The organism is Anaerotaenia torta (assembly GCF_050433395.1).
Lineage (GTDB): Bacteria > Bacillota > Clostridia > Lachnospirales > Lachnospiraceae > Mobilitalea > Mobilitalea torta.
In genome coordinates this window covers 173014-230684 of the sequence record NZ_JBNPXH010000002.1, presented here as the reverse complement: position 1 = coordinate 230684, position 57671 = coordinate 173014, and the positions used below count along the sequence as shown (strand labels likewise).

The 57671-nt window shown below is 46.0% G+C and carries 47 protein-coding genes, 1 pseudogene and 1 other annotated feature (2 of these 49 only partly in view); of the genes and pseudogenes, 33 read left to right on the top strand and 15 right to left on the bottom strand.

The features are described 5' to 3' along the window. The 3 genes from HNQ56_RS04820 to tyrS all read left to right on the top strand — a co-directional run. On the top strand, nucleotides 1-415 hold the 3' portion of the coding sequence (locus tag HNQ56_RS04820) for an amidohydrolase family protein (RefSeq protein WP_429143357.1). Its footprint begins 869 nt before the window's first position; the window shows 415 of its 1284 coding nt (coding positions 870-1284); its start codon lies off the left edge, out of view; it ends in the stop codon at nucleotides 413-415. A gap of 17 nt (nucleotides 416-432) precedes the next feature. Next, complete coding sequence (locus tag HNQ56_RS04815) at nucleotides 433-600, top strand: hypothetical protein (protein WP_429143355.1); 168 nt, start codon at nucleotides 433-435, stop codon at nucleotides 598-600. After that, nucleotides 559-821 (top strand) — a binding site (T-box leader). It overlaps the preceding gene by 42 nt. Nucleotides 822-995: 174 nt before the next feature. Next, nucleotides 996-2255: a tyrosine--tRNA ligase gene (tyrS, locus tag HNQ56_RS04810; protein ID WP_429143354.1), complete on the top strand. Its 1260-nt coding sequence runs from the start codon at nucleotides 996-998 to the stop codon at nucleotides 2253-2255. A gap of 114 nt (nucleotides 2256-2369) precedes the next feature. Here tyrS and HNQ56_RS04805 read toward each other — a convergent pair whose 3' ends face one another. The 4 genes from HNQ56_RS04805 to aroF all read right to left on the bottom strand — a co-directional run bounded on the left by HNQ56_RS04805 (nucleotide 2370) and on the right by aroF (nucleotide 5856). After that, entirely contained in the window at nucleotides 2370-3254 is an 885-nt protein-coding gene (locus tag HNQ56_RS04805; RefSeq protein WP_429143353.1) for a polysaccharide deacetylase family protein, read from the bottom strand. Nucleotides 3255-3307: 53 nt separating this feature from the next. Further along, nucleotides 3308-3616: a hypothetical protein gene (locus tag HNQ56_RS04800; RefSeq protein ID WP_429143351.1), complete on the bottom strand. Its 309-nt coding sequence runs from the start codon at nucleotides 3614-3616 to the stop codon at nucleotides 3308-3310. Between the two features lie 74 nt (nucleotides 3617-3690). Then, on the bottom strand, nucleotides 3691-4827 hold the full coding sequence (locus HNQ56_RS04795) for a prephenate dehydrogenase/arogenate dehydrogenase family protein (RefSeq protein WP_429143349.1): 1137 nt from the start codon (nucleotides 4825-4827) through the stop codon (nucleotides 3691-3693). Nucleotides 4828-4842: 15 nt separating this feature from the next. Beyond that, nucleotides 4843-5856, bottom strand: coding sequence for a 3-deoxy-7-phosphoheptulonate synthase (aroF, locus tag HNQ56_RS04790; RefSeq protein ID WP_429143347.1), 1014 nt, complete (start codon nucleotides 5854-5856; stop codon nucleotides 4843-4845). 245 nt (nucleotides 5857-6101) lie between these two features. Between aroF and fusA the strand changes: the two genes are divergently transcribed. The 3 genes from fusA (at nucleotide 6102) to HNQ56_RS04775 (ending at nucleotide 10172) form a co-directional block, all read left to right on the top strand. Further along, nucleotides 6102-8192 carry an elongation factor G gene (gene fusA / locus HNQ56_RS04785; RefSeq protein ID WP_429143345.1) on the top strand — a complete coding sequence of 697 codons (2091 nt, stop codon included), beginning with the start codon at nucleotides 6102-6104 and terminating at the stop codon, nucleotides 8190-8192. A 258-nt stretch (nucleotides 8193-8450) separates the two neighbouring features. Then, nucleotides 8451-9809, top strand: a complete 1359-nt coding sequence (locus tag HNQ56_RS04780; protein WP_429143342.1) for an NCS2 family permease — start codon at nucleotides 8451-8453, stop codon at nucleotides 9807-9809. A gap of 84 nt (nucleotides 9810-9893) precedes the next feature. Beyond that, nucleotides 9894-10172: a hypothetical protein gene (locus HNQ56_RS04775; protein ID WP_429143341.1), complete on the top strand. Its 279-nt coding sequence runs from the start codon at nucleotides 9894-9896 to the stop codon at nucleotides 10170-10172. Nucleotides 10173-10254: 82 nt separating this feature from the next. Here HNQ56_RS04775 and HNQ56_RS04770 read toward each other — a convergent pair whose 3' ends face one another. Further along, nucleotides 10255-11628 carry a uracil-xanthine permease family protein gene (locus HNQ56_RS04770; protein ID WP_429143339.1) on the bottom strand — a complete coding sequence of 458 codons (1374 nt, stop codon included), beginning with the start codon at nucleotides 11626-11628 and terminating at the stop codon, nucleotides 10255-10257. A gap of 318 nt (nucleotides 11629-11946) precedes the next feature. Here HNQ56_RS04770 and HNQ56_RS04765 point away from each other — a divergent pair, with 318 nt between their 5' ends. Next, nucleotides 11947-12786, top strand: a complete 840-nt coding sequence (locus HNQ56_RS04765) for a polysaccharide deacetylase family protein (protein ID WP_429143337.1) — start codon at nucleotides 11947-11949, stop codon at nucleotides 12784-12786. 198 nt (nucleotides 12787-12984) lie between these two features. On the opposite strand, the gene HNQ56_RS04760 is transcribed toward HNQ56_RS04765, so the two are convergent. Then, nucleotides 12985-14538: a rhamnogalacturonan acetylesterase gene (locus HNQ56_RS04760; RefSeq protein ID WP_429143335.1), complete on the bottom strand. Its 1554-nt coding sequence runs from the start codon at nucleotides 14536-14538 to the stop codon at nucleotides 12985-12987. A gap of 297 nt (nucleotides 14539-14835) precedes the next feature. On the opposite strand from HNQ56_RS04760, the gene HNQ56_RS04755 reads away from it, so the two are divergent. The 17 genes and pseudogenes from HNQ56_RS04755 to HNQ56_RS04675 all read left to right on the top strand — a co-directional run bounded on the left by HNQ56_RS04755 (nucleotide 14836) and on the right by HNQ56_RS04675 (nucleotide 40056). Beyond that, nucleotides 14836-16632, top strand: a complete 1797-nt coding sequence (locus HNQ56_RS04755; protein ID WP_429143333.1) for a DUF4153 domain-containing protein — start codon at nucleotides 14836-14838, stop codon at nucleotides 16630-16632. Between the two features lie 42 nt (nucleotides 16633-16674). Further along, nucleotides 16675-17052: pseudogene (locus HNQ56_RS04750) on the top strand (amino acid ABC transporter ATP-binding protein); the annotation flags it as partial. Between the two features lie 329 nt (nucleotides 17053-17381). Next, on the top strand, nucleotides 17382-18221 hold the full coding sequence (locus tag HNQ56_RS04745) for a hypothetical protein (protein WP_429143332.1): 840 nt from the start codon (nucleotides 17382-17384) through the stop codon (nucleotides 18219-18221). Between the two features lie 236 nt (nucleotides 18222-18457). Continuing rightward, nucleotides 18458-19735, top strand: coding sequence for an ICP22 family protein (locus HNQ56_RS04740; protein ID WP_429143330.1), 1278 nt, complete (start codon nucleotides 18458-18460; stop codon nucleotides 19733-19735). A gap of 3 nt (nucleotides 19736-19738) precedes the next feature. Further along, on the top strand, nucleotides 19739-20398 hold the full coding sequence (locus tag HNQ56_RS04735; protein ID WP_429143328.1) for a hypothetical protein: 660 nt from the start codon (nucleotides 19739-19741) through the stop codon (nucleotides 20396-20398). 4 nt (nucleotides 20399-20402) lie between these two features. Continuing rightward, nucleotides 20403-21311 carry a hypothetical protein gene (locus HNQ56_RS04730; protein ID WP_429143326.1) on the top strand — a complete coding sequence of 303 codons (909 nt, stop codon included), beginning with the start codon at nucleotides 20403-20405 and terminating at the stop codon, nucleotides 21309-21311. Next, on the top strand, nucleotides 21298-23139 hold the full coding sequence (locus tag HNQ56_RS04725) for a P-loop NTPase family protein (protein WP_429143324.1): 1842 nt from the start codon (nucleotides 21298-21300) through the stop codon (nucleotides 23137-23139). The genes HNQ56_RS04730 and HNQ56_RS04725 overlap by 14 nt, the downstream gene beginning before the upstream one ends. Continuing rightward, nucleotides 23133-25157 carry a hypothetical protein gene (locus tag HNQ56_RS04720; protein WP_429143322.1) on the top strand — a complete coding sequence of 675 codons (2025 nt, stop codon included), beginning with the start codon at nucleotides 23133-23135 and terminating at the stop codon, nucleotides 25155-25157. The genes HNQ56_RS04725 and HNQ56_RS04720 overlap by 7 nt, the downstream gene beginning before the upstream one ends. Nucleotides 25158-25208: 51 nt before the next feature. Further along, complete coding sequence (locus tag HNQ56_RS04715; RefSeq protein ID WP_429143321.1) at nucleotides 25209-25709, top strand: ELL-associated factor; 501 nt, start codon at nucleotides 25209-25211, stop codon at nucleotides 25707-25709. A 35-nt stretch (nucleotides 25710-25744) separates the two neighbouring features. Further along, complete coding sequence (locus HNQ56_RS04710) at nucleotides 25745-26215, top strand: hypothetical protein (RefSeq protein WP_429143319.1); 471 nt, start codon at nucleotides 25745-25747, stop codon at nucleotides 26213-26215. Beyond that, on the top strand, nucleotides 26212-26592 hold the full coding sequence (locus HNQ56_RS04705; protein ID WP_429143317.1) for a hypothetical protein: 381 nt from the start codon (nucleotides 26212-26214) through the stop codon (nucleotides 26590-26592). The genes HNQ56_RS04710 and HNQ56_RS04705 overlap by 4 nt, the downstream gene beginning before the upstream one ends. Before the next feature lie 58 nt (nucleotides 26593-26650). After that, nucleotides 26651-29782 carry a bacterial Ig-like domain-containing protein gene (locus tag HNQ56_RS04700; protein WP_429143315.1) on the top strand — a complete coding sequence of 1044 codons (3132 nt, stop codon included), beginning with the start codon at nucleotides 26651-26653 and terminating at the stop codon, nucleotides 29780-29782. A 2-nt stretch (nucleotides 29783-29784) separates the two neighbouring features. After that, the gene (locus HNQ56_RS04695; protein WP_429143313.1) at nucleotides 29785-32031 is read left to right on the top strand and encodes a hypothetical protein; all 2247 of its coding nucleotides are present in this window, start codon (nucleotides 29785-29787) and stop codon (nucleotides 32029-32031) included. Nucleotides 32032-32102: 71 nt separating this feature from the next. Continuing rightward, nucleotides 32103-33137 (top strand): hypothetical protein, encoded by a 1035-nt coding sequence (locus tag HNQ56_RS04690; RefSeq protein WP_429143311.1) that lies wholly within the window; start codon nucleotides 32103-32105, stop codon nucleotides 33135-33137. Nucleotides 33138-33420: 283 nt separating this feature from the next. Next, nucleotides 33421-34191 carry a hypothetical protein gene (locus HNQ56_RS04685; protein ID WP_429143310.1) on the top strand — a complete coding sequence of 257 codons (771 nt, stop codon included), beginning with the start codon at nucleotides 33421-33423 and terminating at the stop codon, nucleotides 34189-34191. A 203-nt stretch (nucleotides 34192-34394) separates the two neighbouring features. After that, nucleotides 34395-35636: a hypothetical protein gene (locus HNQ56_RS04680; protein ID WP_429143308.1), complete on the top strand. Its 1242-nt coding sequence runs from the start codon at nucleotides 34395-34397 to the stop codon at nucleotides 35634-35636. A 376-nt stretch (nucleotides 35637-36012) separates the two neighbouring features. Then, the gene (locus HNQ56_RS04675) at nucleotides 36013-40056 is read left to right on the top strand and encodes a DUF5704 domain-containing protein (protein WP_429143307.1); all 4044 of its coding nucleotides are present in this window, start codon (nucleotides 36013-36015) and stop codon (nucleotides 40054-40056) included. Between the two features lie 384 nt (nucleotides 40057-40440). Here the strand turns inward: HNQ56_RS04675 and HNQ56_RS04670 are convergent, their stop codons facing one another. After that, the gene (locus tag HNQ56_RS04670; RefSeq protein ID WP_429143305.1) at nucleotides 40441-40986 is read right to left on the bottom strand and encodes a glutathione peroxidase; all 546 of its coding nucleotides are present in this window, start codon (nucleotides 40984-40986) and stop codon (nucleotides 40441-40443) included. A gap of 271 nt (nucleotides 40987-41257) precedes the next feature. Here HNQ56_RS04670 and HNQ56_RS04665 point away from each other — a divergent pair, with 271 nt between their 5' ends. From HNQ56_RS04665 to HNQ56_RS04645, 5 genes are all read left to right on the top strand, one after another. Beyond that, complete coding sequence (locus HNQ56_RS04665; protein ID WP_429143303.1) at nucleotides 41258-41869, top strand: zinc dependent phospholipase C family protein; 612 nt, start codon at nucleotides 41258-41260, stop codon at nucleotides 41867-41869. Between the two features lie 282 nt (nucleotides 41870-42151). Beyond that, on the top strand, nucleotides 42152-43156 hold the full coding sequence (locus HNQ56_RS04660) for a competence protein CoiA family protein (RefSeq protein ID WP_429143301.1): 1005 nt from the start codon (nucleotides 42152-42154) through the stop codon (nucleotides 43154-43156). A gap of 89 nt (nucleotides 43157-43245) precedes the next feature. Continuing rightward, complete coding sequence (locus tag HNQ56_RS04655) at nucleotides 43246-43734, top strand: YbaK/EbsC family protein (protein ID WP_429143299.1); 489 nt, start codon at nucleotides 43246-43248, stop codon at nucleotides 43732-43734. Nucleotides 43735-43921: 187 nt separating this feature from the next. Continuing rightward, nucleotides 43922-44731, top strand: coding sequence for an alpha/beta hydrolase (locus HNQ56_RS04650; RefSeq protein ID WP_429143297.1), 810 nt, complete (start codon nucleotides 43922-43924; stop codon nucleotides 44729-44731). Nucleotides 44732-44762: 31 nt separating this feature from the next. Then, nucleotides 44763-45542 (top strand): alpha/beta fold hydrolase, encoded by a 780-nt coding sequence (locus tag HNQ56_RS04645; RefSeq protein ID WP_429143295.1) that lies wholly within the window; start codon nucleotides 44763-44765, stop codon nucleotides 45540-45542. A gap of 159 nt (nucleotides 45543-45701) precedes the next feature. Here the strand turns inward: HNQ56_RS04645 and HNQ56_RS04640 are convergent, their stop codons facing one another. Then, on the bottom strand, nucleotides 45702-46223 hold the full coding sequence (locus HNQ56_RS04640; RefSeq protein WP_429143293.1) for a flavin reductase family protein: 522 nt from the start codon (nucleotides 46221-46223) through the stop codon (nucleotides 45702-45704). 201 nt (nucleotides 46224-46424) lie between these two features. Between HNQ56_RS04640 and HNQ56_RS04635 the strand changes: the two genes are divergently transcribed. The 3 genes from HNQ56_RS04635 (at nucleotide 46425) to lepB (HNQ56_RS04625) (ending at nucleotide 48997) form a co-directional block, all read left to right on the top strand. Continuing rightward, nucleotides 46425-47708: a glycosyl hydrolase family 18 protein gene (locus HNQ56_RS04635; RefSeq protein WP_429143292.1), complete on the top strand. Its 1284-nt coding sequence runs from the start codon at nucleotides 46425-46427 to the stop codon at nucleotides 47706-47708. A gap of 140 nt (nucleotides 47709-47848) precedes the next feature. Continuing rightward, complete coding sequence (lepB, locus tag HNQ56_RS04630) at nucleotides 47849-48379, top strand: signal peptidase I (protein ID WP_429143290.1); 531 nt, start codon at nucleotides 47849-47851, stop codon at nucleotides 48377-48379. Nucleotides 48380-48454: 75 nt separating this feature from the next. Beyond that, nucleotides 48455-48997: a signal peptidase I gene (gene lepB, locus HNQ56_RS04625; RefSeq protein WP_429143288.1), complete on the top strand. Its 543-nt coding sequence runs from the start codon at nucleotides 48455-48457 to the stop codon at nucleotides 48995-48997. 104 nt (nucleotides 48998-49101) lie between these two features. Here lepB (HNQ56_RS04625) and HNQ56_RS04620 read toward each other — a convergent pair whose 3' ends face one another. The 5 genes from HNQ56_RS04620 to HNQ56_RS04600 all read right to left on the bottom strand — a co-directional run bounded on the left by HNQ56_RS04620 (nucleotide 49102) and on the right by HNQ56_RS04600 (nucleotide 55581). Continuing rightward, nucleotides 49102-50274, bottom strand: coding sequence for a SpoIIE family protein phosphatase (locus tag HNQ56_RS04620; protein ID WP_429143286.1), 1173 nt, complete (start codon nucleotides 50272-50274; stop codon nucleotides 49102-49104). Then, the gene (locus HNQ56_RS04615) at nucleotides 50267-51949 is read right to left on the bottom strand and encodes a [Fe-Fe] hydrogenase large subunit C-terminal domain-containing protein (RefSeq protein ID WP_429143284.1); all 1683 of its coding nucleotides are present in this window, start codon (nucleotides 51947-51949) and stop codon (nucleotides 50267-50269) included. Before HNQ56_RS04615 ends, HNQ56_RS04620 begins: the two co-directional genes overlap by 8 nt. Before the next feature lie 4 nt (nucleotides 51950-51953). Beyond that, nucleotides 51954-52196, bottom strand: coding sequence for a (2Fe-2S) ferredoxin domain-containing protein (locus tag HNQ56_RS04610; protein ID WP_429143283.1), 243 nt, complete (start codon nucleotides 52194-52196; stop codon nucleotides 51954-51956). Nucleotides 52197-52462: 266 nt separating this feature from the next. After that, on the bottom strand, nucleotides 52463-53836 hold the full coding sequence (gene argH / locus HNQ56_RS04605; protein ID WP_429143281.1) for an argininosuccinate lyase: 1374 nt from the start codon (nucleotides 53834-53836) through the stop codon (nucleotides 52463-52465). Nucleotides 53837-54075: 239 nt separating this feature from the next. Beyond that, complete coding sequence (locus HNQ56_RS04600) at nucleotides 54076-55581, bottom strand: carboxypeptidase M32 (protein WP_429143279.1); 1506 nt, start codon at nucleotides 55579-55581, stop codon at nucleotides 54076-54078. Nucleotides 55582-55954: 373 nt separating this feature from the next. Between HNQ56_RS04600 and eno the strand changes: the two genes are divergently transcribed. Next, a complete protein-coding gene (eno, locus tag HNQ56_RS04595; protein WP_429143278.1) occupies nucleotides 55955-57262 on the top strand; it encodes a phosphopyruvate hydratase in 1308 nt (435 codons plus the stop codon). A 104-nt stretch (nucleotides 57263-57366) separates the two neighbouring features. Here eno and HNQ56_RS04590 read toward each other — a convergent pair whose 3' ends face one another. Together HNQ56_RS04590 and HNQ56_RS04585 are read right to left on the bottom strand one after the other, a co-directional pair. Further along, the gene (locus HNQ56_RS04590) at nucleotides 57367-57570 is read right to left on the bottom strand and encodes a hypothetical protein (protein ID WP_429143276.1); all 204 of its coding nucleotides are present in this window, start codon (nucleotides 57568-57570) and stop codon (nucleotides 57367-57369) included. A gap of 89 nt (nucleotides 57571-57659) precedes the next feature. Beyond that, nucleotides 57660-57671: the 3' end of a calcium-translocating P-type ATPase, PMCA-type gene (locus HNQ56_RS04585; protein ID WP_429143274.1), read on the bottom strand. Its footprint extends 2694 nt past the window's final position; 12 of the gene's 2706 nt are visible here — the last part of the coding sequence; its start codon lies off the right edge, out of view — the gene reads right to left on this strand; it ends in the stop codon at nucleotides 57660-57662.

Here is a 57671-nt window from a genome sequence, read left to right as displayed (position 1 = left end):
GGAATCTAATCTCAACCTTTCCTCCGGAGTCGCGCCGGTGAGAGAGTTCCTGGATCATGGAGTGAAGGTGGGAATCGGCAGCGATGTGGCAGGAGGTTCCTCCAGCCATCTGTTTACTTCCATGGCACATGCCATTCAGGCATCTAAAATGCGCTGGAGACTATCGGACAATTCCAAGAAGCCGCTGACAGCGGAGGAAGTATTTTATATGGCCACCAAGGGCGGCGGAGAATTCTTTGGAAAGGTGGGCAGCTTTGAGGAGGGATATGCATTCGATGCTCTGGTTCTGGATGACAGCCGTCTGAAGCACCCGCAGCCATTAGATCCGTTAAAGAGACTGGAACGGTTGATTTATCTTTCGGATAACCGTGAGGTAAAGGCGAAGTATGTGGAAGGAAGAGAAGTACGGCTCTAATCATTTTTATAGATTTTATGAAAAAGTGCTTGACAGAGCCGGCAGAAGTGAGTATACTTGCCAGTAATATCGGAAGCAGACAGATGACAGATAGAATTGCTGTATTCCGATTGCAGGAACAGGCAATGTGCTTCTGCAATATAGAAAAAGCGTTGATAAGAAAGAGTAGAAATGAAACGGACTAACAGAAAGCAACCGGTTGATGAGAGGGGCAGGAACGTTCATTTTGAATACATCTTTGAGCTTCACACCGAACAGAGGAATCTAAGTAGGCTGCTGACGGAGCCCTGCACCCGTTATCGTGCTAGAGTATAACCGGAATTTGATCCGGCGTACTTAAAGAGGTCAGTTATGTGAATAACTGATAAATATGAGGTGGTACCGCGTGAGTAATCCCGCCCTCTAAGAAATTAGAGGAGCGGGTTTTTTGTCGTATAGAAAGTTCTTCCTATACGGCAAAATGCTCCGCAGGGTGCACATGCCGCACATAAGCAGAAGATGTTGCCGGAGGCAACCGCGCGGCAGCTGGGGAGTCTGCAAGCAGATTCTTTATTCAATTCAAAAATAGGAGGAAATGAAAATGCAAACTGACAAGAAGGAAGTAAACAGCAGGAATGAGAAGAGGGAGATCAGCATTGAGGAACAGATCAGGATCATTGGCAAGGGAGCGGCTGAGATTATCTCAGAGGAGGAACTGCGGGAGAAGCTCATTGCAGCCGGGAAGGAGGGGCGGCCCCTGGTGGTCAAGCTGGGACTGGACCCAAGTGCACCGGACATTCATCTGGGGCATACGGTGGTGCTTCGTAAAATCCGGCAGATGCAGGATCTGGGGCACCATGCTGTGATCATAATCGGGGATTTCACCGGCAAGATCGGGGATCCCACGGGAAAGTCAAAGACCCGGAAGCCCTTAAGTGATGAGGAGGTAAGGAGGAATGCAAGGACCTATACCGATCAGATTTTTAAAATTATTGATCCGGAGAGAGCAAAGGTTCTGTTTAACGGAGAGTGGCTGGCTAAGCTGAATTTTGAGGAGGTAATCAGGCTGGCAGCCAGCACCACCGTTGCACGGCTACTGGAACGGGATGATTTTCAAGGGAGATTCCGCAGACAGGAGCCCATCGGTCTGCATGAATTTTTCTATCCCCTAATGCAAGCCTATGATTCGGTGGAAATCAATGCGGATATTGAGCTGGGAGGCACGGATCAGACCTTTAACATTCTTATGGGCAGAAATCTGCAGAGCAGTATGGGAAGGAGCAGACAGATTGCCTTGTTCATGCCCCTGCTGGAGGGGCTGGACGGAGTAGAGAAAATGAGCAAAAGCCTGGGGAATTATATCGGAATTTATGAACCGGCGGAGGTTATGTTTAAAAAGGTGATGGAGATTCCGGATCATCTGATCATACGTTACTTTGAACTGGTTACCGATGAGCATCCGGATCGGGTACAGGAGATAAAGCAGCAAATGGAAGAAGGAAGAAATCCCAGAGATTGTAAGCTGGAGTTGGCCAGAATCATTACAAGGCTGTATCACACAGAGGAGGAAGCGGGCCGGGCGGAGGAATACTTCCATACCGTATTTCAGAAGGGAGAGCTTCCTGAGAATATGCCCTGCATCGAGGTTCCCGCAGAAAACAGCTCTCTGATCGGTGTAATTCCCTTTCTTATGAGGCATGGGATCATTCCCTCCGGCAGTGAATTCCGCAGATTGGTTCGTCAGGGCGGAGTTCAGGTGAATCAACAAAAGCTGGAGAGTGTGGAGGAGACATTCAGTGATGAGCAGATTGTTATGAGGATAGGGAAGAAGAAGTTTGTGAGAATTCTCTTTATTAAATAGAAGGAGACCTTATAGGGATAGTATAGAAGAAGGATAGGGACAGAGCAGGGGAACCCGATCCTTCTTCCTGTTATTCTTACAGCGGCTTTGCCATTACGGAATTTCTTTGCAGAATTAATTCAGTTCTTTGTTATATTTCAGTGTCAGCATGGCATCTTGAATTAATTTGGCAATACCATCGTTATGGGAACGGCCGATCCGTTTTAATTCATACAGGCATTCGGGATCATTCGTAATAATATTGACACCATAGGTACAGGTGAGAGTTGCTTTAAAGCCCAGCTTCCGTAAGATATTTTCGGAATTATTGTTGTATTTCCCGTAAGGGTAGGCAAAGGTGGTGGGGGTGATATTGAGCTCCCTGCATACGATATCCTGAAAAGAACATACATCTGCGGTGAGAAGCTCTTCATAGCTGGAGAGGGATTCATTCTTCATCTGTCCGCAGCCGTACCGGCCATTTTTGATGGCATGGAGATTATAGGTATGATTCTGTATTTCTGCCAGGCCGGAATCAGCCATTTCTTTGATCTGGGAAAAGGTCATGTGAGCATAATCCGCATTGCTGCCGCCCACACGGGTGAAATCCTCCGTGCTTTTGCCGATGATGGACAGAACAATTTTCATATTGTATTTTTTCAGCAGGGGAAATACATTTTTATAGGTATCGATGGGCGCGTCATCAAAGGAAAGTATGATGGGGTTGGACGGAAGCTCGGCACCTTCATAGACATAATCAATTAACTGTGACATGGTAATGGTGTTATAATGATTTTCCTTCAGATATTTCAGATCACATTCGAATTCGTAAGGGGTGATAGTATTTTTCCCCAACTCTGTGTTCATGACACGGTGGTACATGACGATAGGTACATAGATGGAGCGACTGTTGGCGGAGGATTTGATATACAGCTCTACGGAATCCTTTATGATTGATATGGACAGCAGGATGAACAGAAGAATGACAATAGCTTTTCTATAGAGGGGAGTCTTATTCATACATTCATATCCTTTTATTATAGTTTGATACAATAAAAGGATATGAATGCAGGCTAATCCATATGCAAAGGGAAATCCAAAGCCTGCCCGCAATTTTCGCAATACTTCTGTGATTGGGGTTCACTGAGCTCCTCGCGGCATATAGGACAAAAATACACCATCATGGAACCGCTGCCTTCTTGAAGAGGTCTTTTGGGCAGCATTCTTTCCAGAGCATTAATTATGGTTTTTTCTTCTTGAATCTGCCGGTTGATCTTACGGGTGTATATTTCGGAGGAGGAGCTGCGCAGGGAGCGGCTGTAATAGTCCAGACTGTTTTGGCGATTTTTCAGGGTATCTTCTATATCACTCGTAGCACTCACCTTCCTGGGATAATCAATGATTACTCTACATAGTATTCATTCCAGGATGCAAAATATTCATTATTAATGCGGAATTAATTCCGTTCATAAATGCGGTAATTATATCTGGCAAGCATGGTACTGGCCTTTTCCTGTGCCTGCTGGTCATAGAACTCGATTCGCAGGACTCCTTCTTCAAATTCCCGGTTATGGATAATGCCGATATTCTTGATACTGATCTGATTGCTGGCAAGAAGGGTGGCAATGGTAGCAATGGCACCGGCTTCATCCACGATATCCAGATATATTTCGAACATCTTTTTCATGAGACCGATGGATTTGTTCGGGATGGAGCTGCGGTATTCGCCTGCAGTATCGAACATCCGGTACAGGAAATCCTCATCGGAGCGGGAAAGGGCATCGGAGGCAGCCTGGAGGGATGCGATATAATCATCCAGACAGTCCTTGATCTCCTCTGTGTTGGTAAGGCAGATGTTCTGCCACATGACGGGAGACGAGGAGGCAATCCGGGTGATATCTTTGAAGCCTCCGGCAGCAAGGGAGCGCATCTTTTCCTCCGTATCGTCGGCTTCCCGCACCAGGTTCACCAGCTGGGCCGCTATAATATGGGGAACATGGCTGATGGCAGCGGTAATTCTGTCATGCTCTCTGGCATCCAGGATTACAGGTATGGACCCCATCTTTTGTACCAGCTGGTACAGGGTCTGCAGCATGGAATCCGGAGTCTTGGGAGTGGGAGTCAGGATGTAGTAGGCATTTTCCAGCAGGAGGGCATAGGAACTGGAGTAGCCGGTTTTCTCGGATCCGGTCATGGGATGACCTCCGATGAACCAGGCCTCCAGATCCAGTTTCTCCACAGCCTCATGGATATTACTCTTGACACTTCCCACATCCGTAAGGATGCAGCCGGGCTTAAGGAGGGGCTTCAGCTGCTTTAGATATTCAATATTGGACAGCACCGGGGCACACAGGAAGATAAGGTCGCAATCCGGAAAGCCTTCCTCCAGGACGGAGGTAACCTGATCCAGAATCTGATCATTGAGGGCCGCCTGTAAATCCCCGCTGGGGTTCTTTCCGCGGTAATTATAGGCAACCAGATAACAATCCGGGCTGATTTTCTTTAAAGCCCTGGCGATAGAACCGCCGATCAGCCCCAGACCAATAAATCCAGCTTTAAATCCGCTCTTAAAATCACTTTCAAAATCCTTCATATAATCCTCCTGTATTTAAAGCCTTTTATCCATAAGTGCAGCCAACGGTCTCAAGGCTTTGGTTAAATCCTCAAACTGTTCAAAGGTGAGGGACTGGGGGCCGTCCGACAGCGCACAGGAAGGATTCGGATGAGTCTCGATCATGAGTCCGTCGGCACCTGCCGCAACGGCACTCATGGCCAGCGGTTTTACATAAGCCCTTACTCCGGTGGCGTGGCTGGGGTCTACGATAATGGGAAGGTGGCTCTTCTCCTTAATCACCGGGACAGCGCTGATATCCAGGGTGTTACGGGTTGCGGTTTCAAAGGTGCGGATACCGCGTTCACATAATACCACATTGGGATTGCCCTCCGCAATAATATATTCGGAAGCATTAAGCCATTCGTCAATGGTGGCTGACAGACCCCTCTTAAGGAGAACGGGGAGTCCGGATTTGCCTGCTTCCTTCAGGAGATAGAAGTTCTGCATGTTCCTGGCTCCGATCTGGAGCATATCCACATATTTTACGGCAGCCTCGATGGCATTCAGACTGGTAACCTCGCATATGACAGGAAGTCCGGTTGCTTCTCTTGCCTCCTTCATATACAGAAGCCCTTTCTCCTCCAGGCCCTGAAAGGCGTAGGGGGAAGTACGGGGTTTATAGGCACCTCCGCGAAGAATCTGTGCACCGGCTTTTTTGATGGCATGAGCGGTCTGCATCAGCTGTTCCCGGCTTTCCACGGCACAGGGGCCGGACATGATCACCAGCTCATCGCCTCCGATTGTCACATTGCCGACCTTCACCCTGGAGGGTTCGGGATGGAACTTCCGGTTGGCCAGCTTGTAGCTCTCGGTTACCGCCACAATCTTATCCACATCCTCATAGATTTCAAGATTCTGATCCTGCAGCTTTGTCTTATCCCCGACCACGCCGATGATAGTAACCTCCCGGCCGGCGGAGATATGGGTTTCCAGTCCCTGTGCCTCAATTAAATTTTTAATTCTTTCTATAGAATCCTTTTTAGCCTGTGGCTTCATTACAATAATCATAATATTTCCCCTTCTGGTTTTGTTGTTGGACGCCATTATACGCTGTATTTTTTGAGATGTCAATACTCTGAGACTTTAAAGCGTAACGGTTTAAAGCGGAAAAGATGAAAGGAGAAATAAGTTTGTTAATTATTCCATTAAACTATTGTAAAAATCGGGCTTGTCTAGTAAAATATACTAAGAGGTATCTATGGGCATCACATCAGACCCTACTACTTACTAAAAGCGTATTGGAGGAAATCAGAATGAATGTTTATACTTCGGAAAAGATTCGCAATGTTGTTTTGTTAGGCCACGGTGGCTGTGGCAAGACTACTTTAGTCGAAGCCATAGCGTACACAGCAGGAATACTCAAACGTCAGGGAAAAGTAGAAGAAGGAAACACCATCAGTGATTATGATAAGGAAGAGCAGAAGAGACTCTTTTCTATCAATACGACAGTAGTACCGATTTTATTTGAGGATATTAAGATTAATTTTCTGGATACCCCGGGATACTTTGATTTTGTAGGTGAGGTGGAAGGAGCCTTACAGGCAGCGGATGCTGCGGTTATTGTTGTTTCGGCGAAGGCAGGTGTCGAGGTTGGCACCATGAAGGCATGGGACTTCTGTGAGAAATACAATCTGCCGAGAATTTTCTTTGTAAGTGATATGGATGATGACAATGCAAGTTATCGTGAAGTAGTAGAGAGACTGACCGAGCTCTATGGTAAGAAAATAGCTCCGTTTCATATTCCGATCAGGGAGAATGAGAAGTTTGTGGGATTTGTCAATGTGGTTAAGATGGCCGGAAGAAGATTCACCACAGCCAGCAATTATGTGGAATGCGAGATCCCTGATTATAGCCAGGAAAATCTTTCGAAGTTCAGAGAGGTATTATTGGATGCGGTAGCCGAGACCAGCGAAGAATTAATGGAAAAGTATTTCGCCGGCGAAGAGTTCACCCAGGAAGAAATATCCAGCGCACTTCGGAATAATGTGATAGATGGTACCGTTGTTCCCGTATTGATGGGTTCTGCTGTGAACGCCCAGGGCACGACAATGCTGTTACAGGCCATTGAGAAATATTTCCCGGATCCCACCAGAATGAGCATCAGCGGCAAGAACACCAAGACCGGAGAGGCCTTTGCGGCGGATTATGATGAGAAGAAGCCCTTCTCCGCACGGGTATTTAAGACCATTGCCGATCCGTTCATCGGTAAGTTCTCCCTCTTCAAGGTGTGCTCCGGCGTGTTGAAATCGGATATAGCCGTATATAACGCGGATAAGGAAACGGAAGAAAAGGTGAACCGTATCTATGTGCTCCGCGGTAAGGAACAGATCGAGGTGACCGAGCTTCATGCAGGCGATATCGGCGCCCTGGGCAAATTATCTGAGACGGTGACCGGCGACACGCTGTCCACTAAGGCGGCTCCCGTTGTATATGACCGTATTCAGGTTCCGACCCCTTATACCTATCAGCGTTTTAAGACCAAGAATAAGGGCGATGATGATAAGGTATCCCAGGCGCTTCAGAAGCTGATGGATGAGGATCTGACCCTGAAGATGGTGAACGATAAGGAGAACCGGCAGACCCTGCTGTACGGTATCGGTGACCAGCAGCTGGATGTGGTAGTGAATAAGCTGCTGACCAAATATAAGGTTGAGATTGAAGTAATGAAGCCCAGAGTACCTTTCCGGGAGACGCTTCGCAAGAAGGTAAGGGTTCAGGGCAAATATAAGAAGCAGTCCGGAGGCCATGGACAGTACGGAGATGTTCATATCGAGTTCGAGCCCTCCGGTGATATGGAGACTCCTTATATCTTCGAGGAGAAGGTATTCGGCGGCTCCGTACCGAAGAATTACTTCCCCGCGGTTGAGAAGGGAATTGCAGAATGTGTAATTAAAGGGCCGGTGGCCGGTTATCCTGTAGTCGGCTTAAAGGCTACTCTGGTGGACGGTTCCTACCATCCGGTCGATTCCTCTGAAATGGCCTTCAAGATGGCTACCATCCAGGCCTTTAAGCAGGGCTTCATGGAGGCGTCTCCGGTGCTGCTGGAGCCCATAGCTTCTCTGAAGGTGGTGGTTCCGGATAAGTTTACCGGTGATATCATGGGCGATCTCAACAAGCGCCGCGGCAGAGTGCTGGGCATGAATCCGATTCATGGAGGCAAACAGGAGATCGTTGCGGATATTCCGATATCTGAATTGTATGGTTATTCCACGGATCTTCGTTCCATGACCGGCGGTATCGGTGATTTCTCCTATGAATTCTCCCGTTATGAGCAGGCTCCTTCCGATGTACAGCAGAAGGTAATCGAGGAGAATGCCAAGGAAGAAGAGACAGAAACCAACTAAGCTGGAGTACTGTCTGATGGTACAAAAAATGATAGATAAAAAATTATCAACTTCTATCATTTTGTTCTGTAATTCATAAGAAAACTATGGTATACTTAGAAAGGGTTTTGTTTTATAGTAAAATCAGGTTATTATTTTATTATACAGAGCCCTTTCTTTCTGCTTTGGGAGCGGACATGCATTCTTGTTCAGGGTATAATAGGGGAGTCTTATTCTATGACTGCTCTTTTTATAAAAAAAAGAAAAAGGAGAGTTTTTATGGAAAAGTTTTTTAAGCTTAAGCAAAACGGAACAAACGTTTCCACAGAAGTCATAGCGGGTATAACTACTTTCTTCGCAATGGCTTACATCATCATTGTTAATCCCGGTATTCTGTCAGAGACAGGAATTCCTTACGGGGCAGTGTTCCTTGCAACGATTTTTGCATCGGTTGCAGGTACTTTGGTAATGGCGTTATTTGCTAATGTACCCTATGCCCAGGCTCCTGGAATGGGACTCAATGCGTTCTTTACCTATACGGTATGCTTTGGTCTGGGTTTCACCTGGCAGCAGGCGCTGGCAATGGTATTTATCTGCGGTATTATTAACATTATAATTACGGTTACAAAGATCCGTAAGATGATTATCAAAGCGATTCCCGCGAGCTTGCAGAGTGCAATCGGCGGCGGTATCGGTGTATTCATTGCTTACATTGGTTTACTGAATGTAGGTATTATTGAATTTGGTGCGGTTCCTGCACTTGCTGATTTTAACAAGCCGGCTCTTATCATTACGATAGTTGGTACGGTTATTATTCTGGTTCTCCTCCTCTTAAAGGTAAAGGGAGCAATTATTATCGGTATCCTGATTACAACCATTATCGGTATCCCTGTGGGAGTTACTAAGCTTGATTTTGCCGCTACTTCCGGATTGTCAGAATCCTTCTCAGAATTGGGAACCACAATCTTTGCTGCTTTTGGAAAAGATGGAATTCAGTCATTATTTGCGGATGCCTCTAAGATTCCCTCCGTTCTTATGACTATATTTGCTTTTAGCTTATCCGATACCTTTGATACCATCGGTACCTTTATCGGAACCGGCAAGAAGAGCGGTATCTTTGATACGGCAGATGAGAAAGCCCTTCAGAGCGGTGCGGGCTTCAAGTCCAAGATGGATAAGGCTTTATTTGCAGACTCTGTTGCAACCAGCATTGGTGCCGTCCTGGGTACTTCCAATACCACTACCTTCGTTGAGAGTGCTGCAGGTATCGAAGCAGGCGGACGTACCGGTCTGGCTTCTGTTGTAACAGCAGCTTTATTCCTGGTCAGCATTATATTTGCGCCGGTGGTAGGAATTGTTCCCTCTGCGGCAACAGCTCCTGCTTTGATTGCAGTAGGTATTCTGATGCTCTCCTCCTTCAAGGAGATTAATTGGGAAGATCTTGAAGAAGCAATTCCGGCATTTTTCGCTGCAATCTTCATGGCTTTCTGCTACAGCATTTCCTACGGTATTGCAACAGGCTTCATCTTCTATGTAATTGTTAAGCTGGTAAAAGGAAAGATAAAGGAAATCAGCCCTGTAGTATGGGTTGCCTCTGTCTTATTTATCGCTAATTTCGTTATTCTTGCTTTCATCTAAGCGGGAAGCGGTGCCAGGCACCGATGCAAGATTGTGATACATAATATAGCGGTGTCAGACACATTATGTGCCTGACACCGTTTTTTGTTAGCTTATCCGATATTTGATACCATCGGTACCTTTATCGGAACCGGCAAGAAGAGCGGTATCTTTGATACGGCAGATGAGAAAGCCCTTCAGAGCGGTGCGGGCTTCAAGTCCAAGATGGATAAGGCTCTATTTGCAGACTCTGTTGTAAATGGAAAGATATCTGTTGGCGAGAATCAGTTCACTGATATCATTGCGGATGCATCGGATAAAATAATACATGAAATTGAAACAGATGATAGGGAACGAGGTATCAGTGTTCAATCCATATCTTAAAAATACCCCCCGGAACCGATGATATTCGATGCCGGAGGGTGTATTTTTGTATTAAGGAAAGAAATCTGTTTGATCTGCAGCCTTAATCATTGGAAGGCGCTTCGTTCTTTTCTCCAATGGAGAGGAGAAGATTTAATACGATACCTGCAACAGCTGCGGTTGCCAGAGCAGGGAACTGATTTCCAAACATAGGTATCATTCCGTTTTTAAAGCCGAAGTTGCCACCAAGACCGATGATTAAAATAATAGCAATGACGGCAAGGTTCTTGGATTTAAACATGTCCACTTTACGATCCATCATAATGGTAATACCCTGCGCGGCGATTACACCGAAGAGATAAACGGAAAGACCGCCGATTACCGCTGTAGGAATGGAGTACACCACATTAATCAAGGGAGTGAAGCAGGAGATAACCATGGTGATGCAGGCGGCGGTGATGAGAACCGGGATGGAGAATACCTTGGAGATCGCCATGGTGCTGATGTTTTCGCCGTAGTTGGTTCCTGCAGGTCCGCCGATCATACCGGATACGATATCGCCGATACCATCACCCACCAGGTTTAATCCCAGCTTGTCCGCGATGTTAAATTTCTTTCCTGACTTCATCTTTTTAGCCAGATCATTTACATAGATATCCAGCTGGTATACATGTGCGGTGGATTCCGGAATGGTTGCAATTGCAATTGGCATAATCGCGCCCACCGCAGCCCAGGTAGGCTTGGGAAGAGTGAAGATAGGAAGGCTGAAGATGCTGTTGGTCTCAATGGTATTGAAGTTTACAAAAGGGATTCCGGTGATCAGGCCGATCACCACCGCAGCAGCATATCCTGTCAAAAGACCAAAAAGAATAGGCAACTGACTCAGCTTGCCCTTCAGGTATACGGAATATGCAATTGTGGAAACAAGGGTAATAATGGAGATAACCCAAGCCATGTTTTGTGCCAGCACTGACTGAATCTCGTCAACCTTGGGGAAACTAGAGGCATTGCCCATTGCATTGCCTGCAAGGGATAATCCGATAATCATTGCGATACTGCCGGTAACTGTAGGAGGAAGAATCTTGTCGATGGTGTTTTTGCCGGTACGCTGGATAATGAGGCCGGCGGCAATGGATACAAAACCTGACATTACGATACCGAACTGTGCAACGGCGATTTTGTCGTTCAAGCTATAACCTGCAAATTGCTCCGCTGCCATAATGGAAGAAATAGCGGTAATATAGGAGAAGCTGGAACCGTAATAAAGGGGAATCTTTTTGCCAGTAATTAAGATAAAGCAAAGAGTGGCTAAGCCGCTGGCAAAGATGGTTGTTGATACGTGGAATCCGGTGAGCAGTGCAACAAGAACGGTTGCAGGAAACATTACAACGATCTGCTGCAATGCAAATAAGATGAGTTCCACGATCGGGGGTCTTTCATCCGGCAAATAGCCGATGGGTTGATTCTTTGATGCCATAATACTTATTACCTCCTGGGATTTTTTATATTTAACCATATTTTTTGACTTTTGTAAAGATGGAATCGTCGCAATCGTGCGAGATATTAAAAAAATATAAGAAACATGTCAAAAACGGATGGAATTTGAGGTGGTGTGTGGTATAATGTCCACGATGAACAAATTAGCCTGTGATGGCTGGGGGATGGATCAAGCTTGCTTGAATCAATCTTTCGGACGTCATGGATAAGTGCAACGTGAACGGAAGGGCGCGGTCCTTAAGTTCCTAATCTGTGGATATGGCTGTGCCAGCAAGCAACAAATTTAGGAGGAGTGGATATGTCCGGTATATTTATGAGATTTCCCGAAGGAAAGAGAAAAGCGCTGACCTTTAGCTATGATGACGGAGTGGAGCAGGATATCCGGTTGATTTCTATCATGAAGGAATTTGGATTAAAGGGAACCTTTAATTTAAACAGCGGCCATTATGCCAAGGAAGGGACCGTATATGCGAAGGGAACGATTCACCGCAGGCTTTCCAAAAGCCAGGTCTATAACCTGTACAGCGCCAGCGGTATGGAAGTGGCGGTTCACAGCTTTACCCATCCCTTCCTGGAACAGCTGCCATCCAACCTGTGCGTAATGGAAATTGTAAAGGACAGAGAGCATTTGGAAGAAGAGTTCGGAAGAATTATCCGAGGAATGGCATATCCTTTCGGAACCTACAATGATGATGTGGTGGAGTGTCTTAGGAGAGCAGGCATTGTATATGCAAGAACAGTAAAAACCACGGGAAATTTTTCGATACCGGAGGATTGGCTCAGGATGGAAACAACCTGTCACCATAATGACAGCCGGCTGATGGAGCTGGCGCATCAGTTCATAGAAGGGGCACCGGAGAGAGCGCCCTGGCTTTTCAGTGTATGGGGGCACAGCTATGAATTCGAGAGTGACGGGAATTGGGAGGTTTTTGAGCAATTTGCGGAATATACCGGAAGAAAAGAGGATATCTGGTATGCTTCCAATATTGAGATTTTTGAATATGTGGAGGCATATCGTAATTTGATCTTCAGTATGGATGGAACCATGGTGCATAATCCTTCCGCAATCCCCCTTTATTTTCAGAAGGAGCAGAATATATTCTGTGCGGAGCCGGGCAAAACGATGAGTGTAAAATAATTGGGTATAGAGTTTATAGAATCAGGCTCTGTCAGAGCGATGACCGCTTGTGATGTATTTATTCGGCGGTGTCGAACTGGCGGAGCCTGAGTGATTGTTATGAGCCGCATAATATACGTATGATATGCGGGTACTATGAGTGGCTGTCACAAATAACTGCTGTGGCTGAGTCGCTGTTATGGCCTGGTTGCTGCAGGATCAGGAGCCCGCAACAGTAATATTGTTTGTTCTGGGGATGTGTCTGCATCCGCTGGTGGCTTCCTCCAGTAATCGGGCATAGTCCACGGCATGATCCCAATCAGCATATTGTCCGGAAGGAAGCACCAGTTCAGGGGTGATTACCGGATCGTATCTGCCGCTGTAGGCGAGTGCCAATAATTCCTTCCATTCCTCCCATAGAATAGATCTGTTTGTGTTATTGTATTTTTCTAAATAATATCCATTCTGTTTTGCAGCAAGAAGCGCCGCTGATTCTTTGTCGGGAGATATTTCAGTTCTTCCAGCCGATGTTTTTGTTTCTTCTGAGGAAGACGACTCATATCTTTCCCGAATGGGATTCCTGGCAAAATATTTACATGCCTTTTGAGCATAATCCAATGCTTCGGTTATGGTGATTTTACCGGATTTGCTGCTGTCCGGGCTTGCAGGCTGGGGAGGCGCCACCCATCCGCTGACCCGGGCGGGACTCAGGAGTGGACGAGAGGCTTCAGCAAAGAGGGGCCTCAAACCGGATAAATCAGAGCGGGTCATAACCTCCTGCCGAATGAGGTGCGCAACGGAACAGGCGCCATAATCATTGGTGTGAGTGTAATCTCCCGGATAAAAGAAGGGTTTTGCTCCTTCCAGACCAAGCTCTTTGATCCAGTCCGCGCTTGCCCGATGTAAATCGATGCAGGGAACGCCGGACAGATTGGCAGCATCGATTGCGGCCTGGGCATAGTCCGCCAGCAGATCATTGTAAAGCCGGCTGCCGCAATTCCAGGTATTTCGTGCAAGGGGAGTAACCAAAACCGGTATGGCTCCTTTTTCCTGGACTTCCTGTATATAACGCAGCAGATTTTCATAATAACGGCCCCTTGGCAGGAGGGACGGCAGTTTTTGATCATTATGCCCGAATTGGATTAATACATAATCACCGGATTTAAGACCGTCCTGTATAATGGAGTAGTATCCTCCGTCGCGGAAGGTGTCCGTGGTGAGTCCGCTTCTGGCCAGATTCCGGAGGGCATATCCAGGGGAAAGAAGAGCGCCCAGCATCTGACCCCAGCCGGCATAGGAAAGGCCGGGCTCGTATGGAAAGGTGCAACATTGGTCGGTCACGGTGGAATCGCCGGCCAGCCATATAACCGGAGCTTCGGCCGAGTCAATTTGGATGGATATAATCTTCACCCCTCCGCAAAAGGTAAGTACAATTTTATTGTTTTCCTGTCTTTTATTATTATGGGAAGCAATCATATCTCCCACAGACAGGGTGAAGGAAAGGTAGGTCTCTTCCTCGCTGCCGCAAACGGCATAAAGACGGCGCGGTCCGGCAAACACATGACCTTGACCAAGAAGCCGTATTTTGACGGAATAGGTACCGGGAGAAGCATCTGCCATAAAGATGGCAGGAAGCTCAGCAGCGGGCTCTAAGAGAAAGCCGCCATATAATTCTGGAAAATGCTTGCTGTCAGGAGGGAGTTCCTTCAGAAAGCCGGATTGTTTTTCGGGAATGTAAGCGGGGTATTGTTCATTATTAAAAGTATATAGCATGGTATGGTCTCCTTTCGCTCTTCCTATGGCCATCATTATACAAGCTCATATAAAAAAGAGCAATATAATTCAAGAGAACTTTAAATGCGGCTGTTCGGTATGAAACATGGATTTGCCAGGAATAATAACACATGATATAATGAAAGCGTAGCGAACAGTGCGAGAAGGGCACCCGCACATCAAGCTTGCTTGCGATCATGCGAACGGAGCCGGAGATCATGAACACGTTCTATGTTCATGATATAATGAAAGCGTGAATGAAAGCAAAATGAGGAGAATGGACAGGAGGCAGGGAGAATGAATGGGAAGATCCGATTAAGAGAAAAATGGCAGGGACTGATGGATACGGTGACCAGATTCCCCATGGCAGTATTATTATTGGTAGCGGCGGTAGTATCCAATGCATTGGCAATCGACTCAAATTATAACAACATCTATAGCGAATTACTGGTTACGTTCCTCCTGGGAGCCTCGATTTATGTTGTTTTCCAGATGCTCCATGAGAGGTTTTTTGACCACCCCATCCTTAAGCTGGTCTATATTCTGGCAACAACCGTATGCTCTATTGTGTATTTTATGATAATTCATGGGGCGGACTGGAGAGTGGAGTTAACGGTCCGTACAACGGTGATCTTCTTTATTTTATTGACCTCATTTTTATGGATACCGGCAATCCGCAGTAAAATCAGTATCAACGAGAGTTTTATGGCTGCATTTAAAAGTTTCTTCAGTGCAGGTTTTTTTTCCACGGTATTGTATCTGGGTGTGGTGCTGGTGATTGGCGCCATAGATATTCTGATCTCTAATGTACAGGGAGATGCTTATGTTCATGCGGCTAATCTGGTATTTGTTCTGTTTGCACCAATCTATTTTCTCTCTATGATTCCCCGCTATGGGCAGGAAGAAGAGTCGGATAAAGAGACAATATCTTCGGCTTCGCAGGAGAAGATAGCGGAAGAGAACAGGGGAGTGACTGCTCCAAACCGTTTTCTGGCTACCTTAATTACCTATGTTATTATTCCAATTACAGCTGTCTTTACCGCCATTCTCTTACTTTATATCCTTCTTAATATTTCCGGGAAATTCTGGAGCGAAAGCTTGATGGAGCCGATTTTGGTGACATACTCCATTACCGTGATTATCGTATATATTCTTGCCAGCACCGTAGAGCATTCTTTTGCAAGGTATTTCCGAAAGATTTTTCCGAAGGTGTTGGTGCCGGTGGTATTGTTCCAGACCCTGGCCTCTGTTCTTAAGATACAGGAGGAGGGTGTGACCTATGGCAGATATTATGTGATTTTATTCGGTGTTTTTGCAACCGTCGCCGGAATTCTTTTCTGTTTTCTTCCGGTTCATAAGAATGGAAGAATTGCACCGATTCTCATTCTATTGTCCGTGATATCCATAATCCCCCCGGTGGATGCGTTTACCGTCAGCAGGGTGACCCAGACGGCAAGATTAGAAAAGCTTCTGGTCAGGAACAATATGCTGAAGGATGGTCTCATAACACCGAATACCCAGGTGGGAGAAGGGGACAGGACGGATATAGTCAAGGCGGTGGAATATCTGGATCAGATGAATTATACGAAGAAGATTGATTTTCTGGGAGGCTACTCCGTATCCCGTGATTTTGAAAAAAGCTTTGGTTTTCCCAGGTACGGCAATACGGGTACGAAGGAATACAGCAATTTTTATTATAGAAGAAACGGGGAGGAACCGTTGCAGATAACCGGTTATGATTATATGGTCCAGTGGAACCTTTATACCGGACAGGTGACGGGCAGTAAGGAATTTGAGATAGGAGGCATCCGATACCGGATAAAAGAGGAAGGGACGGATGCCAATAACCGTATTTTCCTTCTGGAAGACGGAGAGGGAAGAGAGCTGATCCGATATGAGCTGAACCATCTGCTGCAGCGATTGCTGGGACTGGGTTCGGAAAAGGAAGAGCTGTCAACAGCGCAGATGACCGATACGGTTGAAAATGACGCGGCAGCCATGTCTGTTATTGCAAATATTGTCAGTATCAGTGAGAGGCAGGAAGGAAGGGACATTTCCTCGGAATTGATCCTGTTGGTTCATATAAAGGAATGAAATTTATGTAATTAGTGAAAACAGAATTGACATAATTATAGAAAATTCCTGAAGGTTGTCGGGATGGATCAATATATCAATGCAAAGCCCAAGCAGCTGTCCGGCGGGCAGAAGCAGAGAGTTGCCATCGCGAGGGCATTATCCATGGAGCCGGAGGTGCTGCTGTTTGATGAACCGACCTCTGCCCTGGATCCGGAAATGGTGGGTGAGGTTCTGGCAGTTATGAAGGAATTGGCTCACAGCGGCCTTACCATGCTGGTGGTAACCCATGAGATGGGTTTTGCCAGGGAAGTGGCGGACCGGGTTGTATTCATGGACAAGGGTGTGATAGCGGAAGAAGGAACACCGGAGCAGATCTTCAATAGTCCGACCCAGGACAGAACCAGGGAATTCCTCAAGAGAGTACTGAATGAACAATAGATAATATTTGCAAGTATATGCAAAATTTAGAGAATAGGAATTGATAGCGGGAAGAACGGATACGTTTAGAAAAAGGTATGTATCTGGTTCTTCCTGTTGATTTAAAAACTGTTATAAATATACATAAATAGTAAAAATGTTTGTTGGTTTTTACAATAAGAAAAAGATTTACAAAATACCATTTTCGAGTTATGATTATTACTATCAAATTAATTTGTCTGTTATCTAATAATGAATTTTTATATCTCAATTTGTATTATTCTATTTTTTTATTCTTGTTTCTTTTTATCTCATTTTTCCCCAAACTAATATACAAAGGAGGTTGTTTTGTGAAGGTTGCATTTTGGAGCAATTCCAATGAATTATGCGGAGTTTCTGCGAATCTGGCTGCGGTCAGTGTAATAAGCGCCATCCGGTATTCCTGTTCCATCATCACGTTGGAGAATCGTTTATCCCATCAAAATCTTGGGGTGGCGTATAACGGAGGGGCCTATACCGATGTGCTGCATGAGGCCGGAACCAATTATTATGACGGAAGCGGTATTGAGGGGCTGCTTCGAAAGATATACAGAGGAGATCTTTCTCCGGGAGGTCTGATGGTATATCTGAAGGAAATTATACAGGGAAGGCTTTATTATCTTCCTCAGAGCAGGGTAATTCATAATGAGATATTTGATTATGAGCTGGACCGCTGTATCAGACCCCTGTTTCAGATACTGGAAAAAAATTCGGAGCTATGCTTCATTGATACGGCCAGCAACCATAGCTTAAGTACCCGGATTATTTTAGAAGAAGCGGAGCTTATCGTCGTTAATCTCTGCCAAAAATCTGCTATTCTGGAGGATTTCTTCCTCAATCATTCTTCCTTGATTTCAAAATCCATTTTCCTGATCAGCAATTATGAGCATCATTCCCTGTATAATATGAGGCAGATAGCGAAACTGCTGCAGGTGCCGTCGGAGCAGATCATTCCGGTTCCGGTTAACGAAGGATATCGGGCGGCGTACCGGGGAGGATATGTCTATGAATATATCTCCCGCAATCTGGGCTGTACCAGAGAAAGCGGCGATTATATCTTCATCCAGTCTATAAAAAGGGCTGCTTATCTCATCATGAAAAAGGCAAAGTCGATGCCGGGCTGTGTGATGCCCCGTTTCTGCGCCAGATGATTCTGCTGCGCATTTTAATACTTATCTTTATCGGAAGCCTTCTTTTTCTTATCCTGCTGTATCTGATCCGTTTTTATGACCGGGGCCGTATCAAACGGCGTGCCGGGCTTCATGCAGAAAGGCCGGATGCTTTCAGAAAAGGACCGGTTTTTGCGTATCTGTTTCTATTAATTCTTATCATTATCCTGAGCTTTATGATTATAAAACAGAATATAGGAAGGAGTGAGTGGTGAGGAGTGAAAATTAGTTACCGCTTAAGACGAACAACAAAGCAATATATCATAGTGTCTTTGATCTGTATTGTAATGATTGGAGGCGCCGCGGTCTTTACTGCCTGTGTCATAACCCAGCAAATAAAGGAGGAATATGAGCTTCTCCTTAAGGAGGCGAATCAGGACAGGAGCATGAACCAGAGGGAGGTGTATGCAGCCGCGGCCAATATCGCCGCAGGGGATGTTATAACGCCCGATAAGGTGGTGAAGAGGAAGGAATATTCCTCCCAGCCCCAGAGCGGTTTTATTACGGAGAAAGAGATGGGTTCCCTGGCGCTCATTGATATTCCGGCGGATACCCAGCTTCTGTATTCCATGATCACGGATCCGGCAATTTCATCCGAGCTTCGTGAGGTGGAATATCAGGTAATCAATATCAATTCCAATATTGACAGCAATGACACGGTTGATATACGGATTTTCTTCCAGAATGGGGAGGATTATGTGATCTTGCCCAAGAAGGTGCTGAAGGGATATACAGCGGAATCGGCCAGCTGCTTTTTATGGCTTACGGAGGAGGAGATCATCCGTGTGCGCAATGCAGTGGTGGATGCTTATCTGTATCCCGGGTCCTGCCTTTACACTGCGAAATATATTGAACCGAATATTCAGGAAGCATCTGTCGTCACCTATACCCCTTCCGTTGAGGCTATTGAATTGATTCGGCAAAATCCCAATATTACAGATACCGCGATGAATGAACTGAGTCTGATGGTAAGAAAGGCGCTGGAGAACCGGCTTACCGACGCCTCAACAAGGGATAGCGCCGCCCGGCAATGGGATATCGGCGATAATTATATCTATCAGCAATATGAGGACAGCATGTGTGACGTGGGCGAAGAACTCCAGGAATCGCAGCATGGAAGAGATGCCGGGAATACCGAGAATACCGAGAATACCAGGAATACCGGGAAATTGGGGAATATCGGGAAAACGGGGGATATCGCAGAAACAAGGGATACCGGAGAAACAGGGGATGCCGGAGAAATAAGGGATGCCGAAGAAACAGGGGATGACGGAAAAGAGGGCGACACCGCCGAAAATTCGAAGCATCCCGGAGAACAGGAATCAGGCGGGCTGCTTCAGAATATAGCAGGAGAGACGGAAGACAGGCTGGGAACGAAGGAGAAAGAGCCGAAACAGAAGAAGCAGCCCGTGACTTCCCCGGAGCTTGGTAAGGGAAATCAGAATTCAGAGGATGAGACTACAATCAGAGATTATTTTATAGCAGCGGAGGGATGAGGAATGACATGTATTGGATACATCGGAGAAGAAGCATATGATCTGGTTCTTTATATTGGCCGCACTCTTGCCGCCTTGAACCGGCGCATACTGATCATAGATATGACCCGGTCCGGGGCAATGACAAACGCTCTGCACCATGGAATGGATCTGGATAGTGACAGCGGCATAATCCATTACCGCGGTATTAATTACATAAGAAGGGTGCCTTCTTCGGAGGAAATGGAGCTTTACGAGACGGGGGTAATTCTGGCGGTTTTCGGTTACGATTACAATCAGGAACTATTTCCGTGCAACCGGCTTATTGCTGTAACAAATACCTTTCCCCATATCGTGGACAAGATTAATCTCTGCATCAATGAAGCAGAATTGCCCAGGGACAGGCTCCGGCTGCTGATTCGGGATGTGGTTTCCGCCGATGATGTGGAGCAGGTAAAGAAGAGAGTCAGTTTTGCCTATGAGGAGGAGCCGCCCAACTATCTGTATCTGGAGCTTACGGATTATCTGTGCGCTGTGAGATGTCAGGAGACTCAGACTGTTAATTTTGAAAACATTTCCCAGGGGATGAAGAATTATATACTATGCAGCATCCGCCAGATGCTTCCCGAACTGGGCTCCGTCCGGATTAAGAGAGCGATGCATCTGGCTAGAAAGGGCAGGTGAGGGAGTGAGCAGGCTATTGTTTTGGGCACCCGGTCATGGACAGGGGCAGACCAGTAATCTCCAGGTGATTGCGTTAACACTGGGGTTGCTTCATAAGAAAAAGGTATTGATGATGCAGACCTGTTTTCATAATAATAATTTGGAGGTTCCTTTGGTGGGAGGCAGCATCGATATGGAAGAGAACAGCAGCTTATTTCAGGAGATTGGCCTGGATACGGCGGTTACTTATAGCAGAATGAATAAAATGAGTGCAAGGGCGCTGGCCAGCTGCTGCCTGACCTTTCCGGGCACATCTTTGCTTTTGCTGCCGGGAACTCAGACCGCCAGCCGGGATACCTTCGACAGGGATGTTGCCGGAGAGGTAAACAGGCTGGTAAGGGAGGCGGAAGACTATCTTGACTTTGTATTGATTGACTCCGGCAGCGGAGACAATCCTTTGTCTTCCCAACTGGGAGAATCGGCGGATCTGATCATTATTAATCTGACTCAGAGAAGACATGTGATACATGAATTCTTCCGGAAATACGGCGAGAACCTGTTAAAACATGCAAAGGTATTCTATCTCTTTGGCGGCTATGACAGCAATTCCGCATATAATATTCACAATTGCCGAAGAAAATACAGCAGGTATCTCAATCGTAACAATTCGGGCATCATACCCTATTGTACCAAGCTGATGGATGCCCAGAATGAGGGCAGCCTGCTTCCGTTTATGAAAAAGGGGCTGATTACCGGGGCGGCAGGAGCAAAGAAATGGACAAGGAAGGGAAGAGGGCTTCTTGTCAGTCTACGGTACAGCCCGGAGGAAACCGGTTATTTCTTTCAGGAAGCCCGGTCTGCTGCAGATAAAATTCTTTGTATGCTGGCACCGGCATTACCGGAGCAGAGGGAGGATACGGATGAGTTCCTTTGAATGGATTGCATCGGTTCTGCTGATGACAGCCGCAGTTTTATACCTGTTCTACCTGTTTAAGGCAGGGGTGGAGGAAGAGAAGGAGGAAAAGAATATCTATTCCATGGAATACCTGTGTGAGGAGATGAAACGGCGGATAAACGATATCATTAATATGGATCTGGATGTGTTGAGACTGAATAAGAATGATCTGGAGAGCAGAAGGCAGCTGAAACGTTCTCTTAGTGAAGCCACGAGGGGATGTTCCCATGGCGACATTCATAAGAAGCTGATCGTTTCCGCCAGGATTAAGAAGATCCTGGCAGGGCAGCTGAAGATTACGGCAGAAACAGCGGATTATGTGATCCCCTTTCCTCATTACAGTCATCTGACCGCTACGGATCGTTTTGAGATTATGATGTATCTGCAAAAGAGAGAGGGGAACTATAAAATGTTTCGTTCCATTCTTCATGAGGCCGGATTGGGGCGGCTGACGAAGGATGAGGCGGGCTTTCATTATGATATTGACGGGAAGGATCTGGAGGAGGCATTTTACAAGCTGGTTCGGCCGTTAAATTATGATGATAAATTGAATATCATTACCCAGAGAATCTATCAGGAAATCTACGGCCTATCGGTGGCAGATCTGCTGATCATGGAGGATGAATCCATTGACAGCGTTTCGGGAGGTGTCTCCGGACTGACGCAGGAAAATTGCAGATATAAGGAGGAGGACATCTATCACGGCGATTTTAGAAAGCCGATGTCCTATGAAAGCATCTGGGTAGTATGTGAGGGAAAGCCGATACATCTGAAATTTCTGACCCTCGGGCCGCAATGCGATATCATCCGTGTCTGCAAGAACCTCTCAGAGCACGGAAGAAACGGGCATTTTACCTCTTCGGAGGGCGGCAGTAAAAATCATCTGGTCAATGGGAGCCGTGTGACCACCTTCCGACCTAATAATGCATCCCAATGGGCCTTTTTTGTAAGAAAGTTCGGGAGCACCTCACGCTGGGAGCTGGAGGATCTGATTACGGACCCCGGATGCCGCTATCCCATTGAGCTGCTGAAGTGGTGCGTCCATGGATGCGTCAACCTTATTTTCTCCGGGGATCAGAATTCGGGTAAAACAACTAACATGCGCGCCGCAGTGAGGGAGATTGACCGAAGGCAGCAGATTCGTACCATCGAAGCGGATTTTGAATTATATCTAAATGATGCCTACCATGACAGGAATATTCTCGGAACCCGCCCCAGTAAAGCCCTGGACTTTCCTAAATTGATTGAATTGCTGAAAGCATCGGAAGCCCACACGATTCTCTTTGGAGAGACGGCAAGTCTGGAACAGGCGAAGCACCTGCTGGATCTGCTTCTCGCCGGAACCAAGCGGATTATAACTACCGGGCATTGGCCTGCGGCGGAAGATATGATTTCCTATTTTGTTCTGGCCCATGGAGGCTATGGGAACGGAGGAGCCGGGGAGGTGGAGCGGGTAATTGCCAGGCTGCTTCATATTGATGTCCATCACGTGAAGGATAACAGCGGACACCGGTATATTGACCGCATTACGGAGATTATTCCCCGGGAAGCAGATGCGGCGGAGACAGGGAAGGGAGGAATGGAAGGAAAGCTGGAGCGGATCGCCAATATTCTGGAGCAAATGTCCGGGAAGAAGTCTTATGATACAAGGGACATTATAATTTATGAAAATGGCAGGTACCGTATGATACACCCCCTTAGTGACAGGCTGGCTCATATGATTCTCAGCCATCTTCCGCCGGAAGAAAAAGCCGGATTTCTGAAATTCAATCAGACAGCAGAAGGAGGTGCAAGAGAAGCATGCTGATCATAATCCCAATTCTTCTTGTGTATGTAAGTGCAATGACGGTGCTGATCTGGCAGGGACAAGCCGGTAAGAGGCTATGGAGGGGCAGAGGAGCCATTCGGAGCAGGGAAAAATATTTTGACCGGATTTGCTCCGGGCTGTACCGCAGAATGAAAGCATCACCCTTTACCAGAAATTATGTGGAGAAGCTGTCCTGCCAATTCCGGCTCATCAGCCCCTGCGACAGCAGGGAAATTGCCGGCAGAACAATGGTTACCTTCCTCCTCTCGGGCATACTCAGTATAATCATCTTTTTTATTCTCTTTCTGACCAATCCCAGGCTGATTAATATGATTTTATCGGCAGCGGCCATTCTTATATTGAATCAGGAGGTGGTGGGAAGAATGGCCAAAGCCTTTGAAATAAAGCTGGATCTGGAGATACAGCAGCTGTTGGAAAATGAAATACATAATTATTATGTAAATTACCGTGTGGACGATGCCCTGTATCTGTCACGTGACAGCCTGAGCCCCAATATGAAATCTGCCGCCGGACAAATCTATGAGCTGCTCCTGTCGGATGACAGGGAGCAGGCCTTGAGGGAATATTATGAGAATGTACCGAACAAATATCTCCGGGAATTTGTCTCCCTATGTGTAGGTGTTGCCGAGCGGGGCGATGAAGAGCGGAATGGCAAGCATATGTTCATCAGAAACCTGGAGAATCTGTATTCCCAGCTGGAGATTGAAATTGATAAGCTGCAGAGAATCAATATGGAATTTACAGGAGTGATTCTGGTGGTGATTCTGCCTGTTTTCTGTATTGATCTAGTGAAGTGGTTCTGCATCAGCCTGAAAGAGAATATGGGAGCCTTCTATTATGGGAAAACAGGCTTTTTGATTGATCTGGGGCTTCTGGCAGTAAATAGCGCGATTTACGTGCTCCTGCACAAAAGTGCGGAATACCGGAGCTTTCATCAATCCGCCCACAGCTGGCTCCGCACCCTGGACCGGCTTCCCGGGATTAGAAGGGCGATGGATAATTACAGTAATAAGAACGCTTCCAGAGTAGAAGCATTAAGACGTGTGCTGAAAGATAACGGGTATCATATCACCCCAAGGCTTTTTATATTAAGAGGATTTCTTCTTGCTCTTGGAGTATTTGGCGCCGGAATGGGCATTGCCGCCTATCTTGCCCACAGCGGCAGGGAGGCGCTGCTTACCGCAGACCGGGCTGCTGTTGCAGCCCTCACCTCAGCGGCGGAGGAGCGGCAATACGATAAAATGATACAGACGATACAGGATTACACCCAAAGCTATGTTTTATACCGGGAGAAGAAAACGTTAAAAAGCATGCCCGAGCACCAGGAGGGCCTTGTACAGCTTATACAGAAGGATTTTTATAATAAGGTTGTGGCGGAAGCCCTGGCAAGGGAGATATGGAGGAGAGCCGGGAAATATGAAACCACCCGTATGTCCTTTGGGGATTTGTTTCTGTGTATCATCCTGGGAATCGGAGCTTATTATCTTCCTTTCATATTGTTGAAATACGGAAGTGCCGTATCCAGGGATACCGCGGAGGATGAGGTTCATCAGTTCAATGCGCTGATCGGTATGCTGATGTATGACAAAACAATGACGGTAAGACAGCTGCTGATAGAGATGGAATCCTTTGCGGTTATTTTTAAGCAATCTCTGCGCAATTGTATCAATGATTACAGCGGGGGTGATGATGAAGCACTGGAGAGGCTCAGAGAAGAAGAGCCTCACAGAGCATTTGTAAAAATCATTGATAATCTGCTGCGCTGTGACAATATGCCGATTTACGAAGCCTTTCATGAGGCGGATACCGCCAGGGACGGATACCTTACCAAAAGGAAGCTGGCAAATGAAAAGTCGATTCGTAAAAGAGTAACCCGCGCCTATGTATTGGCCGCGGTACCTTTACTCCTGCTCTTTGCCTATGGAGTGCTTCCTACCCTGCAGGCATCCATCCATGAAATTACACAGACTTTGGAGGCGTTGGAGGGGACATGGTAGGAAGAAAGAGTATTGTGAATGAAATTTAAAATAACAAGGAGAGAAAAAATTATGAAAACAAAAAATGCAACTAACCTGGTGGTAGGAATTGTTTTAACACTGGTCACGATCATCATGGTCGGAATCGTAATCCTGTGGGGAACAGGGTACTTTGGGCAGAACAAGAAGACCCTTGACAGGAGTACCGCCAAGATTGACGGCGCGATCAATGCAATGTCGGAATTTGATCTTCAGATATACCAGGATAAGATCATCCGGGGAGATGTGCTGGTGGATCTGATTCAGGAGCTTAAGAAGGATAAGGTTATGGTATCGATAGGGGTAACCACCCTTGGAGGGGAAAAGGAGGGTGTACAGTATAACTATAGAACAAGCACCATTGACAAAACGGACGGTACCGCTGAAATCACTCCCAGTCCTGCCGCCACTGCGGTCATTCCGGAGGGGAAGGGCAGTCTGGAATATATTAATCCCAATGGCAGCTTTAAAGGAACGGTGGTGCGCGATAAGAACGATGAAATTGTTTTAATTGGCTTCACCCAGCAGCCATAAGGAATGCACCCGGAATTAAGATAAGGCGGTGGAGAATGAAACATAAAAACAGTGATTTGCCAGCCTATTGGATATTAACTCTGCTGGGAGTGCTTCTGGTGGCTGCTATGGTTCTTTATATAAAGCTATTTTTTGATAGTACGAGGAAGCCGATGGATCAGATTATTGACAGCACGGCTGCTATGGCGAATGAGCTTTTGGAGCGGGAAATTACAATGTACGAAGGGGAGGAGATCAAAGGAAGTGAAGTGGTTAACTATATTAAAAGGAATCTGGGTGATTATGCTTCTGCGGAGGCGGCTCCCATCTTCGTACGTGTGAAGACGGCATTTGCCGGAACCGCATATACCAATGATTACACCAACAAAGCGCATATCAGGGATATCAGGAATGTCTCGGCAATGGAATACTTCATAAAGCCCACGGCTTATTTTTCCTGTGAGATAATCCGCTCGGAGAACAAGGTGGTCTTGGGAGTGAGCTTTATACAAAGGGATGGCTTATGAAAAATTCAGTCATAAATTTGCTGGAGATGATCTGCGGTGCGTTCTTTCTGGCTATGGGACTGCTTTACCTGGGAAAACAGGAGAAAAATATGAATCATCTCATAAGCGCGGTCAATAACATGCTTTTGGAAACGGAGAGTATTTATCAGGAGTATAATGTCATCAACGGCAGTCAGATATCGAAAGAGAAGCTGTATGCTGTTATAATCGGGTACCGTGAGTATCCCATTACGATAGACGGAGTGTTGATTACGGCAGAAGAACAGGATTATGAATATTATTTTACTCTGATCAGATCAAGGTTTTACAAAAAGCAATATGAATTTGATGAAAATCAAAAGATTAAACAGGTGGATTTTCTGTCAATGGGCTTGTAGCTTTTGTGGTGCCTTGATTTACTATTTGCTGTAAGCAGAATTTGCAGGGAGGAAGAGGATGGATTTTCCTGGGAGATTAATAGCAGCATTTCTTGCGGCGGTAATCATCACAATCGTTCCATTACAATACATTGCAAGAACAGCGGAAGAGAGCATAGATTCTCATATAGCGGAACATACGGAGCATTTTTCAGATACCCTCCGAAAGAAGGGGTATCTTGATATCCCTGCCTATGAAGCTTATATAAGAGAGCTTGATGCATCAGGGCAGCACTTTGATCTTGAAATAGAGGATATTCATCCGGTAACGGGTAAAGATGCAGCTTATCAGAAGGAAAAACCTGCGGCATCCCTCTCTCTTTTTGCAGCTCATGTGCACACGGATGCCTGCTACAGCGGGCACAGACATAAGGGAGCGGATAATCAAAAGTTTACCCATACTCATGCCCATACGGCAGGGAAATGCAGACGATATGTTTATTATATCGGACTCGATGTGAAATGCAGCTCTTGCGGGGCGTCCTATTATTGGAGTGTAGTTGGAAAGGATATGAACGGAAACAATATAGGGACGCCTGTCCCGCACGGAAATACCTGCTGGGAGTGTAATAAAGCCACCATTACAACGAAAGAGCATAATTCCTATACCTATAGCTGCGGTTATGATGTATTTACCACAGACAGCACCAGTGCGGACGAGGTGGCCTTTGGCGTAACCATGACATACCCCGGGATGAGTTACCCGCAGAATACCAACAGTGCCACCTATACTTCCGGATGTTATTCCTATCACCAGTCCAATGACTGGCACAGTTTACGTAAGTATTCCGGCTATGGTACCTGGATAAATCAGGCGGAGGTATTTGATACGGTTTTACGCAGCAGCAGAAGCTTTTGTGATATCCCTGCCAGGTATGAGAAGGAATATTGGGCCAGCGACAGAAGCGGACTTGGAGAAACCAAGTGGTATGAAATCGATTATGCAGCAAGAGTATTGGGAAATTATAATGTGGTGTACGATTTTAAGTATTATGGGTGGTACAGCTCCCAGTCCTATCCTAAAAACGATTGGCCCAGCGGGATATCGGGAACGGAGACGGCCTATCTCTTCTCCAGCTTTCACAGCAGTATCGAGAGATATGCCGGAGGAACGGCATTTAAGGGGGACGCATCGGAGTCCTGGAAATACCGGTATGTAGGAACGGATCTCCATATCTGCGGCTTTGACCACTCCCTTGGGGTTAATAAATGGGTGCTTGCCTGCGGGCAGGCAGAGGATACCACCTATGACTGTGATAAAGTCGTTATGTCCATATCCCCGCTTCATCCGGTTCAAACAGTAAAGAAGGGAGAAAGCATTATAACTCGTGCCACGGCAGTCTACATGGACGGCCATACCGGAACGGTTGACTGTACCAGCAATTACAATCCGAATCTCCCCGGTGTCCAGACGGTGACGCTTACTTACAGCGGACTGGTGGGAGATGCACGGACCACCGGGAAAAGAACCTGTACCGTCAGTGTAACGGTTATAGACAAGACGCTGCAGAGCCTTGCAGTAACTCCCCCTTCCCAGACCGTTCCTCTTAAGGGTACTCCCTCCTTCACGGTTACCGCTTATTACAGCAATGGAACCAGTGCGGTAATACCCTTAGGAAAATACAGTGTGTCCGCCTACACCACGGCTACATCCGGACAAAAAACCATAACCTTTACCTATACGGAAGAGGGGGTGACGAAAACAGCAACAGCAGCCATTTATGTAGATAACCTCCTATCCATCTCTGCAATACCGGAAGAGCTTACGGTAGAAAAGTATACGGCAAAGCTTCCCTTATCGCTTAAGGTAACCTATCTGTACAGCAGCAGTAAGACGATCTCCAGCGGATATTCCATAAGCGGGTATAATCCTTCTTCCATAGGAAAACAGAAGGTAACGGCATCCTACATGGATCAGGGAACCACGGTATCGACGGCAGTGACCGTGAATGTAACACCGCTCCATAGAACCTGTCCTCAGTGCCAGAACGTCTATGAAATAAACCCGGATGATACCGATCCCGGCTGCCCTATCTGCCGGGAGACGGTAGTAGGTATTACCGTATCTCCGGAGGAAATGGAAGTAATGCAGGGAGAGGATCTTCCAATCATAGTCCGGGCCATGTACCGGAATGGAGCAGTAAAAGAGGTGTTCGGATGGAGCAGTAATTATGACCCGGATAAGATCGGGCTGCAGCCGATTACGGTAGAGTACGGAGGCTACGCGGCATCCATCTATGTATGGGTAAAGGAAGGGGAAATCGTCTGCCCGGTCTGTCAGACACATTATCCTGCCTGGGAAGACCGATGCCCGGTCTGCCGGGAGAAGGTGACCGGCATTCAGGTTAATCCGAAAGAAATAACCGTAAACCAATATGATGAGATCGTATTACAGGTGCTTGCCACTTACGCGGACGGCCTCACTTCCCTGGTGACAGACTGGAGCATAGACAGGACAAGCCAGGCAGCAGGGGTGTTTACCGCAACCGTAAGCTACCAGGGATTTACGGCCCAGGTAAAGCTGACGGTATTATCCGCCTCCACGGTAACCTGTCCTGTCTGCGGGTTGGTATACGATGCGGGAGAATATCCCAACGGCTGTCCGGTGTGCTCCGAAGTAATCACCGGGATAGAAGCTTATTTATCCAGCGGCTCCCGGCTGGTCCAGTACGGCACTCTCCCCCAGATATCCGTCAGTCTGATTTACCTGGACACTCACCGGGAAATAATCGAGACCGGCTTTACAGCAGAGGGCTTTGATCCCTTCCGGAAGGGAGTGCAGACCATCCTTGTCCGCTATCTGGAATTCTCCTGTACCTTAGAAGCGGAGGTGGTGGATGCCCTGGAGACAGTAACCTGCCCCAATGGTCATATCTACTATCTCAATGAGGATGGCACCGACCCGGGCTGTCCCTTCTGTGCCATAGGAGAGGGGCATGAGGTGATCCTGTTTTATGAGATTACTTATTTACCGGAAATCCTTGAAGTTTTATATAGCAGCGGAATTTATTACTTTGATAGAAATAATTATCTTACGGTTCGGGTGACTAAAAGAGATACATCCTTAATTGTTAAGCTTCAGCAAGCCTCTGCAAAATTGGTAATGCTGGGAAGAAGAAAGCGGTTTACATATGGCGGTGAGGTATTATAGGCATGGATAAACTATTGAAATTTATCTTTGATATTGTAATTGCAATTGTTCTGATGTTCGGGGCAGTTCTGATTTATTTCGGTTTAAGAACAGAAAGCGTCATAGGAACGATGGACACCATGATAACGGAAGAGTTCCTTACCGGAATAAAAAAGAATGGCTGTCTTGAACATGATCAGTATGAAGAATATCTTCACCGGCTGTCCCTCACCGATACGATATACGATCTCCGGTTTGAACATGAATATAGTATCTGGGAACCGGAATACCGCATGAGGACCATAGAAGAGATTATAGAAGCTCAAAAAGCAGCCTACACCGGAGAGAACATTTACCACTACCGGGAGGTCACAACGAGCCGGCCCGATGTAACAGACCCGATTGATAACAGCGGCCTTACCATGAATACGGAAACAAATGAAAGTGTCCTTGCAGGCGCTGTGAATACACCTTCTACGGGGCATACCCATACGGATTCGTGTTATGCGGGGCATATACATAAGGGAGATAGAGCCTTTACCCATACCCATGCACACACGGCGGCGGCAGGGTGCAAGCGGTATATGTGGTGTGCCGGAGCCGATGTGACATGTCATTCCTGCGGAGCATCCTATTACTGGACGATTGTAACACGCGATCCCGATGGCAGAAATCTGGATACCCCGACAATGCCGGTTAACTGGTGCATCTCCTGCGGGGCCGGCACGGTAACGAATACATTGGGGGTGAACAAATATGCCTATAGCTGCGGCTATAATATCCATACCACGGATGATATGAATTCGGACGAGGTGGCCTTTGGGGTAACCATGACATACCCCGGGATGAGTTATCCGCAGAATACCAACAGCGCCACCTATACTTCCGGATGTTATACCTATCATCAATCGAATGACTGGCGCAGTTTAAAAAGGTATTCCGGGTATGGAGTATGGATAAACGAGGCGGAGGTATTTGATGCGGTTTTGCGCCGCAGCAGCAGCTTCTGTGACATCCCCGCCCGGTATGAGAAGGAATATTGGGCCAGTGACCGAGAGGGACTCGGAGAAACCAAGCGGTATGAAATCGATTATGCGGCAAGGGTGTTGGGGAGGTATAGTGTGGTGTACGATTTTAAGTATTATGGCTGGTACAGCTCCCAGTCCCATCCGAAAAACGATTGGCCCAACGGGATATCGGGAGCGGAGACGGCCTATCTCTTCTCCAGTTTCCACAGCAGTATTGAGAGATATGCCGGAGGAACGGCATTCAAGGGAGACGTATCGGACTCCTGGAGATACCGGTATACAGGAACGGATCTCCATATCTGCGGCTTTGACCACTCCATGGGAGTGAACCGATGGGTGCCGACCTGCGGCCTGGAGGAAGATACACGGTTAGTCTGTCCGGATAAAGTAGTAAGCATCACCCCCACCCATCCGCTGCAGTCGGTCTATACGAATGAACCCTTAATCACCACGGTCAGAGCAACCTATGCGGACGGGAGCGAGAAAACAGTACTGGCAGCCGCTGATTTTTCCACCGGAACCCCGGTATCCAATAAGAGGGTTACGTTAAGCTATGCAGACAGCCTCGGCAATACCAAAACCTGTACCATAACCGTGAATGTCGTTCCCCGCAACAGAGCCTGTGCCAATGGGCATCTTTATAACCTGAGCCCGGATGGCAGTGACCCCGGCTGCCCCTTCTGCCATGCTTATGTGGCCAATCTACGTATCCTTCATCCTCCAATATCCACTTTTACAATTACCATAGGGACAACCTTAAAGGAGAACGGATTAAAGCTGCTGGTCACTTACATGAACGGACGCACGGAAACAATAACGGAGGGGTATGTTGATAACCTTGATAAGCAATACCTGGGAACTAAAATGGTGACCATAGGCTACAAGGGAGCAAGTACCCAGCTTCTGGTGACAACAGTCTGTGCAAAGATGGTTTGTGATGTATGCGGTTTTCTCTATGATCTGTATCCGGACGGAACCAATCCCGGATGCCCAAGGTGTATTTCCAAAATCCCGATATTCACCGGTAATATACTGGAATATGAAGGAAAGGAGTATACCGATGAGATCCTTGAGCGGATGTATGAGAAAGGCAGCTATGATCTCACCATGGATAACACCTTCAGTATCTGGTTGAAAAACAAGTCTCCTAACGTGGCAAGAAGCCTGTTAAAGAAATTGTATCCGTCCCTGTCGAAAGAATGGATGTCACGCAGGTTCAATGAAAATATAAAAGCAAAATAGAAGGAATCCGGATGACCGGCTGCTTCTTTCATTCAAAAGACCAAACAACAGGATAGAGGGGAGGTAGCCGATTGAAGATTTATCATTTTATATTGATATTTTTGATCTTCTTTTTTGCAGCGGTCATAAAGACAGATATACAGATTGGAGAAATGAAAGAAATCGAGAGAGAAAAAGCAGAACTTACAGAAAGCCTGGATTCAGCCGCATCAGATGCGATTGATTACCTGGCCGCCTCCGGAAGCTATGGGATCAATTCAATTGAAAAGGAAAAAGTGATAAGCACTTTTTTTACTTCCCTTTATGCCTCCCTCGGCATTATTTCTGACCGGAATAAGCAGGCGGAACTGGAGCTTTATATCCCGGTAATTCTCTTATGTGATGCGGATGGATTTTATGTATACTATTACGAGGACTATGAAGGAGAATACGGAGAAATCCTTACCCAAAGAATGTGGTCGGAGAAAATGCCATATTTTTATCAGGATGCAGACTTTATCTACGGATTTTCTTTGGCAGATGAAGTGGACTTATATGATACTAATAATCTCTTTCAGGATGCTGTAAAAGTCAGAAAAGAGAACTATCATTTGATTCAAACGGAGGAATATTATAAAGAGTTTAGAAAAGCGAATCCGGGGAGCATCCTTCTGAATGATGAAGTGTATCACACGGTCAGAAAAACAGCAATTATGAGTCAATTGGAAGAAGTCCTTTCGTTCTATACAAATCAACATAACTATATCGCACGCCAGCATGGGATCACCTATCAGTTTAGTTTCCCGCCAGGGCAGGAAGAGGAATGGGCGCAATACCTCGATGATGTGAACTTGGTGGTAGTATTTCAGGGCTATCCATATGGCACAGGTCAGGATTATACCTGTAACAAAATAGCCTCCTCCGGTGCCAATGTTTTAAAGAAACCGATTTATTTTGTTGAAGAGAGGAGCTGGTATTTTCTGGCGCACAAGGCGGGATGTCCGAAGCTTATTGGAAATACCATGATCCTGGAGGAGGCATTTGACAGCCTGCTGGAATGTGCCAAAATAGGCGCTTATTGTGATGACTGTATAGAAAATGGCGCAAGGGTGCCGATTCTAAAATAATGAGGTAAAAAGGGGAAAGATGAATCTGCTATTTTCTTTGATTTTTTCTACGGTATTAAGCTTTCTGTTTCATATCATCATGCATGAAATTGGTCATTTTATTGCCGGATTGCTAACAGGATGGAGATTGGTTCACATACAGCTTTTTTGTTTTGTATTTACAAAAAATACTCATAATGCTTCCTTCCGATTAAGAAAAATAAATTCTATTAGTTGTCAGTGTATTATGTATCCGAAATCGAATATGAGTGACTCAAGCTTCTATACACTGGGCGGCATATGCATGAATGCGATGTTGACTTTGATTTTTCTGTACCAATTAAAGACCTTACCAATGGGTGGTGTTAGGTGGATATTCACTTTTTGCTTCTTCTCATGCGGCATATCCGTATTTCTTATGAATGCTGTTCCGAATACCCAAAAGATATGCAATGATATGGCTTGCTATCTCTTATGTAAGAAAGAAAAGTATACACATTATATCCATAACGTTCAGTTGACGGTGGCAAAACAGCTTTCGAAGGGGTTGAGTTACCGGAATTGTGAAACACCTGTTTTAAAAGAAAACATAGAAGCAAATGATATTCTGGCATATCAAGTGATATTGGAATTTTACTATTATCTTGACTGTGACCTTTATTCCCGGGCCAAAAGTACACTTGAAAAGATAGATCGTGACCGGCATATCAGCTGTGGAGTCTATAAAATTATTATGCTTGAGACATTATACTATGATTTATTCATGGATATTTTAAATAAGACAAATCTGGTTTTGAATCGAAATCCTTTTTATAGAGATCTCGATAGTTATATACAAAAATATGAAACGGCTGGAGATATTCATTCAGAGAGAGTGAAAGCGATTAGAAAGGCATATCAATTTTATAGAAATGGAGATATCCAGGGAGGAGTTCAATCGTTAGATGAGGCGATTGCGGGAATGCGGAAAATGGCGGCTTTATATGCAGGGGAGAAAATCTTCTGCTTAGATCAATTAGAGGGGATCCGTAATATCCTGCGCCGGGATTTGCTTGTGCAAAACTGTAAAAATTGAATTTCATATATTCTTATAATATCTAGAGAGATATGATGTAGAAATGGTGGTAAAATCAAGATTAATATTACATATTTTGCATTTATTCCTTAAATAAATGTACCGGTTATGTTATAATATGACAACAGGATTCATCGCAGGCAATATCCGCTCTGTATGGACATTCCTGATAACTATGACGAGAAGGCCGAGGAGGAGAAGCAATGAAGAAAATAATAGCAGGGGTAATCCTTATTTCAGTAATGTTAAATATTATTGTCGGGTTTGAAGGCGATAGGAAAGTCGAGGCTGCAAGTGCTTATATTACGGTGAATTCTTTTTCCGGCGCACTGGCCGACGAATTGGGACTGGTATATGAGCAAGGGAAAAACGGTGCTGCCAAAGCACTTCAGGAAGCCGGGATTATGAAGGAGGGAGATTTCAAGGATCTTGATAAAAGCCTTACCAGGGGAGATATGCTGGTCTTGCTAAACGGGGCTGATGAATATGTGAACAAAGATACGATAGAAGAATGGCGTGTCAATATGGTTCTGGAAAAGCGTATTTCGGATATTAAGAGTGTTTCTGCATCAAAGAGGACAGATATAGCAAAAGGATATTTAAAGGGCTTTATGAAGGGCTACAGCAACGGACATTATATCACGAACCGTAATCTGAAGCTGAAGAGTAAGGTGACAAAGAACGGCGCCTTATCCAGTGTAAAGATGATTAAGGATAAGTCCCTGCGGGCAAAGATCAGCCCGGATGGTCAGTTGATCCGGACAACAAACCTTCCGAAGAATGCAGAGAACTATGAATACATTCTGGCCAGCTTTCCGAATAAATTTTATGAAAGACAGTTTGAGTTCATGATTACGGATCAATATAAAGCTGGAGAAACCCGTGATTATTGGAGATATCCGGCTGAAATGAGAAACACCAAATTCCGTACTTGGAATGAGGAATGGGATTTTTCTATAGAAATGGACAAATATCTTTATGACTGGCAGAAGAAAGCTGAGGTTTATCTGCAGTATCTTTTCAATGTGGATTACCGGACAGTGGATGATAAATGGATTGAGGGATTGGCTTCCTGTTATGTAAGGAGCAATATTGATAAAGCTGCTGATATAAAAGATTATTATGTTAAGCATATGAAAGAAAATAAAGTTATAGTAGAAAGCTCTATTATTGCGGTTGAACCTTCTACATTTTACAAAGATAATGCTTATTGTATGAGAGCCTATATCCGTTACCGTATTACAGCTAAAGATATCAATGTAAAGCAAAATAGGCTACTGTGGGTACAATATCCCCAGTTAAAGGACTTAAAAAGTGGTGAATGGAGAGAAGGGATATTTGATATCCGCTTCGGAACAAATAACGGATATCAAGGTGATGGTTCGTACTTTGCTATTGATTATTTAAGCTGGTTTGCGGATGAAATTAATGTACCGGTAGATTAAGGGGGTAATTACGCTGAACAAAAGAGTTTTAATAAAGAGTATAACTATAATAGTTATATTACTGGCATTTCTGATAATTCCTTCATTTAGGACAAAGGCGGATGTTGTAGATGATTCGGAATCATTTCATGATGTTACTAATTCGGATAGGGAAGTGGTATTAACAGTGACAATGAGGGATGGAGTTATAACTATTACAGGTAAATCAACAGCAGCCTCTTCAAGCTCAACAATTCGTTGGAGGACAATCGGAATTAATATATCCAGGAATCCGATATCTACGACGGACACTTTTTATTCCAGCGCACACAAAAAGACTTTTAATGGAGTAGGCCCGGTCAGTGATGCTGGAACTTATAAGTATTTACCTTTTGACATGGGGAAAAAAGAAAGCAAGCAGAATGGAAACATTATTGAAACGACGATAACTTTTGATGCACAAAAAGTTGTAGACGCTCTGGGGGCAGATTTCGATGATATCACAGAGGATACCCCTATTTATCTTCATGCCGTATTTCAGACCTATAACTTTGATCCAAGGACGCAGACAGAGACCGGTATCAGAAAAAATAATATCCGGGACTGGAAGGCTATGGTGAGGGCTGAATCCTGGAGCGATCCGGATACACTAAACGATTTTCTTAAGTATTACAACATGAAAATTCTATTTAAGCCAGACGATCAGAAGAATGATCTTAAATTTCTGAAGGAAGATGAGAGCCAATTGATTAGTCCGGTTGCACTGGATTCCTTGAAGCCAGGAAGAACTCTTTCCTGGTCTACGGATAAGACAGTGATAAAAAGTGGGGGTAAGGACTACGAGCTGTATAAGCGGGTCATTAAAAGTAAAAAGAGCAATAGAGCCATACCCGGCGGTACCCAGGAGCTGGGGGGAAGCGTAACGGCGGACACTCTTCGGAAGGGCAGCACCCAGGTAAAGCTTGGCGGAATGGATATCTGTCTTTATTACAGGGAGGTGAAAAATAACGCTGCCATAAAGCTCTCTGCGGTGGATCAGGATACCGGTACGGTCATCAAGGACGAGATCGACAAAGCCGGCGTTTATGCCGGAGAAAAGTATACGCAGCCGGATGATAAGCTTTTTAGTAGTATAACCTATGGCGGAAAGACGTATAAGAGAACGGAGAAGTATTCTTTCACCTATACCAAGTCTAACGGCAGTGAAGCATCCGCAATGGATACCCTGAAGGGAAGCAGCGCTCCCTTATCCATAGAGATCCCTCATGATATTAAAGCGGGAACGACAATGTATGCCAAGATCTATTACCAGCAGGTGACGGATGGGGATATCCTGGTGACGGTGAATGCGGTCAATAAACTTACCGGGGAAACCATTAAAACCTTAACCACCGGCACGGTAAAAGGCGGAGCGGAGTATGATTATACAATCCGTGAAAGTAAAATAAGCCCCGGATCAAAAAATTATGACTATTCAGGTAACTGGAAGTGGTTTTACACTTCCTCCGGTTCCACTGTTGCCAGGGAGGGAAGCGGGGAGAAGGTTAGTTTCACCGCACCTTCGGCGGCAAAGGTTACCGGCGGGATCACTGTCAATGTGTTTTATACCGAAGGGGAGAGTGCCGGAAGCGGGAATATTACCTTGCGGGTGATTATGGTAACGGAGAACGGCTCTCTGATTTATGAAATTTCAAAAGAGAATATAACTCTTAATCAATCCATCTCAAAGACCGCCATTGATCCAAGATCAGTGGACGGCATATCTTACAGCTATCTCAATAAATGGGACTATGATTATACGACCATTTCTGGAAAAAATACCAAATCAGGAAACGGACAATACATATCCTTTACAATATCCGCCTCCACTCTTATGGATACCACTGTAACATTAAGGCTTTATTATAAAGCCCAGATAGAAGAAGTGACGGTACCGGAACCGGAAGATCCAATTTCCCTTCCCATGGATTCCCCCAGCCCCTATGCGGTAATTAACGGTGACAGGTACGGCAGTCCTTTTTTTACATCAGAAAAGGGCATCTCTACCACGGAAAGCCAGTATGTATTTCTGAAAACCAAGGATTATTTATTAGGATACACCCTGGTGAACCGGACAGGGAAGAGAACCTTTATGATTCCTGTGACCATGGTTTATACCCTGGAATATGTCTCGGCAACACCTCCCGAATACGGCGGGCCTGAGCCGGTTACGGATATTATAGCTGACACCCAGTATATCCCGGTGGAGCGGGCCTACTCCTATTGGGAGATCGCAGATCTACGGTATTACAATGTAAGTGATGCAAAGGTTTATAATTACTCCCTGCCGGATGGAGGAGTCACGCTGAATGCAAATCATGCCTTTACGGATATTCCGGCTTTGAACACCTGGCATTCCTCCAATGTGAATGACCATGTAATTCCGCCGCCGCAAGCTGCCGGTATTATTGTGTCCGCGCCGTTTCCGACTACTTCCGATGATAGTACCAGGCCGATTGCAGAGTTTATGGATCTTACCGCTTATGCCTGGATCATGACGGAGGAAGCAGGAGTGAAGAGTGATTATATCGAGTTTGATGGAAGCGTTGTGCTATCCAATGCCATAGGCAGTAAAATGGGGGGCTCCCCGGACATCTCTGATTTTGTCCACTGTTCCACTATGGTGGGAGAGAAAGCTCTCTATATTGATAAACAGGTAATTGATGCGAAAAAGATAAATGGGGTATATTCCTCTACGGCAAATGTAAACTATCAGCTCCATCCCTCCAGCGTAGGCTATGGACAGCAGCGGAAGAATTTCCAGGCAGAGGTAAATGATGTTACGGTCCATACGCCGGTGATTTGTGTCCCGGTAGTGAACGGGGATAATGATAAATGGACGCAGCTTCTTTCACCGGAGCCGGGGGCAGTACAGGTTGTACTTGATCCGGATACAGCATTGAATGATTTTACAGTGAAGATATCCAACACCCTGCTTCACAGCAACCGCCCCGGATATCTGAGCAGGGATTTTTCCCGGTCCTTCATCGATCCGGAATTTATCTCCTATATTGCCAGAAAAGACGGGGTGATAAGGAATGAGGTTTGCTTCCCCTTTGATGTTTATCTGGATACCCAGGGAGACAATAACAGGGCAAATGATAGATACATCAAAGCCGGCACCTGGTTTGTCCTGGGAAGGGATACCTTCCGTTTCTATGTCCCTATGTGGATCAAGGAGGGTGTTTATACGGCACAGTTTAGAACGGTAGCCGTAAACGGGGAGGACAGGCTTAGAATGACAGAAACCGCGCGCAATACCTCCAGGGATAATTACGTGGCCACCGCAGAGGTGATCTTTGAAATCTCCGGGCGGCTTTATGGTATGAAGATTTATGACATCTCAGACTATCCCAGGTGGGAGAATGTGTTCCGTCCGGGTGAAACGCTAAAGGTGAAGCTGTTTGAGGGGGCAGAGGATGGAACCATGCATTCCGGCTTTCATACGAACTATGCCTATTATTACGCTGTGGGGACAAAGAACCAGTACGGAGAAGAAACCGGAAGGTTAAGTAAATATACCTTCCCCCTGGTCAACGGCAGCCATCCGAAATATAAAAACCTTGGGGTGCTGAAAACCGGGTATGCCGTCCGATTCCTGATGGATACCACCGGGCAGATGTATGGAGGGGCCAGCAGCATGAAGATTATTCCCAGCTTTTATTATGTAGATGCGGATGGTAAGAACCGGAGATCCGTGGATCTTTATTATTCGGAAGAGATGAACGGGAAAAAACAGTCTTTAGTTAAAGTTGGGTCGGAATTGGATCTCATTAATATTAAAAAGGGCACCACAGGTAATCTCTACAGCCGGATACCGGAAAAAGAGCTGCTTAATACAGCAAAGGTCCGGAACATGACTTTAACGGAGCTTTCCCGCCAAAACGGCGCCATGTATTCTTATTCAACCTTTCGGTTACTGAGCCCGTTCCGCACCTTTATCGGTACGGATTATGCCTCTGTTATAACATCCCTGTCTTCTTATGATGATGTAAAGAAGGTGACAGGACTGGATAAAACCCAGATTTCAAGGTATATGCAGCGTTGGTATGGCACTTATAAGATTCCTACGGATGTTCGCGTGGCTGCGTCCGGTTATGATGTATATGGGCATCTAAAAAAGTATGGAATTGATTATAAGGAGAGCTTCTGGCTGAAAGGCGGGTACATCATTGTTAATTTCAATATTATTACCATCGATGAAAACGGCAAGGAACGCCTTTCTTATGCCAATGGGGACAATTACATGAATAACGGTAACTGTTCCATGCTGATGACGGAAGGAGCAATGATAGAAAAGACCGATTATAAGGGAACCCGGTTTTCATTTCGTGCAGGAGATTTTCTGGTGTACTACAGCAATAGAACATATGCCGATGACTATGAGGGACAGTTATACTAGAGACAAGCGGCCTGTTGCAGTGCCGACAGTAATCCTGTGCATTTTGTAGTAAATATAATCTAAAAATTGGTAAATATACATAATATTGAAAAATATTGTTGACATTTACATTAATTTGATATTAAAATAGGTTTATAAGAGATATACTTCTTTTATAAAAGCATCACAGCAATTTATTCTGAGGTTTGGATATATATTCTGTCAATTCTGTATATTCTTATATCAGTTAATTCCTGCTGACTTCCAGCACTTGTTCATGTCTCGGAGATGAATGCGGTGAATGTACAATTTAATTTTTCCAATAAAATGAGGAAGTAGAAAAGACTATGCCTTTTACTTCCTCATTTTATTGCAATTCTATAGAAAGGGGATGGGGAATTGCTGTTACAGAAGCTCTTTTATTCGGTCTTCCACCAGAAACATGTCCGCCGTAGGCTCAAAGCGTTCTACCACATTGCCCTTACGGTCAATTAAGAATTTGGTGAAGTTCCACTTTATACTGGGCTTATTCATGAAATCGGGGTCATCCGCGGTCAGCTTCGGCAGTAGTCTGGGCGTAATAGGATGGGCTTCATCAAAGCCTGCAAAGCCCTTCTGGCTGACAAGATATCGATATAGGGGGTGAGCATTTGCTCCGTTCACCTCAATCTTGGCGAAGGTGGGGAAAGAGACACCGTAATTGGATTCGCAGAAAGCATAGATCTCATCATTGGTGCCCGGTGCCTGGCTGCCGAATTGATTGCAGGGGAAGTCAAGAATAACAAAGCCTTCCGGGGAATACTTCTCGTATAAATCCTGCAGATCATCATATTGGGGAGTGAAGCCGCACTGGGTGGCAGTGTTTACAATGAGTAAAACCTTGCCCTCATACTCAGAAAGCGGTACTTCCTCCTCATGCCTGTTCTTTACAGTAAAATCATAAATATTCATATTCTCATATCCTTTCTGTTTATTTTATAAGAGGTTCAAAATGAAATAATTTTTCTTATGAAATTCGAATGATTTATTACAATTAAATTGTATGCTATTTAAAGCTTTTTGTCAAGATACAATGAAACTAAAAAATGCTAAATAGAATTACTTGATTCCTGTTGTGAAAATCTAAAAAATGAGGTATGATTTAAAACGTAGTGGTTTTGATAGTCATTATTGAGACCATTTGGCATCTGCCGGTTAATGTAACACTCTAGGAGGAAATGAGTTGAGAAAGAAATCGCATATTTCACTTGCGAAGCACCTGACGAACAACATGAACGTACAGGATTTGCACCAGCACAAAAAGGCATTTTACATAGGAAGTATTTTGCCGGATCTGACCCCATCGTTTTTTACTAAAAGACATACAATAGATGAGACTTTCGAGATACTAATGGAAGAGATTAGAAAGATAACAATTGATTATGACATAAATAAAGGAATTAACAGCTATTATGCAAGACATCTTGGAGTAATAACCCATTATTTATCTGACTACTGTACTTTCCCGCATAACTCTATATTTGAGGGAAGTTTTACGGAACATGTTTATTATGAGAAAGCATTGAAGCTTTCCCTGAAGGAATATATCCGAAGCGGCAAAGCACAGCGGGTGCGTACCGGGTATAAGCGGTATCAGACCATTGAAGAGATTAGTCAATTTATCTTGAAGACCCACAAGGAATACTTAAAAGCAATCAAATCCGTGAAGGATGATATTTATTTCATTATTGACTTGTGTTTCAAGGTGGTGGATGCCATACTGATGTTCTTTGAAATGGCAACTCTGCGGGTGGAGAGCAGATTAGGAATTAAGATGGAATATTCTCATAGCTAGGCGGATTGATCATCAGTAAGATCAATATTTTAGAAAAGATTGATGCTAAGGGGCAGAACCATATTCGGATGGTGTCTGCCCCTTTGTGTATCCTGACGTTTCCCAAGAAACCGGATGCGCTCCGATTGGAATCAAATAAGAGTAAACGGCCATAAGGGATAAAATAATATTCAGAAGGTACTCGATTTATGCGTCTATATTTGCTATACTATATGATAATCCTGTGCTGCCAGGATATGGCCGAGGGAAGGGCAGCAGGGGAAGGGCAGGAGTGGATGAGGTTTGGAGAATTGTCTCTATCATGGGAAACTGGTGTGTACTTATGATCTGAAGGATGAAGATGGCCTTTATTATGAGGAGCTGGTTCTGGAATGGAAGGAAGCGGCTGCCAGAGGTGGTTTACACTGTATAGAGTGCGGCAAACGGGTATATCTGGCTGCAGGACCCGTAAAAGAACCGTATTTCGCCCATTATGATCTGGAGGAATGTGATTATGGAAAAGGGCAGGAATCGGAGGAGCTTAAGAGAGGAAAACGCCTTCTCTATCATCTGGCAAAGCGCAGCTTTCCCGAAGGCAGCGTTCTTGCCCGGCATCGTATGGATAATGGCATGTACTCTTCGGTGTTCTGTTCCGGGACAGGGTATGCGGTAGCGTTGGATTACCGGTTGGTGAATAACAGTCTGGAAAAGTACAGAATACGGGACGATTATTATCACGGACAGGGCATTCATCCGGTCTATATTATGGGAAAGCGGCAGCAGAAGGATACAAAACAGCTGGACTGGTATCAGAATCTGGTGCAGAACTCCATGGGGTATCTGATCTTTCTTGACGCGGCTGATGAGGTGCTGACTTTAAAGAAGTGTTACGGATACCGCATCGGGAAGGAGCGGCGTTTTAAATACCAGCTTCAATCCTATCCCATCAGGGAGCTTCTGCTGGATACCCGTGGACAGTTGATTTGTGATTTCGCTGAAAAAGGCTTTGAGATTGAGCGGCAGATCGAAGAGGAGAAGCGTATCCATCAAAAGCGGGAGGAGCAGCTGAAACGCCTCAGAGAAGAAGAGCGTCTTAAGGAAGAGCAGCGCAAGGAAGCATGGCTCAAGGAAAAATGGCGTAAAGAAGAGGAGCCCTCCGTTAAGATAAAGGATCTTAACAGACTAAGCCGCGAGGAGATCCTATCCAGGGGTTTAAATCCGGATATCTATGCAAGGTGTATTGCGATGATAGAACGGGGCGAGGGACATCTGGTGGCAAAGAAATATTTTGATATCATAACGGCTTGATGAAGCAAGCTGATGTGACATCCGGCAGACAACAGGTTACGGTTTGGCCCATTGGACGGACTGCAACGATGACAAAAGGAGGAAATGACATGGCCATTGACAAGGTCAGAGAATACTTTAGACAATGGGGGAGAGACGGGGATATCCTGGAATTTGACACTTCAAGTGCGACGGTGGAACTGGCTGCAAATGCCCTTGGCGTGGAACCCGGCAGAATTGCCAAGACCCTGTCCTTTAAGACAGGGGAGGGAGCGATGCTGGTAATTGCCGCAGGGGATGCCAAGATTGATAATGCCAGGTTCAAGGCAGAATTCGGTATGAAGGCGAAGATGCTGACCCCGGAGGAGGTAGTGGAATATACGGGGCACGCTGTCGGCGGAGTCTGTCCCTTCGCGTTAAGCCATGAGCTTCCGGTATATGCAGATATCTCTATGAAACGTTTTACGACGGTATTTCCTGCATGTGGAAGCAGTAATTCGGCGGTTGAGTTGTCCTGTGAGGAGCTGGCGGAGTATTCCGGAAGCCGCCGCTGGGTTGATGTCTGCAAGAGCTGGCAGGCTGACGAAGCAGAAGAGTAGAAGGAAAGCATAAAATAGAAGGAAGTACAAAATAGAAGGAAGAACAAAACAGAGAGAAGAACAAAACAGAGAGAAGAACAAAATAGAAAAAGGAAAAGAAGAAAGAGAAGAAAAGAGATAAGAATAGAGCAGAGTAAAACATAAAAATAAGAAGACCAGGAAAATGAAACGAAAGGGAGAAAATAATATGATACACGAAGAAATTAATATTAATGCAGACGGCTGTGAAGCCACCCTGACCACCTACCTTCTCAGCAACTCACCGGAGATTGATCCGAACAGGGTGCGGCCGTTGGTGATTCTGTGCCCGGGAGGGGGATACCGGTTTGTATCCGCCCGCGAAGCGGAACCGATTGCAATTCAACTAAACGCGATGGGGATTCACGTTGCCATCTTAAGATATTCCATCTATCCGGCAAAGTTCCCGACGGCTCTGACCCAGCTGGCAAAATCAGTAGCCTATGCCAGGAAGCACGCGAAGGAATGGAATGTGAGGAAGGACCGCATTATAGTAATGGGCTTCTCGGCTGGAGGCCACCTGGCTGCCAGTCTGGGAACCCTGTGGCATGAGCCGTTTCTGGCAGAGATTATGCAGACGGAGAAGGGAAATTACCGGCCTGACGGTATGCTGCTATGCTATCCGGTAATCACCTCCGGAGAATATGCGCACAGGGATTCCTTCCGTTCCCTGCTGCAGGAGCGCTATGATGAGCTGGTGGAGGAGATGTCCCTGGAGAGAAGGGTTACGGAATTCACTCCTCCCACCTTCCTGTGGCATACCTTTGAGGATGGAGCGGTGCCGGTTGAAAATGCGCTTTTCCTCGCCCAGGCATTAAATGAGAAGAAGGTTCCTTTTGAGCTGCATGTATATCCCAAGGGCGGCCATGGACTTGCCCTTGCCACGGAAGAGACCAGAAGCATCCATGATCAGGGGCCTTTAGTGCAGGAGTGCCAGAACTGGATCAGTATGGCAGGAACCTGGGTAAAGAATTTATAAAAAAGGGGAAGGGTGCTCCTTTGCAGAATGAATGGAAGCTGGGGGGAAAGAAATGCATTTTAACTGTTTTGGGGAAAAAAGCAATCCACATATTCTTCTGATTCACGGTGTTCTCACACCTTGGCAAATATGGATGCCGCAAATAGAGTATTTTCAGAAAAAATATTATGTAATTGTTCCGGCTTTGGATGGGCATGAAGCGGGTAAACAAAGCAAATTTATATCGATAGAAGAGGAAGCGAAGAAAATGGAAGGCTATTGTTCTGAGCATACCGGGACGGATCTGCTGGCAGTATGCGGCCTTTCCATGGGAGGGGCTATCGCACACCTGCTTTGGAAAAAGAGCGTCTTGAAAATACAAAATCTTATTTTAGATGGAGCGTCTCTTGTGCCCTATGGGAGGTTTATGAAATCCGTAATGACGAAACAGTACCTTGATATTGTGCGCAAATCAAAGGAGAGGGCCCCAAAAACACTGGAAAGCTTTAAAAAAGTATTTCTTCCGGAAAAATATCTGAAGGATTACCTTGCTTTCATTGATTATCTGGACGAGGAATCTATGGCAAATATGATATTGTCCATGAGCAGCAGTTCCTTAATTATCAATGATATTTCATTGGAAACAAGAATTCTATACCTGCATGGGACAAAAATGAACGAAATGCTTTCCCGGAAATCAGCGGAGCAAATAGGAAAGGCATACCCCAATACAAAGGTAATTCGATTCGACGGCTGCTCTCATTGTGAAAAAGTAATTTATGCTCCTGCACAATGGATAGACCTTATTGAGGGATTTTTGAATAGGGAGTAAAGCGATGTACCACAGAAGGGCTGAATGCCATCACAAATCTACATAAGAAAAAGGCCTGCGTCCATAATGACATGATTGTCAGTAAATCTGCTCCCGCACCGGTGTGTGACGGGAGCTTTTTATGGCTGCAGGCCTTATATAAACCCTATATTGCTAATTCTAATCCTTTTTCCTCACCGCCTGAAGCGCATGGATGATCTCGGCAATATACAGGTAATGATAATCCTTGTTGGAATAAAACGTGGATTTAAAGCGTTCCTCCAGCAGTCCCTCTTCTCCCAGCTGCTGAACATGAAGCTTTCTGCAGAACAGCACATGGCCGGCCTCTGAGAAATATGGAATTCCTTCATACTCTGCCAGGGTCAGGCCTGATTTTGTAATCTTATCTTCGTGGCGGCCGGATACGGTGCCCAGATAATTCAATTCCTTCCGGTATTCCTTACCGAGAAAGCTTAGGGAGAAAGCATCCTCACGATCCAGGAACTCCTTTGTATAACGCTGGGGGCGCACTACAATAAAGGCTGCATTCTTGCCGTACATCACTCCAAGCCCTCCCCAGGAGGCGGTCATGGTGTTAACCTTATCTTTATCACCGGCAGTAATCAGCATCCAGTCCTTTCCTATCATCTGAAAGGGATTCTTTCGTATCATATCCGGTGCAACTTCTTTAAATGTGTTCATGGAAAATTATCGCTCCTTTTCATTATTTTCGTAATATCAGAAGTAATTTTATTATACGCTAAGATGACAGCGGATGCAATGCTGCAATTCTGATTTCACAATCACTTTAGGATAGCATATACTGATTATAAAGTATATTGCAGAAGTGTTTCCTGTTTTCAGGAGGGACTTTTGGACTGCCGTGAGCAGCGGGGAGGATGTATGATAATTCATGTAGTGCAGGCGGGGGATACGCTCAGTTCTATTGCCGGACAGTATGGAGTGACGCCGGAGCTTATTATTTTGGAAAACGAGCTGCCCAACCCGGAAAGACTTATAGTAGGGCAGAGCATCGGCATCAGAGTGCCGGAAGTGGTTCATACCGTGGTTCCGGGTGAGACCTTATTCAGCATCGCGGAGCAATATGACACCACTCCCAATCGGATTCTTCAGAATAATCCGTGGGTTGCCGTAAATGAATTTTTGGCTGAGGGGGATGAATTAGTCATTACCTATGAGGGGGATGAAGTGATCGATACTTTGACCTTTAACGGATATGCCTATCCCTTCATTAACCGCGAGGTTCTGCGCCGCACTCTTCCTTTTCTCACCTATCTGTCAATTTTTACTTATGGCTTTACTCCGGCCGGGGAGCTGGTTCCGGTTGATGATGAAGAGCTGATTGCAATTGCCAATGAGTTTGGCGTCGGTCCTATTATGATGCTGGCGCCCATGACTGCGGGAGGAGCCTTCAACAGCCAGATAGCCCATGATATGTTTACTAATCCGGAGGGGCAGGCGGCGCTGATTGAAAATATTGTTGCCAATATGCAGGCAAAGGGGTATGTGGGACTGGATATTGATTTCGAATTTATCCTTCCGGAGGATAAACAGGGCTTTATAAACTTTATAGCAGCCGCCACTGAAAGGCTGCATGAGGAAGGCTATATTACCATGGTCGCCCTGGCCCCAAAAACTTCCGGGGATATGGTAGGGCTGCTGTATGAAGCCCATGACTACCCGGCTATCGGAGCCATAGCGGATAAGGTGTTATTAATGACATATGAATGGGGTTATACCTACGGACCGCCCATGGCAACTGCTCCTGTCAATATGATGAGACGCGTTCTGGGATATGGGGTTTCCGTCATTGATCCTGATAAAATACTCATGGGGATTCCCAATTATGCCTATGACTGGCCGCTCCCTTTCATTAGCCGGGAGACATCCGCAGAATCACTCAGTAATCAGAGTGCAATTGAACGGGCAGTCCAGTATGGGGTGACTATCCAGTTTGATGAATTGGCACAGTCTCCTTTCTATTACTATACGTCGGAGGAAGGCATCCAGCATGTGGTTTGGTTCGACGATGTGAGGAGTATGAGATCCAAGCTGGCGCTGATGCCGGAATTCGGCTTGAACGGGGGAGGGGTATGGCAGATCATGAATTTCTTCCCGGGACTATGGTTAGTGGTCGCATCCCAGTTTAATGTTACGAAGATATAAAACAAAGATCGGAACGGGGAGAGTGTCTGCGCGGAAGGGTGCCATAGTAAAAACTCTTGATGATCTGTAAAAAGTCTGTTATACTTCTCAACATAGGCGATTGAGACTTTTCGCATTTATACACTGAAGAGGAGATCATCATGGGTAAGAAGATTATAAAGGAAATTCTCAGCTGGGTTATGATTTTTGTTTTTGCTATTATAGCAGCAAACTTGATCAAGAGATACATCATATTTAACGTGGAGGTACCCACGGGCTCCATGGAGAATACCATTATGATAGGCGATAAGGCCTCGACCTTCCGGCTGGCGTATCTGTTCAGTGATCCCAAGAGGGGGGATATCGTAGTATTTCCCTATCCGGACAATGAAGAAATGGATTATATCAAGCGGATTATCGGATTGCCCGGGGAGACAATAGAGGGCAGGGACGGGTTGGTTTACATCAATGGAAAGCCTCTGAAGGAAGACTATGTGACCGCGAAGCTTGACAGTGACTTCGGTCCTTACACCATTCCGGAGGACTGCTACTTTATGATGGGAGATAACCGCAATAATTCTGCCGATTCAAGGTATTGGAATAATAAATACCTTGCCAGGGATAAAATAGAAGGAAAAGCCATATTAAAATACCCTGATTTCACCTGGTTCGGAACGGTCCACTATGAATAACAGAAAAAAGAAACGGTGCTTCATCATAGGCGGTACGGAGAAATCAAAGAGTTAGGGAATGGATTGGAGAAGAGTATGAATAGTAAGGTAACGAAAGAAATTATAAGCTGGGTTTTGGTGATTGGAATTGCGGTTCTGCTGGCTCTGGCCATCAATAAATGGGTGATTTATAAGATCAGCTCCCCGACCCCGTCTATGGAAAACACTTTCCTGGTAGGAGAGAAGGTGGTAATTCTGCGTCCGGCCTATCTCTTTCATGAACCGGAGCGCGGAGATATTGTCGTGTTCGCCAATCCGGAGGAAGAGGGGGAGGACGACTATATTAAGAGAATCATCGGCCTGCCGGGTGAGACCGTCGAAGGTCATGACGGAGTGGTTTATGTTAACGGACAACCCTTAGAGGAAGACTATCTCAGGGAAGAGATGGAGGGTTCCTTCGGTCCTTATGAGATACCGGAGGGGACGTACTGGATGATGGGGGATAACCGGAATGAATCGGGGGACTCCAGATACTGGGCGGACAAGTTTGTTCCGAAGGGAGACATCCATGGAAAAGCCCTCTTTAAATATCCCGGGTTAACCTGGTTTCACGATGTGGATTATTCCATCGATGAGTAATGCAGTATTAAATTGATAACAGGGTTAAAAAACCGTCGGGAGCCTGCATGGACAGAAGGTCTGTGCAGCTTCCCGGCGGTTCTTGCGTTAAGCGGTCAATCCGTTTAAAAATAGCTCACATTAATTTTCTTGCCCACCTTCCTGAGGCAATCCGCCAGTTCGTCCACAAGACGCATCTTGATACTGAAATGAATGGGCAGGCTGGGATTTTGGTGGGCGGGGTTGATGGCCCTTCCCACATAGAAATTAATATCGGTTGCTTCTTCAAACAGCAGCTGGGTGATGAGAGAAGCTGCATCCTTCTTGCAGCTCCATTGAATATAGCAGGCATTATCCTCAATATAGCTTTTGGCATAATGGAGGACACGGCTGAAGGTGATCACTCCTTCGGTAACCAGATCAATCCCCTCCACCTTGGAAATGGGGGGAATCTCCGGGTCGGGATAATCAATGCTTGTCACCATTTCCTTCCCGAGAAATTCTGCGGCAAGGGTGGAGGTGGTTCCTCCGCATACAATATGCTTTCCCTCCTTCGAGAAGAACAGGGTGAGCATCTTCGAAAGGTCCTTGGGATCCGAAGGCGGGCCGATCATGAGATTAACGGGCTGCCGGTTACGGATCTTCATAGAGGCGATGGTCGTATCATCGCCCGGATGTCCGCCGTACAGCATGGAGCATTGATCCAATAAAAGCGTGGAAATCGTTTTGGCGGAATAGCTGCATTCGTAGACGCCCTCCAGAAATTCAATAATATTATGACGCTGCCACCCGAAATTCAGAGTTCTTCCCACACCGGCATAGATGGCGCCGTCGCTCATGGCTACCAGCACATCGCCGGAGAATAGCTCAAACTTTGATTTATAGATATTCTTTTCGCCGATCTGCATACTGATCATATCATATTCGCAATTCACACCGCCCCGCAGAAGAATCACATGGGGATTGTCATATTGTATTACCTCTGCGGTTTTATTATCAATCACCCGTATAATCGTAAAGGTTGAGTAAGCAATTCCGCGTTTTTCACATACGGGAAGGGTGGAGGCCACCGTGGTGACACAATCCTCCAGAGACATATTATTTGCCATCATGGTGGAAATGATTTTGGAGGTGAGGGTGGACAAAATATTAGCCTTCACCCCGCTGCCCAGGCCGTCCGCCAGTACCATAACCACAGAACCGTCCTCGCCCTCCACGATTTCTACATGGTCTCCGCATAGCTGCTCGCCATATTTCTTCAGGCTGTAGTAGCCGATATCCGTACATAGATTATTCATTTTGCAGCGTCTCCTTCAGATTGGTCAGCGCGATCTTCGTTTCCGCTGTGGTCTCACCCAGGAGGGAGGCGATCTCCTGTACAACACGCATCTGTTTTTCAATTACCTTGTCTGTAATCTCCATGGTCTGCCGGCTGATTTCTTCCTTCTTCAGCCGTGAATTCTCCTCGGCGGTAATATCGCGCAGGATGCTGATGATGATATGGTAGGTCTTGTCATAGATGACGGTTTCCATCACATATTTCTGGTAATCAGCGAGGTAGACCAGCTTATCATGAATATTGCGTCCGCTGGTCATCACCTCCAGGTAGGAAGCAGGATTGAGCAGCCGTACCACGGGAGCGCCCAGAATATCGCTCTTATGCTTGATATTTAAGATTTCCTTCGCCGCCCGGTTGACCTGCTGGATCTCCAGGTCCTCATTGAGGACAAGCACTCCGTTGGGCATATTATAGATGATATTGTCGGAGAAATTCTCCGCCTTTTCCTTCAGGAAGGGAAGACACATGGTGAGATCCGCCTTACCCTGAAGCACGGCAATTGCCTTGTCCCGGCAGGTATTATAGCCGCAGCTGCCGCAGTTTAACTCCTGTTCCGGCTGGGACTTCCCCATCTTACGCAGGATTTCCTGAATAGCGCTGCTGCCGGGCATCTGATTGGAGAAACCCAGATAGGTGAAATGCTTCTGCAGATGTTCCGGTTCCGGGAGCTCCACAGCAAAATCCTTCTCCCTTGCAAAGCGGTTGACCTTAATAAAATCAGTGAGGGGCATACGGCGTTCCTTGTCTATGGCAGGACCTCCGACACAGCTCCCGGAGCAGGCGGACATCTCGATAAAGCAATTGTGTAATTCGCCGTTTGCGATATTAGTCAGGGCCTTCATGCAATTATCGAGCCCATCAATAACGATAAAATTATAATCCAGATCCTCCGTGAACATGGAACGGATAATTCCGCCGGGGATGGGAAACAACCGGGCTCTTCCCTGGGCCCAAGCCGGATCCCCGCCGCCGGGGGAAATGGTAATATTCTCTTCCTCCAGCCAATGGGACAGCTCCTCAAAGGTAAGAACACAATCCACAATACCGGGATACAGATCGGCCTCCTCCTTCTTGGAAATGCAGGGGCCGATAAAAACAGTATGTGCCCCCGGATGCTCTTCCTTCAGCTTTGTGCAGTGGGCCTGCATGGGGGAAAGCACAGGAGCGAGGTAGGAGAGTGCCTCGGGGTAATATTTTTGAATCAATATGTTCACGGTGTGGCAGCAGGAGGAGATAATTGCTTTTCCGTTCCCTTCCCGTATCATAGCCTCATACTGGCTTTTGACTATGGTTGCGCCGATGGCTGTTTCCTCCACGCCGGCAAAGCCCAGTCTGGTCAGAGCCTCGGTAAGAGAGGAGAGGTCCGCCCCATTATAGTTGGCAATAAAGGAGGGGGCCAGGCTGACATATACCGGATTTCCCGAAGCCAGCAGTTCCCGGGCGATATTGATATCACTGCGGATTTGTTTGGCGTTCTGGGGACAGGCAACAAAGCATTCGCCGCAGAGGATGCATTGTTCCTTGACGATATGAGCCTGATGATCGGAGAAACGAATGGATTTTACAGGGCAGTGCCGGATGCATTTATAGCAGTTCTTACAATTTGATTTTTTAAGCTGTATGTAGTGGTTCATTTTATCACAATCCTCTCAGTACCCTGCTCTCAAAAAAAGCAGGGAAGTTCTCTCTGGATACACCGGAGATGATTTCATCATTTACCTTAACGGTTACGCCATCTGTACAGCGTCCGAGACAGAACGCCGCGGACAGAGTGATCTGATCCTCAAGCCGGTGTTCTGCGATGGCGTCTTTCAGAAGCTGTATAATATCATATGAGCCCCGGATATGACAGGAACTGCCGACACATACATAGATATTCATAACGGGTCCCCCTTTCTTCACAAATCATTTTATATGACTGGACTTAAAGAGCTGATGGTTATTGTTGTTCAGCCATGGTATCCCCGGCGGAACGGCTAACCTATGGGTCATAGTATAGTACATTGTTAAAAATATGTCAATGTATAAAATGATAATTAAGAAGAGCTATTTCGAAAAGCCAAATCGCCGCCCCTTGTCTAATGGGCGGCGATTATATTCGTTTGAAAATAAAATTATTGCCCCATCAAGCTTGAGGCAGACTGTTGTTATAATCCAAGATATTCCGCGTTGAACTGAAGCACCTGAGCCATGGCCTCCTGACCCGGAGCGCCTATGGTGTTGCGTTTGTTGACACAGGTATTCAGACTGATGGCAGAGTAGATATCCTCGTCAAAGACAGGGCTGATCTGCCGGTATTCCTCCAGGCTCATCTGCTCCAGGGAGATATCCTTACTGATGCAGTAGAGAACCAGCTGGCCTACGATACCATGGGCATCCCGGAAGGGAACTCCTTTGGTGACCAGATAATCGGCGGCATCGGTGGCATTGGTAAAGCCGTTTTTGGCGCTCTGGGCCATGATTTCCTTGTTAAAGCTCATGGTGGAGACCATACCGTGAAAGAGAGCGAGACAGCCCTTGACCGTATCAATGGCATCGAAGGTGAATTCCTTGTCCTCCTGCATATCCTTGTTATAGGCAAGGGGCAGTCCCTTCATTACGGTGAGCAGGGAAACAAGGGAACCGTATACCCGGCCTGTCTTGCCCCGGATGAGCTCGGCAATGTCCGGGTTCTTTTTCTGCGGCATAATGCTGGAGCCGGTGGAATAGGCATCATCCAGCTCAACAAAACGGTATTCATTGGTGTTCCAGATAATGATTTCCTCGCAAAAGCGGCTCAGATGCATCATAATGGTAGAGAGGGCGCTGAGGAGCTCAATGAGGTAATCCCGGTCCGATACACTGTCCATACTGTTGAGGGTAGGACCGTCAAAGCCCAGCAGCGCGGCGGTCAGATCACGATCCAGGGGATAGGTGGTGCCTGCAAGGGCGCCGGAGCCGATGGGAGAGAGATTCAAGCGTTTTGCAATATCCTCCAATCGCTGCCTGTCCCGTTTAAACATCTCAAAATATGCCCCGATATGGTGAGCCAGTGTTACCGGCTGCGCTTTCTGAAGATGGGTGAAGCCGGGCATGAAAGTATCGGTATTCTCCTTCATAATATGGTGGAGGGAGAGCATCAATTCCTTGATTAATCCGTCCAGCTCTCCGATCTCGTCCCGGATATAGAGCTTCATATCCAGAGCCACCTGATCATTCCGGCTCCTTCCGGTATGAAGCTTCTTGCCCGCCTCTCCGATCCGGCGGATAAGATGGGCCTCCACAAAGCTGTGAATGTCCTCATGCTCCATATCGATCTCCAAAGAGCCGTTTTCCATATCCTCCATAATCTGAGAGAGCCCTTTTATGATCTGCTCCTTCTCCTGATCCGACAGGATGCCCTGTCTGGCCAGCATGGTCACATGGGCAATGCTGCCTGTAATATCCTGCCGGAATAATTTCTGATCAAAGGAGAGGGATGCATTAAAATTATGCACTAATTGATTTGTTTCCTTGGTAAAGCGTCCGCCCCATAGCTTCATGGTTTAACCTCCATCGTGAGTGTAATTATTTTACGTTGCTGCTATACCACAGGATTACAGGAGCATAATGCGTGTTCCTGTAATCGAGATGGACGGTGCAAAAATCGCACCTTTTATCAAAAGTTTAGAATACAACTTCTGATAACTTATATTACCCTCATTCTCCGCGGAAAGCAAGATAAAAATATTATAATTATACAAAAACAATGAATGGGATGCATAAATAATCAAATTTTATTTTACAAATTATATAATCTCTCGTATTTTTCCTTCAGATAGGAGATATAATAATCCGCATTAAATTCTTCTCCGCATACATCCATAAGCAGCTGTTTGGTGTTCTTTACCGCTCCGTGCTTATGGATATGATCTCTTAAAAACTCACGAATCGGAGTAAGGTTTCCTTCCTTCAGATATTGCCCCAGAGGCATTTTATCCTTCATATAAGCGTAAATCTGGGAAGCGATGGCTGTTCCGATGGCATAGGAGGGGAAGTAGCCGAATTCACCGTAGGACCAATGGGTATCCTGCAGAATTCCTTCCGAATCCGTGGAAGGAGTAAGCCCCATATAATCCTGGTATTTCTGGTTCCATATCCGGGGGAGCTCCTGAACATCCACCTCATCCTCAAATATCATTTTCTCGATCTCATAGCGGATGATAATATGAAGGCAGTAGGAGAGCTCGTCCGCTTCCGTGCGGATCAGGCTGGGGGCAGCCTTATTAATACCCAGAATAAAATGCTCCAGGGATATATCACTCAGATTCTCAGGGTAGGTCTTCACCAGTCTGTCATAGATGGGCTCCCAGAATTCCCGGCTTCTTCCGATGAGATTCTCGTAAAAACGGGACTGGGACTCATGCATTCCCATGGAGGCACCGTTGCCTACCGGGGTCTGGGTGATGGCATCGTCAATATTCATCTCATAAAGCGCATGTCCGCTCTCATGAATGGTGGAGAACATGGCGCTTTCCAGATTGTTCTCCAGGTAGTGGGTAGTAATTCTGACATCGTGGTTATGAAACTCCATGGTGAAGGGATGGGCGCTTTCCGCAAGGACGCCCCGATTGAAATCAAAGCCCACATAACCGCTTAGGAAGCGGCAGAACTCTCTCTGCTTGGTAATATCATAAGTTAGGAAATTATAGCTTTTATCGATGGTATCCGCTTTTTCAGCCACCTTTTTAAGCAAAGGGATCAGTTCCTTTTTCACCTTATCAAAGAACAGATCCAGGTCCTTCGTCAGGAAGCACTCATCAAAATCGCCGAGGAGAACCTCATAGGGAGTCTTCCCGTCCTTTACCCGATAGCCTGCGAATTTCTTCTTATATTCAATCATTTTACTCAGATAGGGGGCGAAATCACCGTAGTTATTGTCTTTTTTGGCTTTGGCCCAGGTCCGGTTCGCAATGGAGGCGCACTCGTTGAAGGCCCGGTATTCCTCCGGGGGAATGCTTTCCAGCTGCTCGTAGGACTTGCCCAGCTCCCTGACAATGGCCTTTTCCGTAGGGGTCAGTTCTTCCTGTTCTTTCTCCTCCCGGAGCTTCTTCAGGAGCTTTCGGATATCATCATTAATCAGGCTTTTCATATATTCATCGGATAAGATACCGATTACCTTTGAGGTGTTCTGGGCAGCCTCAAAGGGGGACAGGGTCTGGTCATCCCATTCAAAAAGAGAGCGGGCTGTCTGCAGAGCCATGGGTTTTTCCAGATAGGCCTGGAGTTTTTCAAATGTTTTACTCATAGGATTATTTTCCTCCATTATTTTTTTGGTGGCATATAGTAGTATATCAATTTTCAGGACGAATAACAATTGGAATAATGCCAAAAATTGCTGAAAGAGATATACTTCCGGCAAGAAGCTCCATATGAGGGAAACCTTTCGTTTCCTTTGACAAAATCAATCAGGCGGATTATAATCAAATGGTAAACATTTCTATAGCATAAAGGGAAGAGCAGCCTATCATAATGAATATCCGGCCTCTGTGATTTGAATCACAGAAAATTGCCGGCCGGTTGCTATACTATAAGGGACAGTATGGATAAAATGTCCATCGTTATGTAAATAATAAAAGTTATGTAAATAAATAAGAAATATAGGAAAGGATGGATTGGCAATGAAGAATATGACGATTGAAAAGGTAATAGGAAGAGAGATTCTGGACTCCAGAGGGAATCCCACGGTAGAAGCGGAGGTTACTCTGGCTGACGGAAGCGTAGGCAGGGCAGCGGTTCCTTCCGGCGCATCCACAGGAGCTTTCGAAGCGGTGGAGCTTCGGGACGGAGATAAAGGCAGATATCTGGGCACCGGTGTGAAGAAGGCCGTTGAAAATGTAAATACTGCAATTGCAGACGCGGTTCATGGCATGAATGCGCTGGATCAGGGTGAGCTTGACGCAAGGATGATTGCTCTGGACGGAACGCCCAATAAGGGCAAGCTGGGCGCCAATGCCATTCTTGGGGTCTCCCTGGCGGCAGCCAAGGCTGCGGCAGCCTCCCTGCATCTTCCTCTGTACCGTTATCTGGGCGGAGTGAATGCCAAGACCCTTCCGGTTCCGATGATGAATATTATTAATGGCGGAAAGCATGCGGATTCCAGCCTGAACATCCAGGAATTTATGATCATGCCTGTGGGGGCGGAGAGCTTTTCCCAGGCGCTGGAGCATAGTGCCACAGTATTCCATACACTGAAGAAGCTTTTGAAGAATGACGGCTTTGTTACCGCTGTCGGTGATGAAGGCGGCTTTGCTCCGAAGTTTGGAAGCGACACCCAGGCTTTGGACTATATTGTGAAGGCAATTGAAGCAGCGGGCTACCGTCCCGGAGAGGATTTCTATATTGCAATCGACGCGGCGGCAACGGAGATGTATGACGAAGCGGAGAAGGCCGGCAGAAAGGGAGATTATCTCTTCTGGAAGGCGGGAGAATACAAGACAGTAGAAGAGATGGTGGATTTCTGGGATCAGGTATGCAGCAAATATCCGGTTATTTCCCTGGAGGATGGTCTGGCGGAAGAGGACTGGAAGGGCTGGAAGCTCCTTACACAGCGGCTGGGCGGAAAGATCCAGCTGGTGGGTGACGATCTCTTTGTGACCAATACCAGCCGTATCCGTGAGGGTATTACCCAGGGCATCTCCAATTCCGTGTTGATTAAGTTTAATCAGATCGGCTCCCTTACCGAGACGCTGGACGCCATTGAGATGGCGAAGAACAACTGCTGGACAGCTGTGGTATCCCACCGCTCCGGTGAAACAGAGGATGTCACTCTGGCGGATATTGCGGTTGCCACCAATGCAGGACAGATCAAGACCGGCGCTCCCTCCAGAACGGACCGTGTTGCAAAGTACAATCAGCTTCTGCGTATAGAGCAGGAGTTGGGCGGCTCGGCAAGATACCTGGGTAAAGATGCCTTCCGCGTATTCTAAATACAATGATGAAAGCGTCAAAATTATTTCATCAATTTTAAGATTAATAAAATACAGGGCTGTCTCCATGTAAATTGTTTTCATGGCGGACAACCCTGTTTCTTTTATTCCTCTTTGAGTTCGTAGGGCTCATTTAGCCGGATACGGTAGGATTTGATGATATTGCCGCTGACGGTTTTAAAGCTCTGGTCGACAAACAGGGCAGGATCCCGGCTAAAGGGCATATTATCATAGAGCAGCCAGTTCTCCAGCATGGAATCATCATAAGGCCTTGTCTTCGGAGTGTGTGTTCCGTTTTTTTTACCCATAGTTAAACCTCTCATATGTATCCTGGTGTGGTTTGTTTCCTTCCTCTTAACTATATAACGAACAGGACAGGATTTCAAGTGGGCGTGTATTATTTTCTCAA

Excerpts from the sequence above, each read along its gene's own strand:
- tyrS (WP_429143354.1), top strand. The coding sequence starts at position 996 with ATGCAAACTGACAAGAAGGAAGTAAACAGCAGGAATGAGAAGAGGGAG.
- HNQ56_RS04615 (WP_429143284.1), bottom strand. The coding sequence starts at position 51,949 with ATGAACCACTACATACAGCTTAAAAAATCAAATTGTAAGAACTGCTAT.
- HNQ56_RS04705 (WP_429143317.1), top strand. The coding sequence starts at position 26,212 with ATGAAAAATTCAGTCATAAATTTGCTGGAGATGATCTGCGGTGCGTTC.
- HNQ56_RS04725 (WP_429143324.1), top strand. The coding sequence starts at position 21,298 with ATGAGTTCCTTTGAATGGATTGCATCGGTTCTGCTGATGACAGCCGCA.
- HNQ56_RS04670 (WP_429143305.1), bottom strand. The coding sequence starts at position 40,986 with ATGAATATTTATGATTTTACTGTAAAGAACAGGCATGAGGAGGAAGTA.
- HNQ56_RS04770 (WP_429143339.1), bottom strand. The coding sequence starts at position 11,628 with ATGGCATCAAAGAATCAACCCATCGGCTATTTGCCGGATGAAAGACCC.
- HNQ56_RS04645 (WP_429143295.1), top strand. The coding sequence starts at position 44,763 with ATGGAAGCTGGGGGGAAAGAAATGCATTTTAACTGTTTTGGGGAAAAA.
- HNQ56_RS04735 (WP_429143328.1), top strand. The coding sequence starts at position 19,739 with ATGACATGTATTGGATACATCGGAGAAGAAGCATATGATCTGGTTCTT.
- HNQ56_RS04720 (WP_429143322.1), top strand. The coding sequence starts at position 23,133 with ATGCTGATCATAATCCCAATTCTTCTTGTGTATGTAAGTGCAATGACG.
- HNQ56_RS04760 (WP_429143335.1), bottom strand. The coding sequence starts at position 14,538 with ATGCTATATACTTTTAATAATGAACAATACCCCGCTTACATTCCCGAA.
- HNQ56_RS04765 (WP_429143337.1), top strand. The coding sequence starts at position 11,947 with ATGTCCGGTATATTTATGAGATTTCCCGAAGGAAAGAGAAAAGCGCTG.
- HNQ56_RS04805 (WP_429143353.1), bottom strand. The coding sequence starts at position 3,254 with ATGAATAAGACTCCCCTCTATAGAAAAGCTATTGTCATTCTTCTGTTC.
- HNQ56_RS04700 (WP_429143315.1), top strand. The coding sequence starts at position 26,651 with ATGGATTTTCCTGGGAGATTAATAGCAGCATTTCTTGCGGCGGTAATC.
- HNQ56_RS04675 (WP_429143307.1), top strand. The coding sequence starts at position 36,013 with ATGGGGAAAAAAGAAAGCAAGCAGAATGGAAACATTATTGAAACGACG.
- lepB (WP_429143290.1), top strand. The coding sequence starts at position 47,849 with ATGGGTAAGAAGATTATAAAGGAAATTCTCAGCTGGGTTATGATTTTT.
- aroF (WP_429143347.1), bottom strand. The coding sequence starts at position 5,856 with ATGATTATTGTAATGAAGCCACAGGCTAAAAAGGATTCTATAGAAAGA.
- HNQ56_RS04650 (WP_429143297.1), top strand. The coding sequence starts at position 43,922 with ATGATACACGAAGAAATTAATATTAATGCAGACGGCTGTGAAGCCACC.
- HNQ56_RS04695 (WP_429143313.1), top strand. The coding sequence starts at position 29,785 with ATGGATAAACTATTGAAATTTATCTTTGATATTGTAATTGCAATTGTT.
- HNQ56_RS04620 (WP_429143286.1), bottom strand. The coding sequence starts at position 50,274 with ATGAATAATCTATGTACGGATATCGGCTACTACAGCCTGAAGAAATAT.
- HNQ56_RS04685 (WP_429143310.1), top strand. The coding sequence starts at position 33,421 with ATGAATGCGATGTTGACTTTGATTTTTCTGTACCAATTAAAGACCTTA.
- HNQ56_RS04640 (WP_429143293.1), bottom strand. The coding sequence starts at position 46,223 with ATGAACACATTTAAAGAAGTTGCACCGGATATGATACGAAAGAATCCC.
- HNQ56_RS04715 (WP_429143321.1), top strand. The coding sequence starts at position 25,209 with ATGAAAACAAAAAATGCAACTAACCTGGTGGTAGGAATTGTTTTAACA.
- HNQ56_RS04795 (WP_429143349.1), bottom strand. The coding sequence starts at position 4,827 with ATGAAGGATTTTGAAAGTGATTTTAAGAGCGGATTTAAAGCTGGATTT.
- HNQ56_RS04655 (WP_429143299.1), top strand. The coding sequence starts at position 43,246 with ATGGCCATTGACAAGGTCAGAGAATACTTTAGACAATGGGGGAGAGAC.
- HNQ56_RS04680 (WP_429143308.1), top strand. The coding sequence starts at position 34,395 with ATGAAGAAAATAATAGCAGGGGTAATCCTTATTTCAGTAATGTTAAAT.
- HNQ56_RS04780 (WP_429143342.1), top strand. The coding sequence starts at position 8,451 with ATGGAAAAGTTTTTTAAGCTTAAGCAAAACGGAACAAACGTTTCCACA.
- HNQ56_RS04610 (WP_429143283.1), bottom strand. The coding sequence starts at position 52,196 with ATGAATATCTATGTATGTGTCGGCAGTTCCTGTCATATCCGGGGCTCA.
- HNQ56_RS04815 (WP_429143355.1), top strand. The coding sequence starts at position 433 with ATGAAAAAGTGCTTGACAGAGCCGGCAGAAGTGAGTATACTTGCCAGT.
- HNQ56_RS04710 (WP_429143319.1), top strand. The coding sequence starts at position 25,745 with ATGAAACATAAAAACAGTGATTTGCCAGCCTATTGGATATTAACTCTG.
- HNQ56_RS04635 (WP_429143292.1), top strand. The coding sequence starts at position 46,425 with ATGATAATTCATGTAGTGCAGGCGGGGGATACGCTCAGTTCTATTGCC.
- HNQ56_RS04600 (WP_429143279.1), bottom strand. The coding sequence starts at position 55,581 with ATGAGTAAAACATTTGAAAAACTCCAGGCCTATCTGGAAAAACCCATG.
- eno (WP_429143278.1), top strand. The coding sequence starts at position 55,955 with ATGAAGAATATGACGATTGAAAAGGTAATAGGAAGAGAGATTCTGGAC.
- argH (WP_429143281.1), bottom strand. The coding sequence starts at position 53,836 with ATGAAGCTATGGGGCGGACGCTTTACCAAGGAAACAAATCAATTAGTG.
- lepB (WP_429143288.1), top strand. The coding sequence starts at position 48,455 with ATGAATAGTAAGGTAACGAAAGAAATTATAAGCTGGGTTTTGGTGATT.
- fusA (WP_429143345.1), top strand. The coding sequence starts at position 6,102 with ATGAATGTTTATACTTCGGAAAAGATTCGCAATGTTGTTTTGTTAGGC.
- HNQ56_RS04755 (WP_429143333.1), top strand. The coding sequence starts at position 14,836 with ATGAATGGGAAGATCCGATTAAGAGAAAAATGGCAGGGACTGATGGAT.
- HNQ56_RS04590 (WP_429143276.1), bottom strand. The coding sequence starts at position 57,570 with ATGGGTAAAAAAAACGGAACACACACTCCGAAGACAAGGCCTTATGAT.